At 39.4% G+C, this 57,671-nt stretch carries 45 protein-coding genes, 1 other RNA gene and 1 riboswitch (1 of these 47 cut by a window edge); of the genes, 7 read left to right on the top strand and 39 right to left on the bottom strand.

Features of this window, described 5'->3' with window-relative positions; all coding sequences use genetic code 11:
• The 12 genes from cbiD to BLV53_RS09225 all read right to left on the bottom strand — a co-directional run.
• Positions 1–1,077 carry the 5' portion of a cobalt-precorrin-5B (C(1))-methyltransferase CbiD gene (cbiD, locus tag BLV53_RS09280; RefSeq protein ID WP_090300142.1) on the bottom strand. 39 nt of this gene lie to the left of the window's left edge, so only the first 1,077 of its 1,116 coding nucleotides appear in the window; it begins with the start codon at positions 1,075–1,077; the stop codon falls past the left edge of the window.
• Positions 1,078–1,101: 24 nt separating this feature from the next.
• Positions 1,102–1,731, bottom strand: a complete 630-nt coding sequence (locus BLV53_RS09275) for a precorrin-8X methylmutase (RefSeq protein WP_090300140.1) — start codon at positions 1,729–1,731, stop codon at positions 1,102–1,104.
• An 85-nt stretch (positions 1,732–1,816) separates the two neighbouring features.
• Positions 1,817–2,635 (bottom strand): ABC transporter ATP-binding protein, encoded by an 819-nt coding sequence (locus BLV53_RS09270; protein WP_090300139.1) that lies wholly within the window; start codon positions 2,633–2,635, stop codon positions 1,817–1,819.
• Positions 2,628–3,641 carry a FecCD family ABC transporter permease gene (locus BLV53_RS09265; protein ID WP_090300137.1) on the bottom strand — a complete coding sequence of 338 codons (1,014 nt, stop codon included), beginning with the start codon at positions 3,639–3,641 and terminating at the stop codon, positions 2,628–2,630. Before BLV53_RS09265 ends, BLV53_RS09270 begins: the two co-directional genes overlap by 8 nt.
• A gap of 2 nt (positions 3,642–3,643) precedes the next feature.
• Positions 3,644–5,164, bottom strand: coding sequence for an ABC transporter substrate-binding protein (locus tag BLV53_RS09260; RefSeq protein WP_242879069.1), 1,521 nt, complete (start codon positions 5,162–5,164; stop codon positions 3,644–3,646).
• Positions 5,165–5,247: 83 nt separating this feature from the next.
• On the bottom strand, positions 5,248–6,849 hold the full coding sequence (locus tag BLV53_RS09255) for a sirohydrochlorin cobaltochelatase (protein ID WP_090300135.1): 1,602 nt from the start codon (positions 6,847–6,849) through the stop codon (positions 5,248–5,250).
• Between the two features lie 109 nt (positions 6,850–6,958).
• Positions 6,959–7,152: riboswitch (cobalamin riboswitch) on the bottom strand.
• A gap of 44 nt (positions 7,153–7,196) precedes the next feature.
• Positions 7,197–9,359 (bottom strand): GGDEF domain-containing phosphodiesterase, encoded by a 2,163-nt coding sequence (locus tag BLV53_RS09250; RefSeq protein ID WP_090300133.1) that lies wholly within the window; start codon positions 9,357–9,359, stop codon positions 7,197–7,199.
• Positions 9,360–9,479: 120 nt separating this feature from the next.
• Positions 9,480–12,023, bottom strand: a complete 2,544-nt coding sequence (locus BLV53_RS09245) for a translation factor GTPase family protein (RefSeq protein ID WP_242879068.1) — start codon at positions 12,021–12,023, stop codon at positions 9,480–9,482.
• 80 nt (positions 12,024–12,103) lie between these two features.
• Positions 12,104–12,970 carry a YitT family protein gene (locus BLV53_RS09240; protein ID WP_090300131.1) on the bottom strand — a complete coding sequence of 289 codons (867 nt, stop codon included), beginning with the start codon at positions 12,968–12,970 and terminating at the stop codon, positions 12,104–12,106.
• Positions 12,967–14,319 carry an RsmF rRNA methyltransferase first C-terminal domain-containing protein gene (locus BLV53_RS09235; RefSeq protein ID WP_090300129.1) on the bottom strand — a complete coding sequence of 451 codons (1,353 nt, stop codon included), beginning with the start codon at positions 14,317–14,319 and terminating at the stop codon, positions 12,967–12,969. Before BLV53_RS09235 ends, BLV53_RS09240 begins: the two co-directional genes overlap by 4 nt.
• Positions 14,320–16,080, bottom strand: a complete 1,761-nt coding sequence (gene argS, locus BLV53_RS09230) for an arginine--tRNA ligase (RefSeq protein WP_090300127.1) — start codon at positions 16,078–16,080, stop codon at positions 14,320–14,322.
• Between the two features lie 116 nt (positions 16,081–16,196).
• Positions 16,197–16,586: a thioesterase family protein gene (locus BLV53_RS09225; protein ID WP_090300125.1), complete on the bottom strand. Its 390-nt coding sequence runs from the start codon at positions 16,584–16,586 to the stop codon at positions 16,197–16,199.
• A gap of 156 nt (positions 16,587–16,742) precedes the next feature.
• Here BLV53_RS09225 and BLV53_RS09220 point away from each other — a divergent pair, with 156 nt between their 5' ends.
• On the top strand, positions 16,743–17,123 hold the full coding sequence (locus tag BLV53_RS09220; RefSeq protein WP_090300124.1) for a hypothetical protein: 381 nt from the start codon (positions 16,743–16,745) through the stop codon (positions 17,121–17,123).
• Between the two features lie 107 nt (positions 17,124–17,230).
• Here BLV53_RS09220 and hydF read toward each other — a convergent pair whose 3' ends face one another.
• The 3 genes from hydF to hydE form a co-directional block, all read right to left on the bottom strand.
• Complete coding sequence (gene hydF, locus BLV53_RS09215; RefSeq protein ID WP_090300122.1) at positions 17,231–18,415, bottom strand: [FeFe] hydrogenase H-cluster maturation GTPase HydF; 1,185 nt, start codon at positions 18,413–18,415, stop codon at positions 17,231–17,233.
• A gap of 57 nt (positions 18,416–18,472) precedes the next feature.
• Positions 18,473–19,915, bottom strand: a complete 1,443-nt coding sequence (hydG, locus tag BLV53_RS09210; protein ID WP_090300120.1) for a [FeFe] hydrogenase H-cluster radical SAM maturase HydG — start codon at positions 19,913–19,915, stop codon at positions 18,473–18,475.
• Between the two features lie 173 nt (positions 19,916–20,088).
• The gene (gene hydE / locus BLV53_RS09205; RefSeq protein ID WP_090300119.1) at positions 20,089–21,153 is read right to left on the bottom strand and encodes a [FeFe] hydrogenase H-cluster radical SAM maturase HydE; all 1,065 of its coding nucleotides are present in this window, start codon (positions 21,151–21,153) and stop codon (positions 20,089–20,091) included.
• A gap of 300 nt (positions 21,154–21,453) precedes the next feature.
• Between hydE and BLV53_RS09200 the strand changes: the two genes are divergently transcribed.
• Positions 21,454–23,499 (top strand): methyl-accepting chemotaxis protein, encoded by a 2,046-nt coding sequence (locus tag BLV53_RS09200; protein ID WP_090300117.1) that lies wholly within the window; start codon positions 21,454–21,456, stop codon positions 23,497–23,499.
• Between the two features lie 56 nt (positions 23,500–23,555).
• Here the strand turns inward: BLV53_RS09200 and ftsZ are convergent, their stop codons facing one another.
• From ftsZ to pckA, 16 genes are all read right to left on the bottom strand, one after another.
• A complete protein-coding gene (gene ftsZ, locus BLV53_RS09195; RefSeq protein ID WP_090300275.1) occupies positions 23,556–24,791 on the bottom strand; it encodes a cell division protein FtsZ in 1,236 nt (411 codons plus the stop codon).
• Positions 24,792–24,915: 124 nt separating this feature from the next.
• Positions 24,916–25,677, bottom strand: coding sequence for a cell division protein FtsQ/DivIB (locus tag BLV53_RS09190; RefSeq protein WP_090300116.1), 762 nt, complete (start codon positions 25,675–25,677; stop codon positions 24,916–24,918).
• A complete protein-coding gene (locus BLV53_RS09185; protein WP_170830807.1) occupies positions 25,677–26,828 on the bottom strand; it encodes an FtsW/RodA/SpoVE family cell cycle protein in 1,152 nt (383 codons plus the stop codon). The genes BLV53_RS09190 and BLV53_RS09185 overlap by 1 nt, the downstream gene beginning before the upstream one ends.
• A gap of 18 nt (positions 26,829–26,846) precedes the next feature.
• Positions 26,847–27,800, bottom strand: a complete 954-nt coding sequence (gene mraY, locus BLV53_RS09180) for a phospho-N-acetylmuramoyl-pentapeptide-transferase (RefSeq protein WP_090300114.1) — start codon at positions 27,798–27,800, stop codon at positions 26,847–26,849.
• An 11-nt stretch (positions 27,801–27,811) separates the two neighbouring features.
• Positions 27,812–29,734 (bottom strand): peptidoglycan D,D-transpeptidase FtsI family protein, encoded by a 1,923-nt coding sequence (locus BLV53_RS09175; protein ID WP_242879067.1) that lies wholly within the window; start codon positions 29,732–29,734, stop codon positions 27,812–27,814.
• A gap of 159 nt (positions 29,735–29,893) precedes the next feature.
• A complete protein-coding gene (locus tag BLV53_RS09170; RefSeq protein WP_090300110.1) occupies positions 29,894–30,379 on the bottom strand; it encodes a hypothetical protein in 486 nt (161 codons plus the stop codon).
• A 19-nt stretch (positions 30,380–30,398) separates the two neighbouring features.
• Positions 30,399–31,343, bottom strand: a complete 945-nt coding sequence (gene rsmH / locus BLV53_RS09165; protein ID WP_090300108.1) for a 16S rRNA (cytosine(1402)-N(4))-methyltransferase RsmH — start codon at positions 31,341–31,343, stop codon at positions 30,399–30,401.
• A 17-nt stretch (positions 31,344–31,360) separates the two neighbouring features.
• Positions 31,361–31,792, bottom strand: coding sequence for a division/cell wall cluster transcriptional repressor MraZ (gene mraZ, locus BLV53_RS09160; protein ID WP_090300106.1), 432 nt, complete (start codon positions 31,790–31,792; stop codon positions 31,361–31,363).
• Positions 31,793–32,080: 288 nt separating this feature from the next.
• Entirely contained in the window at positions 32,081–32,938 is an 858-nt protein-coding gene (lgt, locus tag BLV53_RS09155) for a prolipoprotein diacylglyceryl transferase (protein ID WP_090300105.1), read from the bottom strand.
• Positions 32,939–32,958: 20 nt separating this feature from the next.
• Positions 32,959–33,306, bottom strand: coding sequence for a PilZ domain-containing protein (locus BLV53_RS09150; protein ID WP_090300103.1), 348 nt, complete (start codon positions 33,304–33,306; stop codon positions 32,959–32,961).
• Positions 33,307–33,326: 20 nt separating this feature from the next.
• On the bottom strand, positions 33,327–35,687 hold the full coding sequence (pheT, locus tag BLV53_RS09145; RefSeq protein WP_090300101.1) for a phenylalanine--tRNA ligase subunit beta: 2,361 nt from the start codon (positions 35,685–35,687) through the stop codon (positions 33,327–33,329).
• A 15-nt stretch (positions 35,688–35,702) separates the two neighbouring features.
• Positions 35,703–36,758 (bottom strand): phenylalanine--tRNA ligase subunit alpha, encoded by a 1,056-nt coding sequence (locus tag BLV53_RS09140; protein WP_090300099.1) that lies wholly within the window; start codon positions 36,756–36,758, stop codon positions 35,703–35,705.
• Positions 36,759–36,815: 57 nt separating this feature from the next.
• Positions 36,816–37,850, bottom strand: a complete 1,035-nt coding sequence (gene queA, locus BLV53_RS09135) for a tRNA preQ1(34) S-adenosylmethionine ribosyltransferase-isomerase QueA (protein WP_090300097.1) — start codon at positions 37,848–37,850, stop codon at positions 36,816–36,818.
• Between the two features lie 52 nt (positions 37,851–37,902).
• Positions 37,903–38,775 carry a YihY/virulence factor BrkB family protein gene (locus BLV53_RS09130; protein ID WP_090300096.1) on the bottom strand — a complete coding sequence of 291 codons (873 nt, stop codon included), beginning with the start codon at positions 38,773–38,775 and terminating at the stop codon, positions 37,903–37,905.
• Between the two features lie 98 nt (positions 38,776–38,873).
• Positions 38,874–39,056: non-coding RNA, 6S RNA (gene ssrS / locus BLV53_RS09125), on the bottom strand.
• Positions 39,057–39,251: 195 nt separating this feature from the next.
• Complete coding sequence (pckA, locus tag BLV53_RS09120) at positions 39,252–40,865, bottom strand: phosphoenolpyruvate carboxykinase (ATP) (RefSeq protein WP_090300094.1); 1,614 nt, start codon at positions 40,863–40,865, stop codon at positions 39,252–39,254.
• Positions 40,866–41,221: 356 nt separating this feature from the next.
• Here pckA and BLV53_RS09115 point away from each other — a divergent pair, with 356 nt between their 5' ends.
• Positions 41,222–42,595, top strand: a complete 1,374-nt coding sequence (locus BLV53_RS09115; protein WP_090300271.1) for a citrate/2-methylcitrate synthase — start codon at positions 41,222–41,224, stop codon at positions 42,593–42,595.
• Positions 42,596–42,772: 177 nt separating this feature from the next.
• Here the strand turns inward: BLV53_RS09115 and thrC are convergent, their stop codons facing one another.
• The 5 genes from thrC to BLV53_RS09090 form a co-directional block, all read right to left on the bottom strand.
• The gene (gene thrC, locus BLV53_RS09110; protein WP_090300092.1) at positions 42,773–44,263 is read right to left on the bottom strand and encodes a threonine synthase; all 1,491 of its coding nucleotides are present in this window, start codon (positions 44,261–44,263) and stop codon (positions 42,773–42,775) included.
• A 231-nt stretch (positions 44,264–44,494) separates the two neighbouring features.
• Entirely contained in the window at positions 44,495–45,550 is a 1,056-nt protein-coding gene (locus BLV53_RS09105; RefSeq protein ID WP_090300090.1) for a P-loop NTPase fold protein, read from the bottom strand.
• 145 nt (positions 45,551–45,695) lie between these two features.
• Entirely contained in the window at positions 45,696–48,521 is a 2,826-nt protein-coding gene (locus tag BLV53_RS09100) for a hypothetical protein (RefSeq protein WP_090300088.1), read from the bottom strand.
• Between the two features lie 36 nt (positions 48,522–48,557).
• Positions 48,558–51,443, bottom strand: coding sequence for an ABC transporter permease (locus BLV53_RS09095; protein ID WP_090300086.1), 2,886 nt, complete (start codon positions 51,441–51,443; stop codon positions 48,558–48,560).
• A 55-nt stretch (positions 51,444–51,498) separates the two neighbouring features.
• A complete protein-coding gene (locus tag BLV53_RS09090; protein WP_090300084.1) occupies positions 51,499–52,200 on the bottom strand; it encodes an ABC transporter ATP-binding protein in 702 nt (233 codons plus the stop codon).
• A gap of 205 nt (positions 52,201–52,405) precedes the next feature.
• Here BLV53_RS09090 and BLV53_RS09085 point away from each other — a divergent pair, with 205 nt between their 5' ends.
• Positions 52,406–53,257: a transglutaminase domain-containing protein gene (locus BLV53_RS09085; protein ID WP_090300082.1), complete on the top strand. Its 852-nt coding sequence runs from the start codon at positions 52,406–52,408 to the stop codon at positions 53,255–53,257.
• Positions 53,258–53,263: 6 nt separating this feature from the next.
• On the opposite strand, the gene asp2 is transcribed toward BLV53_RS09085, so the two are convergent.
• The 3 genes from asp2 to BLV53_RS17545 form a co-directional block, all read right to left on the bottom strand.
• Positions 53,264–54,757 (bottom strand): accessory Sec system protein Asp2, encoded by a 1,494-nt coding sequence (gene asp2 / locus BLV53_RS09080; RefSeq protein ID WP_090300080.1) that lies wholly within the window; start codon positions 54,755–54,757, stop codon positions 53,264–53,266.
• A 3-nt stretch (positions 54,758–54,760) separates the two neighbouring features.
• Positions 54,761–55,783, bottom strand: a complete 1,023-nt coding sequence (locus BLV53_RS09075) for a hypothetical protein (RefSeq protein WP_090300078.1) — start codon at positions 55,781–55,783, stop codon at positions 54,761–54,763.
• Between the two features lie 145 nt (positions 55,784–55,928).
• Positions 55,929–56,579: a hypothetical protein gene (locus BLV53_RS17545; protein WP_170830806.1), complete on the bottom strand. Its 651-nt coding sequence runs from the start codon at positions 56,577–56,579 to the stop codon at positions 55,929–55,931.
• 22 nt (positions 56,580–56,601) lie between these two features.
• Here BLV53_RS17545 and BLV53_RS17540 point away from each other — a divergent pair, with 22 nt between their 5' ends.
• The 3 genes from BLV53_RS17540 to BLV53_RS17530 form a co-directional block, all read left to right on the top strand.
• Positions 56,602–57,114, top strand: coding sequence for a hypothetical protein (locus BLV53_RS17540; protein ID WP_170830805.1), 513 nt, complete (start codon positions 56,602–56,604; stop codon positions 57,112–57,114).
• 39 nt (positions 57,115–57,153) lie between these two features.
• Positions 57,154–57,354 carry a hypothetical protein gene (locus BLV53_RS17535; RefSeq protein ID WP_090300072.1) on the top strand — a complete coding sequence of 67 codons (201 nt, stop codon included), beginning with the start codon at positions 57,154–57,156 and terminating at the stop codon, positions 57,352–57,354.
• A 57-nt stretch (positions 57,355–57,411) separates the two neighbouring features.
• The coding region (locus BLV53_RS17530; RefSeq protein WP_207646230.1) for a hypothetical protein at positions 57,412–57,671 on the top strand (260 nt) is incomplete at its 3' end.

Raw genomic sequence — 57,671 nt, 5'->3', positions numbered from 1 at the left:
CTGAGCCAATAAACCAAATTCGTTTGAGTATAAAATACAATCAAATTTCAGTCGGCCCTGGGCTCTAAAATCTAAATAAAATAATATCTTTTCTAATGCGATATCCATAGTAGCCTGCAAAAAACCACTATCATCAATCAAATGCAATGCCTCTTCTGTATTAAGACAATCTAAAATATTTCTAGCTAAAGCTGCATCTGCTCCTGCACGTATTGCAGCGCTGGCAAGAATTTCCATTCTGGAATCTGCCTCGTGACTGTGGGTATTCATGATACCACCGGCCACCTTAATAAGCTTTCCTATATGACCAGTAAGAAGCATGGCCTCAAATCCAAGCTGACAGCAAATATCTATGGTCTCACCGATAAAATTGGAGCACTTTACACTTGAGTCCAAATCAAAGTTGAATTGATTTTTCATAAATTCCTTACCATAGTTTCCAGGGGATACTATAGCAATCTTGGTTCCTAGGGCCTTCTTCTGGTTAAGCTCCACTCTTATGGTATCAACAAGGGCTTTATTACTCATTGGCTCCACTATACCTGTGGTGCCAAGTATTGAAATTCCATCCACTATTCCAAGTCTTGGATTAAAGGTGCGTGCTGCCAGTTCTTTTCCTTCTGGAACAGATATCACTACTTTAAGCTCACCTTTAAAATCAAGGAAATGACATACCTCTAAAACTTCTTTTTCAATCATGCTTCGTGGAACACTGTTAATGGCTGCATTTCCAACCGGTTGATCAAGGCCTGGCAATGTGATGCGACCTACACCAAAGCCTCCATCTATTATTATGGATGGTCTTGCCTCAAGTGATTCCATGCCGTTTTCCAAAAGAGAAACTGTTGCTGTCACATGGGCACCAGTGGTTACATCCGGGTCATCTCCACCATCTTTAATTACAGCACAGCTCACCTGATTATCCTGCCTTTTTATATCTACAATAGCTGCTTTAAACATGATTCCAGCTGGAGTTTCTATTTCTATATTATTTTTTTCCTGCCCGGTCAGTAGCATATATGTAGCAGCTTTTGAAGCTGCAGCAGCACAGCTGCCGGTTGTGAATCCTTTTTTCATAAAGCCTCATTCACCCTAAGGTTATTATTTGATGTTATATATCAGTGCGTTGCATATGGCCGCAGCAATGTTACTTCCACCTTTACGTCCTTTATTGATGATATAAGGTACATCAGAATTCAAAAACAACTCCTTGGCTGCCACCACATTTACAAATCCTACAGGAACACCTATCACAAACTCTGGTGTAAACTGACCTGCTTCCATCATTTCATACAAAGAAATAAGAGCTGTTGGTGCATTTCCAATTGCAAATATTACAGGCTTGTTAAGCCTTGCAGCACGCTCCATAGATACAGTAGCTCTAGTGACTTGACGCTCCTTTGCTTCTAGGGCCACATCCTCATCGGCCATAAAGCAATGTACCTGACCGCCAAAGGTGGCAAGCTTTTTTTTGTTTATGCCTGCCATGGCCATGTTTGTATCGGTAACTATGTGGGCTCCGTTTTTGATTAGTTTTTTGGCTATTTCGATTCCATTTTTTGAATAGCACATGGTGGTGGCATAGTCAAAATCGGCGCTAGTGTGGATTACGCGTTTGGTGATGGGAGCTTCGTCTTCGGGGAGGTTTATGGACATTGATGTTAGTTCTTCGGTTATTATTTGGAAGCTTTTGGATTCTATTTCGGTGGGGAGTAGGTATTCTATTTTCATATTTGTTTCCTTTTTATGTTTTGGCTAGCCGGGGGGTGCCCTCATCCGTCAGCTGGCGCTGACACCTTCCCCCAAAGGGGGAAGGCTAACACCTCATCCGCCCGTTGGGCACCTTCCCCTCAAGGGGAAGGCATTTGGAATAAGCTAAGAGGCCTTCGGTTATTTGAGTTCCTGTACCGGGCTTCATGGCGTAGAGTTTTTCTAAGGTTTCGCCTGTAAAAATTTCTTCTGGAGTGCCTATTTTGTATACTTTTTTGTCGGCTACTGCTACTACTTTGTCGGCCAGGGCTGGGACAAATTCCAGCTCGTGAATTGTCATTATGACGGCTTTGCCTTTTTCTTTGGCGAGATGTCGGATTACTGATAAAATGTCTAGCTTGTATTGAATATCCAAAAATGAAGTTGGCTCATCTAAAATCATAATATCGGTGTCCTGGCAGATGGCTCTGGCAAGCATTATTCTTTGTCTTTGACCGTCGCTGACCTTGGAAAAATCTTTATTTGCAACTTCATCTGCTCCAACTGTATGTATGGCTTCGTTGACTGCTTTTATATCATCAGCTGATAAAATCCCAAGTCGCCCTGTATAAGGATATCTGCCAGTAGCCACCACGTCAAAGCAGGTCATTAGTTCTGGGTGAATTCGCTCGGTTAAGACCATAGATATCTTTTTTGCCATATCCTCTTCGGATAATGAAGCTTCGTTTAATTCGCATATGCGAATCTCTCCATCCAGCTTTTTAAGCTGCCTTACTATTGTTTTTAAAATAGTGGATTTACCTGCACCATTCGCACCTATGATTGCAAGTATTTCACCAGGAGATACTTCAATATTCACATCAGACACTACAGGCTCTTTGCCGTATCCTACATCAAGCTTTAGGGTTGATATCAACTTATCCATGATTCATCCTCCTTGACACCAAAATATAGATTACAACTGGCGCAAGAAAAATAGCTGTAACCGAGCTGATACTTACCTCTGTAGGAGCAAAGGCTGTTCTGGCTACACAGTCGCAAAGCAATGTAATTATAGCTCCACCCAAAAAACAGGCTGGAATCATAATTATAGGCTTTGCTGTTTTCATAACACCACGCATGATATGTGGAACTGCAATTCCCACAAAAGAAATCGGACCTGCAAAGGCTGTTACAGTTGCAGATAAAATGCTGGATAAAAGAATCAAAATTCCTCTAAGAAGCTTAATGTTAACGCCCATATTTCTGGCATAAGCCTCGCCCATTTGATAAGCACCTATAGGCTTTGACATAAAAAAGGAAATAAGAACTGCCAATACAACTATAATCAAAGAAACCCACACATAGTCCCAGCTTATGCCTGAAAAGCTTCCCAATGACCAATTGTGGAGATTTACAATATTTGAATCATCTGCAAAGGTTATAACAAATTCTGTAATAGCTGAACAGATGTAGCCAATCATTACACCACAAACTACCAGCAACGACATATTTTTAACCTTGCCAGCAAGAGCCATGACTATAGCCATAGCAATAATTGAGCCTATAAATGCAGCTATTACCATAACAAGAGAATTAATAACAATTCCCTTGCCTAAAAGAAATACCATGGATAATGCAACGAATAATTTTGCACCTGATGAAATTCCAAGAACATAAGGTCCTGCGATTGGATTTCCAAAGAAAATCTGCAGCAAATAGCCTGAAACAGAAAGAGCACCTCCTAAAATAATTGCCGCAATTATTCTAGGAAGTCTTATTGAAATAATGATTTTGCCAGAGCCTGTCTGAGCTGATGTAAAGAGAATCTTTATTACTTCTATTACAGAAATATCCGCACTTCCAACAGCAAGCCCTAAACAAAAGCAGCCTGCCAGTATTATGCACATAATTATAAATAACAAACTATATCTATTTCTGCACGAATTCATTATTACTCCTTAAGCTTGTAAAAACAGTCCCCTGAATTATATGAATCTGTCAAAATTAAATGTAGCTCTTCTATAAATTCTGCCACACTTGTGCTCTTTTGGAAATAGTCTTCTCTCAGGCAATAAACATTTCCTGATTTTACAGCTTTAAAATCTTCTAGTGATGGAGCTTTTTTTATCAGCTCATCTATTTCATTAATCTCCCCCTCTATGGTACTGTTGTATATCAAAACATCCGCATCAACAGCTCCTATATAAAAATCTTCCATGGTAATTTTCATGGTAGAAAGGGCATTTTCACTGTCTGAAAGTCCCTCAGGCACATATGTACCGCCTGCCATTTCAATCATAGACGATATATAATCTCCTTGCTTTCTGACTGTAATCTGGCCATTTGAATTTACTGAAAAGAATGCAACAGTTTCTCCTGTCTTTTCCATTCTTCCGATATCCTCTGCCCTGTCACATTGGGTTTTAAACACCTTGTCAGCTTCATCAAGCTTATCAAATAAAACACCATATAGCTTTATCCATTCAAGCCTGCCAAGAGGATTTGACTCATAGCTGGAGCGCTCAACTAAAACTGGAATGCCAAGCTCCTCTAGCTTTTCCTTTACCTCTGGATTGTGGTAAATCATAGTATTTTCTATAGCAAGATTACACTCCTTTGAAACCAAAAGCTCGTAGTCAGGGGCAGAATATTTCCCTGCATATACTGTATCGCCTGCCCTTATTGCGTTAGCTGCATCTTTTATATACCAATCCTCAGCTTTAGTTCCACAAAAGGCTATGGAATCTAATGCATTTATATTAGCAATCAAATCCATAACAGATGTAGACACCAGATATGTTTTATCTACATTAGATAGGACTTTAACTCCTTTAATATCTACATTAAAAGGCTTGGCCGTAAGAGGCTTGATAAAATACTGAGAAGTCTCACCTTCACCGATTGTAATAAAAGCAAACTCACCAACCGAAGCATCCTCATAATAATCTATACTGAATTGGTTGGCATATTTAAGCTCTACAGAAGACTTATATGTGTAATCAGATAAATCCGGTTTTTCAGATGATGAAAAAGTTCCTGTTTCACTTTCATTTGATGCTACAACCGGCTCACCTTCTGGCGAATACACTGTAAGTGTATACTCTATCTCATGAGGAGTACTCATTGCAGTAGTATCACCTATTACCGTAAATGCGGTATCAAATTCGTTAAATGGTATCGTAAATACGGAGTGCTCATCAGGTGACGCCTCATTGTCATAGCGCACCTCATCAACCAACATATAGTCATAATTTGAGCTGGACCAAACAAGCTTTACTGTTTTGCTGTCATCTGTCACCACAACCTCTGCTGGAGAATCTACGGTAGCCTTTCCACTTCCACCCTCAAGAGTCACCTGACAGGTGTAGGTTAGGGGTTCATTTTTCTTTATTGAATTGTCCTTATTAAAAAAGCTGCAGGCTGTTAAGCTAAAAAGCAGCGCTGCAGCTATTAAAATACCAAATTTTTTCACTAAGACCTCTTAATTTTGTTTCATAACTTAAGTACTACCCCTATTCATTAGCTCAACTGACAACTATCATCCACTAATGAAAACTAATTTGGATTAGAAACACTTACTTTGTGATCGTACCATGTTCCTTTTTCACCTAAGATTGCAAGATCAAATTCTGTATCAAGCTTTTCTACAGGAACATCGAAACCATTTACAGTTTCTGTTGTGCCGTCAGAATATGTCACCTCATCCTCTGTAGGCTGAAGCCAGTTGGCTTTGTCCTTTTCAGCATCAGCTGCTGTTCCTACGTAAAGATTCTTAATCTTCTGTGAAACAAGGGAAATATGAATAGTCATTTCTCCATTTTTTGTTGTAAGAGTACCCTTGCCATCGCAGGCTTCATTTACATGAAACATGCTGCTGTCTGTTTTAAATTCAGCCGAATATTCCTTACCATCTACAAGATCGTCTGTTGATGCTGATGCTACTGATGCAAGTCCCTCTGATTCAATTGCATCCCTTGTATGGCTAACATAAAGCTTCTGTACATCCTCGATTTCACCGAGTCCAGCTATCTGGCACTCGATAGATGTAAAGCTTCCATCAGCCTCAAACATTGACTTCCAAGAGTCGTCATCATCACCAGCCATATCGTTATTTGCATGGTCACCAGCAACAACCATAAGTGGACGAAGAAGAACCTTATCGTAGCCTGCCTCTTTAACTGCAGCAATAATGTTTTCGCAAGATGTTTCCTCTGGTTCACCCTCAACAGTACCAATGAATACGTTCTTGTAACCAAGCTTATCCATCTGTGTCTGCATCTGTGAGTAAGTAACCTTTGCTGTGTGGCTTGTACCGTGTCCCATGAATACAAATGCAAGACCATCCTTCTCAGCCTCTGCTAAATCCTTATACTCAGTCTCAGATACTGCTTCAGCGGCGATAGCCTTTGCAACTGTCTCCTTGTCTGAATTAACCGCATTTGCATCAGAACCAACCTGACCCAGAAGTGGTTCAGCTACCTTTACTGTTTCAAACTTGTCAGCATAAGCTTCAACAGCTTCCATAAGCTCATCATATTCAGCACCATGCATAAGGTGTGTAGGCTGAACAACAAGGTTCTTTACACCGTTATCCACAGCACGATTAAGAGCCTGATCAACATTATCAATCTTTTCATTATCACGAGCCAAAATATGATTGATGATAATCTGTGCTGTAAATGCACGTCTAACAGACCAGTCTGGGTTTGCCTCTGCGATTGCCTTTTCTACTCCACCGATGTCCTGAACACGACTATCATTAAAGGAAGTACCAAAGCTTACAACAAGAATTTCGTTGTCACCGATTTCATCCTGATTAAGTGGGTCATCTTTTGACGCATCACCTGTATCTCTGCCAAAGTAATCCGGGTCAGCAAACTCACCCTCTACCAATTCCTTTGCAGAATCGCTAAGTGCATCCCAAGCAGCCTTTGCTTCCTTACACTGAGCCTCTGTATTTTCTGTCCAATTTTGAACATAAATTGCATCAATAAGCTTGGCACAATTATCAGCCATTTCCTGATCTGACTCCTCACTAACCACCTCTGTAGCGGCCTCCTCAGCTTGTTCAGGCTGCTCTGTTTTATTGCCGCATGCCATGAACAGCATTGACGCGCTCATCATAAGAGCTAGTCCCATTAACGCTTTTCTCTTCATCTAATGTCATCCTCCATTTCTTTAATTTAACGGACGACAAATCAAAAGGGTCGCGCAGTGCGACCCTTAATTCAACAAATTTCTGAATTAAGATTCGAAAGTCCGCAAATCATTAATTTAAGATTAGGCAGGTCTCCTGACTTCGATCATCATCTGCATTCTCTTCCCAAGCATAACTCAGTGACTTGAATACAGACTCCCTAACACAGTGACGGCTTCGCTCTGGATTCGCACCAGATTCCCTTTTCACCCATACCAATTCGTATATACGAATCTATGGACACCTAAACTCACTTTTTATTTCGACAAACAACGTAACACATTTACTGTCATGTGTCAAATCAGACTTACTCTTCCGACGTAACAGAAATAATAACAACCTCAAATGCGCAGCGATTGTTCAAAGGATTTTCTCCAATAAATCGCAAAAACAAATCCAGCTTCATTCCGACTTCATCAATGCCTTCCACAAGTTCCCATCGCTTTGACTCTATACATTTATCCAGAGTATTCATCATTTCATCTGCTGGAAGTCTTTTTTGTTTTATCGCAACACTACCCAAATCTGTTTCGTCTACATAATCTGCTTTCAACAGGAAATTTGCAAAAGTCTTATTATAGCGAATGACATACATGGCATCATCCTTTATTTCAACCACACCTGTAGGCAGTTGACCGAAGAATTCCTTTGAATGCCAATTGAAGTCTGTATTTACCTCAGGTTCTACAACATTAACCTTTGTGATAGCGTCATAGTATTCGGTTTCTTCAGGATTTTCTATTTGGTTGCCTACATTTGCTCCATAAATATCGTACCATTCCTGAAGCGGAATTGGTTTGGCAAAGAAGAAGCCCTGAATCTTTGAGGCTCCGATTTCTCGTAAAAATTTAACCTGTTCTATGGTCTCTACGCCCTCTATAACAGTATCAATTCCAAGCTTCTTTGACATTTGAACCAGTTGTTTTAAAATAACATGATTTTTACGTGACATATTAAATTCACGCATAAATCTCATATCAAATTTTAAAACATCAAAATCAAATCGCTGGAGCATATTAAGGGATGAATAACCACTTCCAAAATCGTCCATCCAAACCTTGAAGCCCGCTTCATGGAATCTATTAATCTGTCTGCTGACAAATTCAGGCTCAAGTTCCGATACACTTTCTGTTATTTCGATAGTTATATCAGCGGCAGTAATTTTTGAAGCCTCTACTCTTTTGATGATTTCCTCCACCATATCACACAGCTGAAAATCATATTTTGAAAGATTTATAGAAACAGGAACTACAGAAAATCCCTTTTCATATACATCCTCTAAATCCTTTATTACACATTCTAGAATATATAAATCAAGCTTGTGAATAAGCTTTACATCCTCTAGTACATATATAAAATGGTTTGGTGGTATCATGCCCCTTGCAGGGTCAATCCATCTGGCCAATGCTTCTTCATCACAGACGAGACCATTTACGGCTCTTATTATCTGCTGATAGTATGGTACAATCCAGCCCTCAGTCATGGCTCTTTCAAAATTATTAACCACATATTGATAATCTGTTGTGGCTGCATGGGTATTCTCGTCATAGTATGCAAACTTTGAAATATATGCTCCTTTTTCCTTATCACTGGCAATTTTAGCTCTATCAAAAGCATTGCTGGCTGAAACATCCTCAAAGGCTGATGAATAAATTCCCACATGTATCGGAAGGGATCTTCCCTCATTTGCATATTTTATATCTTCAAATAATTGGTTTAAGGTATCTTCTATACCCTCCATTTTTGTGAAAACAGCAAAATGATCTGAACCCATTCGACCGCAGTTTTCATTTGGGAAATACTTCTTTAAAATCAGAGCACAAGAAACCAACAGGTTATCGCCTTCCCGAAGGCCATATTTTTGGTTATAATATTTCATTCCTGTTAAATCTATAAAAAGAAGTCCTGGAGTAAAGCCTGCGCTTAAAATAGACTGTTTGCCAGCCTCTGCAAGCTGTAGAAAATAAGACATGTTTGGCAAGCCTGTAAGAGTATCGTAGAAATTATCTCTTATAAGGCTCTCTTTATTCATAATGTCTATATAATTAGATGCTAGTCTTTCTGTGAGAGGATTTGATTCATCCCCACCAATTCCCTCAAGCATATAGATGGTTGAAGAAAGCATAACACCAGTTTCTGTAAAAAAATGAGACCCATGAGAATGCAAAATTACATAGTCTCCAAGAGTGTGTGACATGGTCCTATAGACACAGTCAAACACATCCCCGCCAGCAGCAAACTTATAAGCTGCATCGGCAGCTCTTGCCCTGTCATCTGGATGTGCGTCCTTGTACATATCCTCATTCAAAAGCTTTACGCAATCAGAGCGCTTCATTCCCATCAGCTTGCACATACCATCAGTAACTAAAAGCGTTACCACCCTTTTGTCAACCAACTGATATATAGCCATAGCAATGCTAAGCCTTTCTAGCGTTGCTCTCTCTTTTTCGTCAAACTCATATATTCCCATATGAACGCTCCTAAGTTAAGGGGTAATTTTCTCCTCAATAAACCACTTATTGGTAGTATAAAAAAAAATAATGAACTTACTGTTAAAAATCACAGTAAATTCATTATTTTATTTAACTAACTATTCTAAATTGTAATTATCTCTTAACTCCTGAGCTTTTCTTTCTACCTCAAGAATGAATTCTCTGGAAGATATGAGCCTTGCACCAGCACCACTTATAATGACCTGTTCTAAGCCATCTGAAGTCACTACCGTAATATCGTATTTTTTGCCATGTTCATGTGTGAAGCGTTCAATATAGGCATCTGCTGTCTGGGCCTCTGCGGTAAACACCTGATGTATGTTCAGGTAATCTGACGCTGTGACCTCATGACCTTTTACCCTATAAGCATCAAATACAGCTATTACGTTGTAATCTGTCATGGCTTTGTAATTGCTTAATATATCTAGCAACTTTCCTCTGGCGCCATCTAAATTCACGTCTAAAACAGCTTTTAGCTCAGGCCATGCATATATGAGATTGTAGCCGTCTACTAAAAGATATTTTTCCTTAGGCTTTATGGCTTTAGGAGCCTTGTACACATAATCGGAATCTATTCGTCTTACTCTGGTTCCTTCGCCATAATGCCATCCCTTTTTAGGCTTTTTGTCATGGTTGCTGTGAGTTGCCATAGCAAGTATTTTGTCTATTTCATCAGGATCTAACCACTCATCCACATTATGATTCATCCTTTTTGTGGAAATGATTTCGTCTTCAAAATCTGCCTTATCCTGTCTGCATGGCACATGACAATTATCCTTAACCTCATACCATGGAACTATGGTTGCTGCCCCATGGGAACAGAATACCGAAGCTGAAGGATTGTCCAAATCTGCATCCGGATTGTAATCAAATACCGTTATAACATCGTCTGGATTGTGGCATGGTCTATAGGCATCAAATACCAAAGACATCTGCCCTTCACCTTTGGTATAGGTGATAAGCTTTGCACTATAGTTTTTAATTTCAGAAGCAGGGGCAATTCCAGTAAGCTTGCTTTTTCCGCCAATATCCTCTGGCGGATTAAAGGAGCCGCTCATGGTCTCGATATCTGTCATAGCCCTCCCTATGGAATCTGATGGCAATAGCATTTCAAAACGATAATAGGGTTCTAAAATAGTGGTGCCAGCCTCCATTAAACCCTGTCTTATAGCACGATAAGTAGCCTCTCTAAAATCTCCACCCTCGGTATGTTTGATGTGGGCTCTTCCACCAATTATGGTGTATTTTACGTCGGTAAGTGGAGCTCCTATAGAAGTGCCCAAATGCTCTTTTTCCAAAATATGTGTCTCTATCAGACGCTGCCAGTTTAAAGCCAAATCATCTGTAGAAACATCTGCTTCAACCTTAATTCCACTGCCAACAGGAAGTGGTTCCATCAAAACATGAGCCTCTGCATAATGTCTAAGGGGCTCAAAATGTCCTACTCCTTCTACTGGTGCTGCAACAGTTTCCTTGTATAAAACTCCTGTTTCTGAAAATTCAGTTTCATAGCCTAGCTCAGCTTTAATTTTATTTACAAGAATTTCTGTCTGAACCTCGCCCATGAGATTCATAGTTATCTGCTCTGTGGCTGAGTCCCAGTTCACATTCAAGGATGGGTCCTCATCGTTTAGTGCTATAATCTTTGGATAAGCAAGCCTAGGCAATGTGCCATCTAAAAATGACAGCTGATAAGAAAGAACTGGATTGAGAGTCAAATCTGCTCTATCTCCCTCAAGGCCTATGCCTTGACCTGCAAAGGTGTCTTTGGGACCTACAAGAGCAACAACATCCCCTGCCACTGCTTCCTCAACCTGAGTGTATTTTAATCCAGAGTATATTCTAAGCTCGTTTATCTTCTCACCATTTGAAAGGGTGGACTTTACTTTAAGGATACCACCGGTGATTTTCATAAAGCTTAATCTGGTATCTCTACCAAGACTTTCGATTTTAAATATTCTTCCTCCAAGCTCTAAAGGTCTAGACATAGATTTTGAAAGCTTTGACATAAACTGTAAAAGCTCTGTGACGCCTTGATTTTTAAGGGCTGCCCCTGCAAAAACAGGGAATGCAAGTCTATCGTTAATTAATCTAAAAACTGTTTCATCAGACAATGTATCTTTATCTAAAAACTCTTCCATTGCCTGCTCGTCTGATAGAGCCATAGATTCAAAATCATTATTTAAAGTGCATTTATCAGATAGCTCAGCCTTCAGAGCTTGAATATTTGCCTGTAAATCAGCGCCCTCCATGTCCATTTTGTTTATAAAAATGACAGTTGGAACATGGTATTTTTCAAGCAGTCTGAAGATGGTTTTGGTGTGTGCCTGTACCCCATCAGTTCCGGATATCAAAAGAATAGCATAATCTAATGCCCATATTGCTCGTTCTGCCTCTGTGGCAAAATCCACATGACCTGGCGTATCTAAAAGAGTGATATCTGCACCCTCATAGGCAAATACTGCAGGCTTTGAAAAAATGGTGATACCTCTGGCTCTCTCCTGGGAATCTGTATCCAAAAAAGCATCCCCATGGTCTACTCGACCAAGGGATGCTAACTGGCCTGAATTGTATAAAATTGCTTCTGATAATGTGGTCTTGCCCGCGTCAACGTGGGCAAGGATGCCCCAAACTGATTTCATCTATGAATACCTCTACTTCATACCCTCATCCGTCACCTGCGGTGACACCTTCCCCCTACTAAGGGGAGAAGGCTCATGAATTAATTATAGCCTCTAAAGCCCTTACCTATGATTTCACTACTATTTGTAATTGCAATAAACGCTGATGGCTGATTTTTTCTGATATAATTTTTAAGTTCCACTGCCTGTTGTCTTTTTAGAATGGTGAGCACTACAGTCTTTTCTTGATGCTGATATGCTCCTTCAGCCTTGTAAACCGTGGCACCCTTTCCCAATTCTTCTGTAATATAATTTACTATCGGATCTGGGTCATTGCATATTATAGTGAAATATTTTGCAAGGTTAATGTTTTCTATGGTTTCATCTACCACAAGTGATTTGGCTAATAGTCCTACCAGAGAGAATAAACCAGTCTCAACATTAAATACCAGACAGGCTGATATTACGATGAAAACATCTGAAAGGAAAAGTGCTGTTCCTATGTCCACCTTTGTATATTTCTTCAAAATCATGGCCACAATATCTGTTCCACCCGAAGATGCACCAAGGTTGAAAAATACTGCTGATGCAAAGGCTGGAAGTGCTATAGCAAACATCAGCTCAAGTACAGGCTGATTTGTAAGTGGACCATCCATAGGCCAATATTTCTCACATATTGTAGGACCGAATGACACAAGTAATGTGATGTAGGTGGTCTTCACTCCAAATTTTTTACCAAAGACTACAAATCCTAAAAGTAATAAAGCCATATTTATTATCAGGTTGATATGGCCTGGTGTGTGTGTCATAAGGGCAGACAACACAATAGAAAGACCACTTATACCTCCAAAGGAAAAATGATTTGGGAATTTAAAAAAATAGATTCCTATTACCATAATCAATGAGGCTATGGTAAACATTATAAATTCGTATATGTCCTGTTTGTGCTTATAAATCTTATACATCATAGTAATCTCAACCCCTTAGGATAATGATTCTTTATTTGACCTTTACTAGCCTTTCCCCATCCAAGTGAATAACCATCCACAGTGATGAGTGTCCAGCCATCCTTTACATCAGCCATGATGGACTGGCCCTTTAGATAGTTTTGTGTCTGAATATCAGATGAGGCCATATCAAATACATTGCAATACTCATCTTTTTTAAGTGCTAATGCAAGAGCATGGCTTGGCTCAAAACGATTCTTTTTTAGAGTGCCAAGAAACAGACCGCCTCTAAGAACATGGAGTCCTGTAATATCTGGTGCGTTTTCAGGGAGCAAATACAACAAATCCTTTAGCTGTAATATGTTTTTGATTACGCCCTCATCCATCAGCTGTGCTGACAGCTTTTCCTCCTTAGAAAAGCCTTTTTTGAATTCAAGGAAATCTGCAATTTCCTTTTTGTTTGGCTGTTTTATCTTGGCCAGTGAGCGTGCTTCCCTGCACTCCTCACTTCTGCCGTCATCAGCCTTTTCTAAAAGTGCCGCATAGTGGCCCTCGCCCTTTACCTCATGTGGCCATAGACGTCGCTCCTCTATAACAGTCACATCTGGGTGTCTTTCAACGAAAGCTGCCACTGCCTCCTCATCCTCTAGTTTGGCAAAGGTGCAGGTGCTGTAGCAAAGTCTGCCTCCTGGTATGAGCATTTCGTAGGCTCTGTCTAAAATATCCGCCTGTCTATCAGCGCACATCTTAACAGAATCAAGTGACCATTCACCACAGGCGTCATGGTTCTTTCTAAACATTCCCTCACCAGAGCATGGTGCATCCACCATTATTCTATCGAAATATTCCGGGAAAGCCGCTGCTAGTTTATCTGGATATTCTGATGTGACTATGGCATTTGTAATGCCTAGTCTTTCAACATTTTCGGACAATATTTTAGCTCTGTTTTTCATGGGTTCATTGGATACAAGGAGTCCCTCTCCCATCAAATAGCCTGCTATCTGTGTGGATTTACCACCAGGGGCAGCGCACAAATCAAGACAGTAATCGCCTGGCTGTGGGCAAAGCATTTCTACCGGAAGTTGAGCAGATGCATCCTGAATGTAATACACACCAGCCTGATGATATGGATGAAGCCCCGGACGGCTATTTTCATCATCGTAATAGTAGCCGTAGTTGCTCCACTCTACCTTTCCTGTGAGCATATCCTTGCAATTTTCTATTACAGCTGCATCTGCCTTTATGGGGTTAAATCTAAGTGCAGATATCTTGTTTTCCTCGTAAGAACGTAAAAAAGCATGGAAGTCAGGACCTAAGTCCTGCTCCATGCGATTAATAAAGTCAATTGGTAAAAATGATGTATCGGTCATTTACATACGCTCCGGTGCCTTGAAACCGAGAAGGTCGATTGACTTTTCAAGGACATCTCTAGTCAAGGTAAGAAGCTTTAAGTAGCTAGCCTTTACTTCATCGTTCTCCTCAGCCAAAATCTTTGTATCGTGATAGAATCTGTTGAATGCGTTTGCTAAATCATAAATATATGCGCAAATCTTGTGAGGTGCCATATCCTCGTAAGCTGATGAAAGTGCAGCCATGAACTTTGTAAGCTCAAGCTGAAGTGCTCTCTCTGAGTCAGAATGTGCAGGAAGGATTGAACCCTTAATTACAACATCCCCAGCCTTTGCAAGGATTGATTTACATCTAACGATTGTGTAAAGAATATAAGGGCCTGTATTTCCCTCAGCAGATGTAAATCTATCTATATCAAAAATGTAATCCTTTGAAGCCTGATTTGAAAGATCACCATATTTTACAGCTGAAAGACCAACAATCTTGGCTGTCTTCTCAGCATCTTCATCGCTCATTGTGCCATTTTCTTTAATCTTTTCAAGCATCTTCTCTTCTACTTCGGAAAGAAGATATTCAAGACGCATAACACCACCCTGACGTGTCTTAAATGGCTTGCCGTCTTTGCCGTTCATAGTACCAAAGCCTACGAAGTAAAGATTTGTTTCGTCTGGTACAATGCCAGTCTTTTTAGCACAGCGGAATACCTGTGTAAAGTAAAGCTCCTGTCTCTTGTCTACAACGTAAATGATTGAATCAGGATTATAGTCCTTCATTCTCCATACCATTGTAGCAAGGTCCGTTGTGTTATATAAAGATGCTCCATCTGACTTAAGAATCATGCATGGTGGGACTTCTTTTGTGTCTGTTTCTTCTTTAACGTCTACTACAAGAGCCCCCTCTGAAATGTACGCAAAGCCATCATCCTTCATTTTTTGAACCATGTCAGGGATGTATGGCTGTGCATCGCTTTCCCCCTTCCATAAGTCAAAATCTACATCAAGCTTTTCGTAGTTTTTCTTAAGATCTGTAACAGATACATTAAGAATATGAGCAAGAAGTGCCTGATAGCCCTTTCTTCCATGCTGAAGCTCAAAGGTAGCATTCATTGCAGCTTCCTTGTAAGCCTCATCCTCCTTTGATTTGCCTGATGCGCATGGATAAATCTCCTCAAGCTCAGTTATGGTAAATGGAGGCTCTGTTGGGTACTCTCCATCGTAGTTTTCATCAAAATAAACAAGCTCTGGCTTGCGAAGCTTAAGCTCTGTGATGATAAGACCCATCTGAAGACCCCAGTCTCCAAGATGTACATCACCGATAACCTCATCACCCATAAAACGAGCTGTACGCTTGATAGACTCGCCTATGATTGCGGAACGAAGATGTCCAACATGAAGTGGCTTTGCAACGTTTGGTCCGCCGTAATCAATCATAACCTTTTTAGGTGTTGAAACCTTGTCCACTCCAAAGCGCTCATCATCAGCTGCCATCTGCGAAACGAAGTTTGCAATAAACTCATCAGACAGATTCATATTAATAAATCCTGGTGGGCATGCCTCACACTTTGAAAACATTGTATTTGCAGCAAGCTTTTCTGCCACTTCACCTGCAATACCGATAGGTGCCTTTTTATATTCCTTTGCAGCCGCAAGTGCACCATTACACTGGAACTGGCAAAGATCTGGACGGTTTGACAAAGTAACCATTCCATATTTTTCATCGTAGCCACAGTCCTTGAAACCTTGAACTACAACTTCTTTAATCTGCTGAAGAATTTCTTTCATCAATTTCCTCCGTAATATCTAATAAACATATGGAATAGCGAATTTCATCAAAAATTCGGTATTCGTATCTGGCATGATTTTTGGATAACAAAAATCATGCCTATTAATTATAAAAACTAGTCTGCCTTCTGTCTAGTGGCTTTTGCCATAAACTTCTCATTATTTATAATGAAACGCTCATGTGTACCCTTACCTACTACTCCATTTTCATCAGAGCACTCAACCTCAAAAGTAAGTTTTCTTCCATCTATCTGTGTAAGTGTGGCCTGACACTTTACCGTTCTTCCAACGGCACTTGGGGCTGTATGGCTGATATTTACCATAGTACCTACAGAGCCCTCACCTTCCTCTAGCTCAGGCTGAATCATTTTCCAGCAAGTCTCCTCCATAAGAGAAATCATTGCTGGTGTAGCAAAAACATCTAAGGCTCCACTGCAAAAAGCCTTTGCAGTATTATCCAAGTTAACCTCTGTTTGGGCCTGGCCCTTCATTCCTACTTCAAGCATATATGTAATTCCTTTCAAGTTTATATTTTATAGCTTATTACTATTTTCCACCACATTCAAATACATTATACTCTTTTCTTTAATAAAGTGGTAAAATTATAACAACTATAGATTTTGAACTAAATTTTTAGAATATTCAACGTAAGGGGGCAGAAAATGATTAACGATGCAAACATTATGGACTTATCTGATTTCGGAGACAGAAATGTAAAAGAAGAATTTGCTCATATCAAAGATAGTCTGATTTCACTTGAAAAGCTTATTGAAGCAAAAGAAAACAATTATGAAGATTCTGATGAAGTCGCACCAAAGTATCTCAAAGCAACGTTGCGCGAAAGCTTTGAAGAGCTAAGTCTTCCAATCGAAGAAAAATGTGATGCCCTTGAGCTAAAAATCAATACACTTACTGAATCTATCAATCAAATACAGCATCAGCAGAAAAACAATAGTAAGCTTATACTATGCACTACTATTGGAGTTGGCATTATGCTGTTGCTCGTTTTGTATGTGTTATTCTTTTTCTTTTTTGGAGCTTAGTTATGGAAATAGCTTCCCCTATTTTTGGGGAAGCTATTTAGATTAGTCTAAGTATTTTAGGTACACACCTCATCCGCCCTCTGGGCACCTTCCCCTCAAGGGGAAGGCTATTGTAATATTCTAAGACTTCTGTCTAAAATTCCATTAAATTCTGCAATAGCCATGCCATAATTTACGATTGGAACGCCCTGCTCTTTGCAGTGTTTTACTCGGCTTTTCATTTCTGCTTCATTTATCATGCAGCCGCCACAGTGAATGACAAGTGCGTAGGCTGATAAATCCTCTGGAAATTCATTACCTGATGAAAATTCAAAAATTATATCCTGGCCTGTGTAGTTTTTTACCCAGCCTGGTATTTTAACTGTGCCAATATCGTTGCACTGCCTGTGATGTGTGCAGGCTTCGGAAATAAGCACCTTGTCACCAGCTTTAAGGGATTTTATGGCTGCAACTCCCTCAAGCTGTGTGCCCAGACTTCCTCTGTATCTTGCCATAAGAATACTAAAAGAAGTAAGCTCTATCTCATTTGGTACAATTTCAGCAACCTTTTTGAACGCCTGAGAATCTGTAATTACTAATGAAACATTGCTGTTTTCCTTGAGGGTTTCAGCTAATTCCTGTGGTTGGCAGCAGATAGCCTTACAATGATTATCCAACAAATCTCTTAAAACCATTTGCTGTGGAAGAATAATTCTACCTTTTGGAGCTGATTCATCTATTGGAATTACAAGGACTACTGTATCCTTTGGCTTGACTAAATCTGCCAAAAGAACTGGCTCCTTTTTTTCTGGCTTGAGGCTAATAAGAGCCTCTTTTACTTTAGACATATCATCCTTTGTAGCATCTACAAATATGATATTTTCGTCTGAAAGTTCTTTAAAGCCATGAGCCTCAGCCTCATCTGTATGATTTTCAATTATGATATAAGGAAGCTTTCTTGATTTTACATCCTTAAGGAAATCAATTTCCTCCTCTGAAATGACCTGTTCTCTGGCATCAAGCACCAGTACAACAATATCCATTTCATCTAAAATGCGATAGGTGCGATGTTTCCTAAGTTCTCCAAGCTCTCCTTCATCGTCAAAGCCTGCTGTATCGATTATAACAACAGGGCCTATAGGAAGAAGCTCCATGGACTTTTTAACAGGGTCCGTGGTGGTACCTTTATGGGCTGACACAAGGGATATTTCCTGATTGGTGAGCTTATTTACTATGCTTGATTTACCGGCGTTTCTGATACCAAAAAAGCCTATGTGGGTGCGTGCACCGCTTGGTGTGTTATTTAGTGACATAATATTTCCCTCATCCGTCAGCTACGCTGACACCTTCCCCCTAATGGGGAAGGCTATTTAGAATCTAAAATCTCTTCTGTTGGAATTCTTGATGGCTTCAATATTTTCCATGGCAATGTTTCTTACATTTTCCTTTGGAATCTTCTTAAGCTCATCCTCTATCATCTTGAAGCCTACTTCCTTTGTCTCCTCAGAAGCATAATCTACAAGATATTCTGTAAGTGTCATAAGTGCGTTTGGATGACAGCAGTTAATAATCTGACCTGTCTTGCAAAGAGACATAAATCTGTCACCTGTGCGGCCTGCACGGTAGCATGCTGTACAGAATGAAGGAATGTGTCCTGTCTCCATCAGCCACTTTACTACCTCATCAAGTGTACGCTGGTCAGAAACATCAAACTGCTCTGTATCATGAGGACGCTCCTCCTCTGTGTAACCACCAACTGATGTACGGCTACCACCTGAAACCTGAGAAATACCTACCTGAAGCATCTTGCGACGTACTTCCTCAGACTCTCTTGTAGAAATAATCATTCCTGTATATGGAACAGCGATTCTGATGCAGGCTGCGATTTTTGTAAACATTTCGTCTGGAATAGAGTTGTCAAACTCATCAGGATCAATATCGTCTGCATGCTTTACTCTTGGAACTGAAATTGTGTGTGGTCCTACTCCGTGAACTGCCTCAAGGTGCTCTGCGTGCATGAGAAGTCCGGCAAACTCGTACTTATAGCTTTCAAGTCCGAAAAGTACACCAAGTCCAACGTCATCAATACCACCTTCCATTGCACGGTCCATAGCCTCTGTATGATATGCATAGTCGTGCTTTGGTCCTGTTGGATGAAGCTGTTCATAGCTTTCCTTATTGTAAGTCTCCTGGAATAAGATATATGTACCAATACCTGCATCCTTAAGCTTCTTGTAATTTTCAACTGTTGTTGCGGCAATATTTACGTTTACACGTCTGATATCTCCATTTTTATGATGGATGCTGTAGATAGTATTTATGCACTCTAAGATGTATTCGATAGGGTTGTTTACAGGGTCCTCTCCTGCCTCGATGGCAAGGCGCTTGTGTCCCATATCCTGAAGTGCGATAACCTCAGCCTTAACTTCCTCCTGAGTAAGCTTCTTTCTGGCGATATGCTTATTTTTGAGATGATATGGGCAGTATACACAGCCATTTACACAATAATTTGAAAGATAAAGTGGAGCAAAAAGAACGATACGGTTACCGTAAAATGCATCCTTTATCTCCTGTGCTACGTTAAACATTTTCTGGATGTATTTTTCATCCTCACATGCAAGGAGAACTGCTGCTTCACGGTGTGTAAGACCGCTACATACACAGCCTTCCTCAGTCTTTACTGGTCTTGCTTTTTCAAGGAGCTTATCGATAAGCTCGAAATTATTTTTGTTTGCTTCGGCATATTCTATTGTGTCGAGGATTTCCTGATGGTCTATAAACTCATCAGCTTTCATAGACTTTACATTGTACATTATTTTTACCTCTTTTCGTGTTTGTGTAAATTTTTAGGTATTGGCTCGCCCGCTACGGTCACAATATTCTGGGCTTCTACGGTCAGCTAGGAATGCTTCCCTTAAGAAGCCCAGAACATTGTTACCTGCGGGCTACTTATAATTTATAAATTAAATCCACTAAAAATAATGGATTATTCAACGCGTTTTTCGAAGCCGGCGCGGTTGCCAGGGGCGGTTATGATTTCGTAGCCTATGGAGTTGACGCGGCCTTTTAGGCAGTTTATGCATTCGGCTGCTTCTTCGCCGGTGCAGATTTTGTTATCATATAGGCTATATTTTTTGCGGACTGATACGGGTGATAGGTTTGGCATTAGGACGTTGGCACCTGCCTGGATTCCTTTTTCGCGTCCCTTAGCATCGATTGTGCCAAGTGCTGTAGTGGCTGGGATGAGCATTTGTGGATAGATTAGTCTCATCAGAGAAATCAAAAACAATGTCATCTCTAGGGTTCCACTGTTTTCTTTAGCAAATGGTGTGTCCTTGTGGCTGATGAACGGACCAATTCCACACATGTCTGGCTTAAATTCTTCTACGAATTTTAGATCCATCGCTAAATCATAATTAGTCTGGCCAGGAGACTGCACCATAAAACCGGCTCCTACCTGATAGCCTATATCCTTTAGATCTTTAAGGCAATTCATCCTATGTTCCCAAGACAATTCCTTTGGATGAAGCTTGGCATACAGTGCTGGATTTGCAGTTTCATGTCTAAGCAAAAATCGTCCTGCACCTGCCTGATAGTACGCCTCATAGCTTGCTCTATCTCGCTCTCCTATTGAAAGAGTGATCACCATATCGGGATGAGCTTTTTTTATCTCCCTTATGATATGACACATATCTTCATCTGAGTATGCGAAGTCCTCGCCTCCCTGCAAAACTACTGTCCTAAAACCTAAGTCGTATCCTTCATTTGCACATTTGATAATTTCTTCTATACGAAGACGATATCGCTCGCAGTTTTTATTATCACGTCGAATACCGCAATATAAGCAATTGTTTCTACAATAATTGGAGAACTCCACAAGGCCTCGTATAAACACTTTGTTCTGATAATATTGCTTTTGATAATCGCAGGCATAGTTAGCTGCAAGCTGCATAAGCTCTGGATTAATATTATTAAGAAGTAGTTCATATTCCTCTATTGAAAGGGAATGTGTATTATTTAGTTTTTCTAAAATTTCTATTGGATTTTTCATATTTTGTTGCTGAGAATATATATCGTTAATTTTTTCACTAACTAACTATAGCACATCCAATTGCATGTAACTGTTTTCTTTTAAAAACATAAGTCTTGTCAGCCAAAAGTCATTTCCATATATAAATTCTCACCACTTGTCCCCCTTTTATGTTATGCTGCTATTTTTTAACACTATATCTATTATCTCACAAGTTGTATATACATCTTTAACATTTGTTTCACAATTTGTTCCATTTCATGTTATAGAATAGTTTTGGAGTTTGATAAATTCTAGATATTTGTTCTTCAGGAGGGGCATATGGGAAAAGAATCATCTACTAGATCAGCAAATACAATCAGCTTTAAGGATAGCATCAAAACAAAGCTTATACTACTTATGGCTTTGCTTGTAGCCGTTCCACTTATTATTGCTATTCTTGTAAGCTACAATAGTTCTACAAGAAAGGACAAAGAAGACGCATTAAAGCTTTTGTCAGCCAATGCGAAAATAATAGAAACAAAGTTTTCAGAAGTCATGAACGAGAACATCTCTGCCTTAGAAACCTTTGCCACTTCTCCTAGCACCGTTAACTATATGCAAAAAGCTGAAATTGGCGAGGAGCCTTCTATCCCAGGGGTTGTTATGCTTGCCCACATGAATCGTATAAACGACATAATAAATGATGGCAATAATAGTACTATCCTCACTTTAGCAAGTGGTAACCAGCTTTTTAGAACAGATGGGTCCGAACTCACAAATATTTCAGATCGAGATTATTTTCAAAAAGCCATTTCAACTGGACAGGTTGCAGTTTCGGATGTTGTAATAAGCAAATCTAACAACATCAGAATAACTATTGTTTGTGTACCAATTTACAGTCAAGATGGTTCAAGAGTAATTGGAACAATCCAAAGAAGCTTTGATTTAAATAATCTCCATGAATTCCTAGCCGAAAACATAGATGATGGTTATATTGTTGATACAACTGGAATGATGGCAGCTCATTCACAATTCGAGATTGCATTAGATGAAGAATATGATATGAGTGCCTATGAATTTATGACATCTACTGAATCTAGCGGATTGATATTTAGAGAACTTGATACAGGTTTAACATACATATCTTGGCTTAGAGAGCCTCAAAGCGGGTATGTTGTTGCTGCCGCACAAAAATATTCTGACATTATGTCTTCCGCAATTAAATCCGCAATGACTATCGTAATAATTGGTATTATTCTTCTTATAATTTCTGTAGCTATTTCTCTAGTAGTTGCAACCAGCTTTACCAAGCCAATTATTGCTGTTAACTCTTCCATCTCTCAATTAGCAGATGGACGTTTCAAAAAGATTGAAGGCTTTGCTACTCGAAAAGACGAATTTGGTGAAATTGTTCGCAGTACAAACTCTGTTATTGATAGATTAGGTAATATTGTTACTTCAATAAAAAACTCTGCAGCTACTGTAACTACTTCTTCAGAGGATTTGGCCGATATGGCAAATCAAATTGCAGCAACCACTGACACAGTAGCAAACGCAGTACAGGAAATCGCAACAGGAGCTGTTCAACAGGCTGAAGAAATTCAGGAAGCCGCTGAAAACGTAGGTAAGATTACAGATGCCGTTGTTGGTGTTCAGAATTCTACCGACAATATGGAAAGTCTGGCTGGTAGAATGAAGCTAGCTTCAGAATCTTCCAGCAAGTCTCTTGAAAACCTGCAAGATTCAAGCAGCGATATGACTGAAAGGATTGAAGAAATCGCACGCACCATTTCTGCAACCCAAGACGCTGTTTCCAACATTAATGAACGTGTAGAAGGTATTTCTGGAATTGCAGCTCAGACAAATCTTCTTTCACTTAATGCTTCGATTGAGGCAGCAAGAGCCGGTGAAGCAGGTAAGGGATTTGCCGTTGTTGCAGAAGAAATTAGGAAGCTTGCTGATGAATCTGATGCGATGGCACAGGGCATTAGGGAAGAAATGGATGCTTTGCTTAAGGAAGCAGAAGCTGCAGTAGCTGCCGCAAATCTGGTTAAACAAGGCAATTTAGAGCAGCAGGATGCAATTGGTGGTACTCTTCAATCTGTTAACGGAATGCTTGAAGATATTGATGGCACAGTTAATGGTGTCAGAGATATTGCCGGTGGTGCAAATACCTGTGTAACCTCCAACGAAGTGGTTTCTGATGCAATGTCATCACTATCTGCAATTTCTCAGGAAAACGCCGCATCATCTCAGACAACAGGTGCATCTGTAGAAGAGTTATCTGCTACCGTTTCAAGTCTTGCAGCATCTGCTGATGATTTAAAGGATATTGCAGCAAAATTGCATGATGAAATCTCATTCTTTAAGGATGATACAGAGTAATAAATTTATTAATAATAAAAAAGATGTCGGACTAAAAATCCGACATCTTTTTATATTTATTTCTTAATTGAGCTCATAAAATCAGGCATTTTAATGTTTAGTTCTGTTACACTGCTCTCAGTTGGAGAAGGAGTAACTGGTTTATGAAGTGGAGACTGTGTAGCAGGTGATGGTGTAACCGGTCTATTAACAACCGGTGGAGTATTTGTAACACCTGACTGTCCAGCTGGAGCTGTAGTAGAACGCATATTATGTAAATCTGTTGTAGTAGCTGCTGGTCTAACCTGGGAAGCATACTGCATTCCTGCTACTGTGCTGCGAGTAGGTGCTAGTGTAGCAGCTGGCTCACAAAGACCTGTAGCAATAACTGTAACTGAAACTTCATCAGACATATTCTCGTCAACTGTAATACCAAGAATGATATTAGCGTCAGCGCCTGTCATATCCTGAACATATGATGTAGCTTCGTTAGCATCGTTAAGTCCAACATCACCACAAATGTTAACGATAACATCTGTAGCACCCTGAATGCTTGTCTCAAGAAGTGGAGAAGCAACAGCAGCCTTAACAGCTTCAAGTGCCTTTTCATCTCCCTTAGCAGAGCCAATACCTACGTGTGCTAAGCCCTTGTCCTTCATAACTGTTGTAACATCGGCGAAGTCAAGGTTAATGAGTGAATTCTTAGTGATAAGATCCGTGATACCCTGTACTGACTGATGAAGAACCTGATCAGCCATGCGGAAGCTCTCACCGATACCCATAGACTTATTGCAGATTTCAACAAGCTTCTGGTTAGGGATTACAATAAGAGTATCTACACTCTCTTTTAATCTTTCGATACCATTAAGTGCGTTGTTCATACGAGGCTTTCCTTCAAACTGGAAAGGCTTAGTAACGACACCTACAGTAAGGATGCCCTGTTCCTTTGCGATGCGAGCAACAACTGGTGCAGCACCTGTACCTGTACCACCACCCATACCACAAGTGATGAATACCATATCTGCGCCCTTAATAGCTGCAGAAATATCTTCAGCGCTCTCCTCTGCTGACTTCATGCCAACCTCAGGATTTGCACCTGCACCCTTTCCACCGGTAGTTTTTTCACCTATAGCTAAAAGAGTTGGAGCCTTGCAGAGATCGAGTGCCTGCTTGTCAGTGTTGATACCTATAAACTCAACTCCCCCAATGCCCTCTTCAACCATACGCTTTACTGCATTGTTGCCAGCTCCGCCGACACCAACAACAATGATTCTGACAGGAGCCCCTGTCTCGTCAGTCGTAATGTTAATCAAAACCATATCCTCCTTTTATTAAACCTCTAAGGGAGGTCGAAAAATTCTCTAATACCAAAATACTACATATAATATTATAGTTTTTCTTTCTATTTCGCAACCGTTTTTTCACAAAAATTATATTTTATTCGTCAGAATAATTATCCTTTTCGAATACAATATCTGTGCTTGCACTGGAATAATTCTCAAGATGTAGTGTTCCGTGTAGTCCATCCAATTGGGGCAGTATGCGCAGTACCCGGTCAATTTTCTCCTCCAAATATACGCTGCTACCCAAACTAATGTTATATGTTTCATATGATAGAATTATGTGACTATTCTCATCATATGAAACCACATTAGGCATGAGATTATTCTTTTGCAATATCTTTATTAAGGATGTTAAGTATCCAATTTGTTCCTTTCCGATTGTTAATTTTTTGCCTCGTTCAGGATTCTCACAGGAAACTCCCTCAACTTTCATATAACCTCTGTCGACAAATGTCTGACTAATCTCAGCAATTCTTCCGTTATAATCAAAATATACATAGTTTCCATCTTCTTGTATCAAATATCCAAGAATCTTCTTTTCATTGCAAACTATAGTCAATGAATTCATACTTGTAAGCTTTACATCAAATGAATCAATAAACTCTGCATCCCCTTTAGGAAACATTTTGTTTTTAATAAAAGCATACATTGCATTACCTGAGTATTCATCATCCAAAATGTAACCTTGAATCTCTTCTGATGTATAAAGATCTGTCCCCTCTACTTTTACATTTTTGAGCGGACAAAGAAAGTAAGCCCCTACACCAAAAAAGCCTATTAAAATCACAATTCCAAGTATCAGTTCAACTATCAGGAGCAGGGCGCCATGACCTCTTTTTTTTCTTCTTCTGCCCATTAAGATTCCTCCTGAAATTCCATATTCTTGGATACACTGAGAGCTAATCCCATCTCTGTCAAAAGAATGGTAACAGATGTTCCACCGTAACTAATAAGTGGTAGCGTAACACCTGTATTAGGAATTGTATTAGTAACTACAGAAATATTTAATATAACCTGCAAAGCAATATGTCCCATAATGCCTATGCAAATATAAGAACCAAACATATCCTTTGCGTGGTTTGCAATATACAATAATCTATAAAGCAAAAGAATATAAAGAAGAATAACACAAACCGCGCCAAAAACGCCCAGTTCCTCACATATGATTGAAAAAATCATATCATTTTGCGCTTCTGGTACAATATATTTTTGCATACTACCGCCAAGTCCCTTTCCAAAAAGGCCGCCACTTCCTATGGCATAAAGTCCCTGTAACGTCTGATAACCTTTACCATCCATATGGTTTTCCGGATGAAGCCAGGCTTCTATACGGCCTGCTCTGTAAGACGCTGTGGTAATATAAAATACTACAAGTACAAACAACGCTGCTCCAGCTGCTATAAACTGCACAAACTTAGGTGATGCAATAAACACCATGATAAATGCAATACCAAGAATAATAATAGCTGTAGAAAGATTATTTGTAGCTACAACCGCAAATGCTGGCAAAACCAGCAACATTGTGAAAGCTGTCCCCTTTAAATTTCTCTGAGCTTTTGGAGCTCTGTCTATAATGTAAGCCACAAGCAGTATTACAGCCACTTTTGTAAGCTCTGATGGCTGAAAGGAAATAGGACCAATCCTAAGCCATCTTGAAGACTCGTTAATTGTTACACCTACAAAAAGTACTGCTATACATAAAAATATCGAAAATAAATATGCTGGAATAACCAAAGTAGACCATCTTCTGTAGTCTACCTTTGTAGTAATAAACATACCGCAAAAACCCAGGACTGCTGCTTTAAGTTGAGTTCTAAGATAAAAAATAGAATCTCCTTGTTTTAATGCAGCTGCGTAGGCTGAGGTACTGTATAACATAACCAGGCCAAATGCCAAAATAAAAAAAATGATAAGTAAGAGTGTATAGTCAAAGTTAAGAAGTCGTTTTATTTTTCTTTGCTGGCGGGCTTCCTTTCTGGAGACCGCCAGTTCTTTATCTCTTGCCATAAGCTCATCCCCATTTCATTAAACCAAATAGTAGGCGAAAAGACATAAGAAAATAGTTACAGTTGTGAATACTGCTACTACCTTTACCTCAGACCAACCACCAAGCTCATAGTGATGATGAATAGGGGCCATTCTAAAAATTCGTTTACCACCTGTAAGCTTAAAGTAGCCTACCTGAAGAATAACTGAAAGAACCTCAACAAGATAAATAAGTGCAACAATAATTATGAAAATAGGCATCTGAAGCATATAAGCGGTAGAAGCCACAAAAGCACCAAGTGCAAGAGAACCTGTATCTCCCATGAAAATCTTGGCTGGATGAACGTTAAACATTAAAAATCCAAATAAAGCACCAATCATTGCTGCGATTGCAGGTGTGATTTCTGAACCAAGTGTCATGGCAACTATTCCCCAGAAACCTGCGATTGCAAGTGTTACTGATGTAGCAAGTCCATCAAGACCATCTGTAAAATTGGCTCCGTTGACAGTTCCAAGTACACACAGGAAAAGTACAACTATTGCAAGCCAGCTTATATCTACAAATGCGCCTGTTACAGGAATTCTGATTTCAAGTGAAACACCTGAGAAATTAATCATATAAACTGCAAATGCTATAGTAAGAACGATCTGTCCCAGCATCTTCTGCCATGCTTTTAGACCATCTGAACTTTTCTTTAATGCTTTAAGTAAATCATCTACAAATCCTAAGATTCCAAAGCCTAAAGTCATGAAAACTATTGGATAAATCTGTGTAGTGTGTCGAACTGTAGCAAAAATAAGTGAAACAACCGAAAAAGCTATTAAAATCATAATACCACCCATAGAAGGTGTTCCATTTTTCAATTTATGCTCCTCGATGTACTCTCGCTCTGTGTTTCCCATTTTTAATCTACGCAAAAGTGGGATACACACTGGTCCCAATGCCAGTACAATAAAAAAGGCAATTATCATTGGTAAAAAAACTTCAAACATTTCTATACTCCTTACTCATTATCTTCATTTCCGTTATCTGGTGTAGCATTAGGGTCTGCCGTTGAATCTTCTCCTTCTGGAGTATCCTCTGTGCCACCCTCATCTGGGGAAAGTACCTGCTGTGCATGTTCGGTAAGTGCTGCAGCCGCCTCAGCCTCCTGCTCTTCTGTAAGCGAAGATTCAACTCCTAAATATGGAAGGGCCTGCTCAAAAATATTATGTACAATCTGCTGAGCAAAGCTACTGTGTGCCTGATCATCAACTGCCGGTTCATCTACGATAACATAAACCACAAGTTCAGGATTATCTGTTGGTGCAAATCCTATAAATGATACTAAGTATTTACGGTTTCCACGAGGAAGCTTTTCGGCTGTACCTGTTTTACCACCAATAGTGTAACCCTCGACACCTGCTGTCTTACCAGTACCATCTGACACTACATATTCCAGATATCCCCTCATCAAATCACTAACTTCTGATGATATGGTCTTTTTTAAGATGGTAGGCTCAATTTCACTAACTGTGTTGCCGTTTGGATCTGTAATCTTTGTAACTAAATGTGGTTCATAAAGATTACCACCGTTTATCAGAGAACAAAAACCTGTACCAAGCTGAATCATTGTAGTGTTAAAGTTCTGACCAAATGAATTAGTGGCTAAGTTGATAGCTGAACCCAAATCATCTCTGCTGTAAATAAGACCTGCTGTACTGGCCTCTCCAGTTAAGTCGATGCCTGTTTTTTGACCAAATCCAAATATTGATTGGTAGTCAGCAAAGGTTTCCGGTCCAATCACACGAACCATCTGCATCAAAGCATCATTGCAGGAATTTGAAAGAGCATCTGCTATGGTTTGAGTGCCATGACCACCTTTAGTGTATGCAACACACTTTACCAGTCTAGGATAGCCTGTAATCATCTCACCACCATCGCAGAAATAAGTTTCATTACCTGATAAGACTCCTGTTTCAAGTCCCATTGCTACCGTAAATGGTTTGAATGTAGAGCCTGGCTCGTAGGTATAGGTGATAGCAAAATTCTGCCAGATTTTATTTAGCTTATCCATCTTGTCTTCTTCGGACATCTCAGCAACTTGCTCTTCACTATAATATGCCGACAAATCTCTTGGATTATTCAAATCAAAAGATGGATACTGAGCCATTGCATAAATCTCGCCATTGTTTGGATTCATAACCAAGGCTGCTGTGTGGAGTGATCCCTGTGACCTATAATCGTCAGGATGATCTGCATTCCACTGTGCCAACGTTTCCTCATTCCATTCTCTTATAGCGTTTTCAGCTATTGTCTGAATGTTTACATCTAATGATAGGATAATATTGTTTCCATTGGTAGCGTCAACAGTGGTCTGCTCCAAGTTACTGTCTGAATTTAGGTAGCCATATGTACGACCATTTACACCATTAAGAACATTTGAATATTTATTTTCCAGTCCAATAACTCCCACGTTACCACTGCTGGCGTATCCGATTGTAGATGCTGCAAGGGTGCTGTAAGGGTACTGTCGAATATATTCCTTTTCGAACCATATTCCAAAAACCTTATCTTTGTACTCTTCAGATTCGACTTTCTCCTGGAATTCAGCCATTTCTTCGTAAGGAACTCTTTTTGCCAAAACGAAGTATTGAGACTTTGGATGATCCTCTAACTGAGTTGTAAGTTTTTCCTTATCTATTTCTTCAAAGCAATCATCCACCAGTTCAACTGTGGTTTTCTTTGCGCCCTCGATTTTTTCGTCCCTGGCATTCAGCACCTTGCAGTCTAAGATAACATTGTACACATCAACGCTTGTTGCAAGTACTGTGCCTCTGGCATCAACAATATCGCCTCTTTGAAACGGAATAATAGAACTGTCGTAATGCTGCTGTGACAAAACAATCTTTTCGTATTTGTCACCGCTGGTGTACTGAATGTACATTACACGTCCTATTAGAAACACAAAAAGAATACAAACAACCCCAAACACAAACCAGAGCTTAAATTGCATTCTTTTCAAAATTTTTTTATTTGGTTTAATTCTTTTTCTTCTACTACTATTACTAGCCATTATTGTACTTCCTAGGTAGGATTACCAAATTTATGGTATATCCTGATATTGGCTCATGTAATCTGAGCCATCCACACTATAATACACTATTTGGCTGCTAGTTGCATACACCATTCCTAAATCATTTATTGCTTTATCTTTTATTTCACTAAGATTTGTAGTGGTGGAGATTCTGCTTTCAGCGGCCTTATTGTCTGCCTTTAATGTAGCAAGCTGTTTTTCAAGACTTGCGATATTATCCATTCTAGTAGAAACGTTAGTCTGGAGAGCTACATAGCCTACAAGCATAAATACTGTAAGCATTACAGCCATAAGCATATAACCTGTTAAAAGTCTGTTTTTTCTAAGAGCTGCTTTGTGACGTCTATACGCAATCTTCTGATTACGAATAGCTTCTTCACGCTTTTCACGCTCTCTTTGCTCTCTAGTTGGCAGAGTTCTAGCAGGACTAACATATATTTCGTCTTTTCTAACTGTATTCCCTTGATGATAATAATATGTCTGTACTTCCTGCATTTTAAACTCCCTAAAAATTTTATTCTGTCTCTATTTTCTCAAACACTCTAAGTTTTGCGCTTTTTGATCTTGAATTGTGTTCAAGCTCATATTCGCTTGGAAGGATTGGTTTTCTTGTGATTACCTTTCCCTTTGATTTCTTCCCGCATACACAAACCGGGAAATTCTTTGGACATGTGCAAGGATCTTCATTTCTCTTGAATGCCACTTTTGTGATTCTATCCTCCAATGAATGGAAGGTGATAATGCAAAGTCTTCCACCTGGATTCAACAAATCAATCATGTCATCTATATGATTCTCTAAAACTGTAAGTTCTCTGTTTAACTCAATTCTAAGAGCCTGGTAGGTTCTCTTTGATGGATGCCCCTGTCCAACCTGTGCTTTCTTTGGAATGCTCTCAGCAATGATTTTATTTAGCTGCCCAGCGGTAAGGATTGGAGCTTTTTCTCGCTCTTTTAATATGTTCTTAACTATCTGTTTTGAAAATTTTTCCTCACCGTAATTGAAAAGGACTCTGGTCAAATCCTCGGCAGAATAGTTGTTAACTATATCTGCCGCCGTCATAGGATTGTCCTTATCCATTCTCATATCAAGAGGTGCATCATCAACTCTGTAGGTAAAGCCTCGGTCAGCTTCATCAAGCTGGAAACTTGAAACACCAAGATCCAGCATGATGCCATCGACCTTTGTAACTCCTAGCTCCCCTAGTCTCTCTTTCATGAATTCATAGTTACTATGAATAGTGGTAACTTTATCGCCATAGCAGGCAAGCCTCTCCCCGGCCGCCTTAAGTGCATCTGTATCCTGATCAAAGCCATACAGATGACCCGTGGTCAAATGGCTGGCGATTTCAAATGAGTGGCCGCCTCCACCCAATGTACCATCCACGTATATGCCATCAGGTTTTATATTCAGATTGTCCACTGTCTCATGTAAGAGAACTGAATAATGATTAAACTCCATTGAATATTTAAACTCCCTTAAATGCCAAGTCCAAGTTCTGCCATGTGTTCTGCAATCTCATCCATGTCGTCGTATGTACCTTCCTCAATCCAACGATCCTTAGACCAAATTTCAATTCTGTTTAGTACGCCTACAGAAACCACTTCCTTATCGATTCCAGCATATTCCTTTAAGTTTGCCGGGATAAGTACTCTTCCCTGCTTATCAATGTCACATTCTGCTGCCCCTGCAAAGAAGAATCTGGAGAACTTTCTGGCGTCCTTAGTGGTTCGTGGAATTTCTCTAAACTTTTCCTCGATGATTTTCCATTCGCTAAGTGGATATACAAAGATGCAACCATCGATTCCTTTAGTGGCAACAAAGTGTTCTCCTAACTGTTCACGAAATTTTGCAGGCATAATAAGACGATTTTTCGCGTCTATATTGTGGCTGTATTCTCCCATGAACATGAGACACTCCTCCTTTCCTGGCGGATTGTCTCAATATCCACCACTTTATGACACTTTTATTCCACTTTCCTCCACTTTTGACTATATTTTAAACCATTATTCCTCCATGTGCAACCCACGACCCGTGAAAAATCAATGTTTTAAAGACCTCACAACATGTGGTGGTGAGTGGAGGACAATCCCATAAAAACTACAAAATAAGAAATTTTTAAGTAAAATTTGACACAAAAAAAGACATTAGCCATGCTAATGTCTTTAAAAAAATACAATTTTTGATGTGAAAGTGGATTATTTATCCTGATTTTTCAGCTTATACATATATAAACCACTTCCCACCACAATCAATATCGCTGCAATAAGCTGTGATACTGGAAGGTTAGTTCCCCAAAGCTTTAACTGGTCTGTACGGATACCTTCGATCCAAAAACGACCAGCGCCATAACCTATTAAATAGGTAAAGAATATCTGTCCATTGAACTTCTTTTTCTTTCTCATAAGAAGCATTATTATAAGAAGTCCAAGGTTCCAAAGTGATTCATAAAGAAATGTTGGATGAACAGAAACAAACTGCACCCCTTCTATCTCCACAAGATTCGAAAGCATTTCAGGAGTAATGTCCAACTCACTTCTTACAGAATTGATAGGAAGAAGCATTGCTAAAAGCCCGTCTGTGTATTGCCCAAACACTTCTCTATTAAAGAAATTGCCCCATCGTCCAAAAATTTGGCCGATGACAACTCCAAAAATACATACATCCAAAACCTTTAGAATATCATGTTTTCTGATTTTGGAAATAATAATTACAGAAGCAATTCCAGCAAGGACTCCTCCATAAATAGCGAGACCTCCCTGCCTTATGTTAAATATGTTAAGGATATTATCCTTGTAATAATCCCAAGCAAATATAACATAATAGGCTCTTGCGCCTAATACTCCAACTACAATAGTAATAATGCAAATGTCTAAAAATTTATCTTCGTCAAATCCTACTCTCTTTGCTTCTTTTAGAATAAAGCTCACGCCCACAAGCATCCCTATGGCAATAATTACCCCATAAAAAGCAATGAAAAAGGATCCGATATAGAATCCTTTTTCAACATTGCCTAGAGTAATATGTAGATTTGGAAATATAATGCTATTGTCCAAATTAAACTCTCCTATTATTTTTATTCTACGTCATTGAACAACTGATATATTTCAATCTTTAATGCATCTGTGTCAGTCATACCTACAAAAATACATCCATATTCGTATGTATTGTCTTCCAGCCTGTTGCTTCGGACAACCTTGAATACTGTATCGATTGTTTCCTTTGTCCAAATCTGAATTTTGGCATCGAAGCAGGTTCCAATCTCAAACTCAACGTCCGGCATTCTAAAAGCCAAGCCAGTCTTTGAAATATTGGTTACCTCAACATCCATATACTTTACTGTAGTGATGTTGTCCTCATCAATACGCTCAATTTCTACCTTTACGTTAATGTCCAGTCGTTTGTGTTTTCTCTTTTCTTCCATGCTCTGCCTCCCACTAAAAATTAAAGTTTAAGATTAATACCTTTTTCCTTAAGCTTAGCTATAATATCATCTACCACCTTTTGAACTTCGTCATGGGTAAGTGTACGATCATCCTCACCAAAAAGAAGTCTTACAGTGATTGATTTGCTGTTTCCATCATTATATACATCGGTAACACCGACCTTTTTCAAAATAGAATCAGCTGTCTCTTTTATTGTATCATTTATTTCTGCAAATTTCTCTGCAATAAATGATAAATCTACTTCAATTGAAGGATATTTTGAAGGCTCAACGTAAGAAATATTCTCCTGAGCAATATCAGCAAGTGCTTCCACATCGATTTCAGCAAATACGATAGCTGCTTTTTTATCGATTTTCTTTGATACAAGTGGATGTGCAACACCGATTTCACCAATCTGAACTCCATCAAGCACAAGTGCATTTAAGTTCTTTGGATGCTGATATGAATGTGTTGCCTCAAGCTTTTTATATGTAAGTGCCTTGTGTCTAACATCCTCTATTGTCTCAGCAAGCATGTCTCTAAGCTCAAAATAAAGCTTCTCAAGAGACTTAGTCTTTGAGAATAATGTGATGCAAAGCTTTTTATGCTCGTCACAAAGCCCATCTTCCTTAAGACCTTCTACTACTCGTCCTACCTCAAAGATACCGAAATCAGTAGCATAGCCTGTATTGTAATTAACCTGGCAAAGCTGTGTAGGAATGATTGAACGTCTAAGTGTTTCAATGTTAGGGTTTGTAGAGTTTGCAAGCTTAATGTTTTCCTCTACTTCCATTCCAAGCTTCTTGTATTCATCTGCATATTGCCATACATAAGAATGAACCTCGTGAAGACTGAATCTCTTAACAAGGATGTCCTTGATTCTATCTTCAACATTTTTTGTCTCATCCATACGTACTGGATAAAGTGGTGCATTTGTTGTTGAAAGCTCGAAGTTGTCATATCCGTAAATACGTGTGATTTCTTCGATAATATCTGCCTTTAAGCTTATATCTTTTGTAGCACGATATGAAGGAACATCAACATGGAAGTTATCTCCATCCTGTGCAACTGTGAATCCAAGAGCTGCAAGTGTATCTACAATGTGCTCATTTGTAATTTCAATTCCAGTATATTTGTCTACGAAATTCTTGTCGAAATCAAGAGCAATATGTGGGTAATGGAATGCGTATTCATCTGTAAGTGCAGAAACAACCTTTACACCTGGGTCGATTTCAAGAAGAAGCTTCATGAAACGAGCGATGGCTACTGTTGTCATCTCAGGGTCAAGGCTCTTTTCGTAACGAGCTGAAGCGTCTGTTCTGTGCGCAAGACGAACTGCACTCTTTCTGATAGATGCAGCATTAAATGTTGCAGACTCAAGAGTAAGAGTTGTTGTATCCTCTACGATTTCTGAATCAAGGCCACCCATGATACCTGCGATAGCAACTGGTGTATTATCATTGCAAATCATAAGAGTGTTCTCATCGATATTGCGCTCCACACCATCAAGTGTTGTAAATGTAAATGGTGTATCAAATCTCTTAACACGGATTTTCTCTACCTTGCGTGAATCAAAGGCATGCATTGGCTGTCCCATTTCAAGCATGATATAGTTTGTTAAATCTGCGAGAAGGTTGATGCCTCTCATGCCGCAATAGAAAAGGCGAATTCTCATGTTCATTGGAGCAACGTTCTTTTCTACGTTTTCAACTTTGATTGATGAATATCTCTGACAGAGTTCATCTTCAATCTTGAGGTCAACCTTTTCAAGATTGTCGTATTGGCTTAAGTCAAGTGTTGGAAGCTCCTTGAGAGGACGCTTCGCAATAGTAGCAAACTCTCTTGCTATTCCGTAATGTCCCCAAAGATCAGGTCTATTTGTAAGAGACTTGTTATCTACCTCGAAGATAATGTCATCGATTTCATATAAATCCTTGATATCTGTACCATTTTCAGCATCTTCAAGGATATCCATGATGCCGTCATTGTTGTCTGAAATACCAATTTCTTTTTCAGAGCAGCACATACCATATGATTCGTATCCTGCAAGTGGTCTTGGTGCGATTGTGATAGGTCCAAGTGTAGCACCAACCTTTGCAAAGGCTGTTTTCATGCCAACACGAACATTTGGTGCACCACAAACTACATCTGTAAGCTTGCCATCACCTGCATCTACCTTTAAAAGATGAAGCTTCTTTGACTCAGGGTGCTCTTCTACTGATTTGATTTCAGCTACAACTACTCCTGATAAATCTTCACCCTTGTGATATATATCATTTTCAACCTCTGCTGTTGCAAGAGAGAACTTAGAAATAAGCTCCATCTTGTCTAGACCCTCAAGGTCAACAAAATCAGAGATCCAATTCATTGAAATAAACATGTTTCACGTCCTCCCTTACTGCTCGTCATCTGTGAACTGAGCTAAGCTTGAAAGATTACCACTGTTCAGATCACGAATATCTTTAATACCATATTTCATCATTGCAAGTCTTGTAAGGCCTAGACCAAAAGCGAAGCCTGTGTATTTTTCTGGGTCAATGCCACCCTCTTCAAGAACCTTTGGATGAACCATACCGCATGGGCAAAGCTCAAGCCACCCTGAATGCTTGCAAGAAGGACATCCCTTACCGCCGCAGTTGAGGCAGTTGATATCAAGCTCAAAGCCAGGCTCCACAAATGGGAAGAAGCCTGGACGAAGACGAACCTTTATGTCACGTCTGAACACCTCAGAAAGCATAGTCTTCATGAAATAGATGAGGTTAGAAATAGAAATATCCTTTCCTACCATAACACCTTCCATCTGGAAGAATGTGTTTTCATGGCATGCATCTGTAGCTTCATTTCTAAAGCAACGTCCTGGGAAAATAGCCTTGATAGGAGTGCCATTTTCAATTAACTGCTTACGATATTTTTTATAAATTGCATTTTGAGCAGCTGTAGTCTGTGACTTTAACAACTGACCATTTTCAAGATAATATGTATCCTGCATATCTCTTGCAGGGTGATATTTAGGGATGTTAACAGCTTCGAAACACTCGTAATCTGTAACCACCTCGCTATAGTCCTCAACTGTGAAGCCCATGGACTTAAAAATTGTCTCGCACTGGCGCTGAACAAGAGTAATAGGATGATAGCTTCCCTGATCAAAATGCTCTGGAAGGGAAATATCAAATTCAGGAACCTTATCAATTTCCTTTTGAAGCTCTAATGCTGCAATCTCATCCTTTTTAGCAGAAATTCTGTCAGCAACTGTGTTTTTAAGTAAGTTAATCTTCTGGCCAAACTCTTTTTTCTCTTCCGCAGAAAGCTTGCCCATCTCTTTCATAGCAGCTGTAACGCTACCTTTTTTACCAAGGTAAGAAACTCTAATGTTCTCAAGCTCTTCGGAATTCTTGATGTTCTGAAGCTCAGTTTCGAACTTGGCACTTAATTCAGAAATAATATCTACCATAGGTGGCCTCCCTAAAAAATAATCTCGTATAGGTTAAAATTTTAACAGTAAGTTTTCTTATTGTAAATCTGTAATCATCATGGCATCTCCAAAGGAGAAGAATCTGTAGCGCTCCTCAACAGCCTTTTCATAGGCGGCAAGCACGTGTTCCCTGCCTGCAAGTGCTGAAACCAGCATGATAAGTGTTGACTGTGGCAGATGGAAGTTGGTGATAAGCCCATCGATTACTTTAAACTCATATCCAGGATAAATGAATATCTGTGTCCAACCGCTCTTTGGAGCAAGTGGCTTTCCTGGCTCGGCTGCAGACTCAAGGGTACGAGTGCTTGTGGTTCCAACAGATATTACTCTTCCACCATTTGCCTTTGTTTCATTAATGATATCGCAGGCTTCCTGTGTGAGCTCGTAATATTCTGAGTGCATGTGATGCTCTAACACTTCCTCTTCCTTGACTGGTCTAAAGGTGCCAAGTCCAACATGAAGAGTAACCTCTGCGATTCTAACCCCCATAGCCTTTACTTCCTCAAGAAGCTCTGGTGTAAAATGAAGCCCAGCTGTAGGAGCAGCTGCTGAGCCATCATATTTCGCATAGACGGTCTGATATCTGTCTCTATCTGCAAGCTTATGTGTGATATATGGAGGAAGTGGCATTTCGCCAAGCTTGTCCAAAATTTCCTCAAATATACCATCATAGCTAAATTCTATGATTCTATTGCCTTCATCAACTATATCAACAATCTTTCCGATTAAAAGACCGTCTCCAAAGGATATCTCCATACCAGGACGAGCTTTTTTACCAGGCTTAACAAGACATTCCCACTGACTGTCGCTGATTCTCTTAAGAAGAAGGATTTCAACCTTTCCGCCGGAGCCTACTCTGGCACCATATAATCTGGCTGGAATTACTCGCGTGTTGTTGATAACCAGGCAATCTCCTGGCTTAAGATATTCTTTAATATCGTAGAAATGGCGATGTACTATCTCGCCTGTATTTTTGTCCAAGACCATAAGTCTTGAATTGCTTCGTTTTTCCAATGGATCCTGAGCAATCAGTTCCTCTGGAAGTTCATAATCAAAATCTTTTACTAACATATCTATATCCTATTACTTTAAATAACTACATCCGATTTAGTTTAGCACAGAATTATCTTGTAGTCCAATTACTGAAGTGTTTTGCCTTAAAATCGTTTTTAAATTTCTCCCAGGCCATGCCAAAGGCTTCTGCAAAAAAAACATTTGCCTCTGCTGCCATTAACATAAAATACATACAAAAGTACAACCAAAACATAAACATCATCATAGTAGCAAAGGCTCCGTACATGGAAAAATTATTAAAAATCCTAACCCATATAGCAAGACCTGTACTAAACAGATACCAGCTAACTGCACAAATAATCCCGCCTGGCAGCTGGCTCATAAAGGTAAGATGCTTGTTTGGTAAAACCGCAAATAAAAACGTAAATACGATTACAAGAAATATAAATACAAATATATTTCTAAATAAAGGTCTGATACCTACCATGTAAGGTAAAAAACCATAGTAATTTTTTGCGTAATACTGAAGCTTTGCTGTAAAGACAAGCATTAGCATAATTACAATAATTACAGATAGTAAAACCATCATATAAAAAACTGCTCTAAGGCGTCTTGTAACCCACCCCCTGGTCTCTTCTATTTTGTTTACCTGGTTAAGACCTACCATAAGATTCTGGAAGGCTTTACCAGATGACCAGATTGCCATGATTGCCGAAATGGAAATAGCACCTACAGAGCCCTGTGTAACCATTCTTGCGACCTTTATTACATAGGGCGAAAACTCTTCCGGAATAACATCAAAAACCAATTCATACAGATATTGATTTATAGATGGAACAAGACCTGCCACCCACACCAAAAGCATCAGTACTGGCAGCGCCGACATAATCATAAAGTATGCTGTCTGCGCAGCGTAAGCTCCTATATTGTCCCTTCCGCATTTATCTAAATATGTTTTTCCATAACCTAAAAATGTCCACATAAAAAATCTCCTCAATTGTAGATTTTAGCAAATAATCTACGCAAAAAAAAGATAGAGAAAAACGAACGCTTTCATTCGTTTTTCTCTATCTTTTAAATATCTAACCCAGAGTGACGGGCCTATCAATTGACTCCTAGCTCTAGCTAGGTGGATCGCCGCAACTAATTTTTTGTCTTCCACTGCGCATTGGAGGCCTGACAGCCAATTAGAAATATAAGCATTCCGTTTAAAGTAAATGTAGGTTCAAAAAGGATAAGTTAAATCGTTCATCCCAGGTTAGAAAAAAATCGGTATTTACTACCTGCAATTATAGTACTACATATTTGTGACAAAATAAAGAACTGTTTTTTCACAGAGTTAAATAAAAGAGTCCTAATACATAAAATACAGTCATTTATAACGGCGTTATTAAAAAATAAAACTAAAAATTCCTCTGCAACAAAAGTCACAGAGGAATCTATAAATCATCGTACTAATTATAGCTGTGGGCCTGCAGACACAAGTGCCTTACCAGCCTCATTTGTTGTGTACTTAACAAAGTTCTTGTTGAATCTCTCAGCAAGATCCTTAGCCTTCTCTTCCCACTCAGAAGGGTTAGCGTATGTGTCTCTAGGATCAAGGATTGCTGGATCTACACCTGGAAGTTCTGTAGGAACTTCGAAGTTGAACATTGGAATAGTCTTTGTAGGAGCATTGTTGATGTCACCTGAAAGGATTGCATCGATGATTCCTCTTGTATCCTTAATTGTGATACGCTTTCCTGTACCGTTCCAACCTGTATTTACAAGGTAAGCCTTTGCACCAGACTTCTCCATCTTCTTTACAAGCTCTTCAGCGTACTTTGTTGGGTGAAGCTCAAGGAATGCCTGACCGAAGCAAGCTGAGAATGTAGGTGTAGGCTCTGTGATACCTCTCTCTGTACCAGCAAGCTTAGCAGTAAATCCTGAAAGGAAGTAGTACTTTGTCTGCTCTGGTGTAAGGATAGATACTGGAGGAAGTACTCCAAATGCATCTGCTGAAAGGAAGATAACATTATCAGCATCTGGACCTGCAGATACACCGTTTACCTCAGCTGCGATATTCTTAATGTGATCGATTGGGTAAGATACACGAGTGTTTTCTGTAACGCTCTTGTCATCAAAATCAATCTTGCCAGCGTCATCAACTGTAACGTTCTCAAGAAGAGCATCTCTTCTGATTGCGTTGTAGATATCTGGCTCAGATTCCTTGTCAAGACCGATAACCTTTGCGTAGCAACCACCTTCGAAGTTGAATACGCCGTTGTCATCCCAGCCGTGCTCATCATCACCGATAAGACGACGCTTAGGATCTGTAGAAAGTGTAGTCTTACCTGTACCAGAAAGACCAAAGAAGATAGCTGTGTGCTTTCCATCCATATCGCAGTTAGCTGAGCAGTGCATTGAAGCCATACCCTTAAGTGGAAGGAAGTAGTTCATCATAGAGAACATACCCTTCTTCATCTCTCCACCGTACCATGTGTTGATGATAACCTGTTCACGAGATGTGATGTTGAATGCTACACATGTCTCAGAGTTAAGTCCGAGTTCCTCAAAGTTTTCAACCTTAGCCTTTGAAGCATTGTAAACTACGAAGTCTGGTTCAAAGTTTTCAAGTTCTTCTGCTGAAGGCTTAATAAACATATTTTCAACAAAGTGAGCCTGCCAAGCAACCTCCATGATGAAACGAACTGCCATGCGGCTATCCTTGTTAGCACCGCAGAAAGCGTCTACAACATAAAGATCCTTGTCGCAAAGTTCCTTCTTAGCAAGATCCTTTACCTTAGCCCAAACTTCTTCAGACATAGGATGGTTATCATTCTTATATTCATCTGATGTCCACCAAACAGTGTCCTTAGAATTCTCATCCATGACAATGTACTTATCTTTAGGTGAACGACCAGTGTAGATACCTGTCATAACGTTAACAGCGCCAAGCTCTGTTTCCTTACCTACTTCAAATCCTTCGTTCTTAGCGTCGAGCTCTGCCTTGTAGAGATCCTCGTAAGAAGGATTGTGAATGATACTAGTTGTTCCTGTGATGCCATACTTTGTTAAATCAACATTAGCCATCTTGTCTTACCTCACTTTTCTAATTAATTTTCTTATTAGTTAACCCCTGATTTTTCAAGGGCTATACACTAATTTCCGCTAAATATCATTCTATCCAACAGAAAAGTTATTGTCAATTATTTCACATAAAAAATGCTCTTAGGTCTGTACAATTTCAATTCTGAATTTTGTTACTATTTACAATTAGTCGTCAGATAAAGGTTTAATTGAAAAATTTTTCTTAAATTTAATTATTCTCTTGGATTTTTTTCTTAATAAATGTCACAATAATTATTGTATAAGAAGTTTTACTGTGGTAATATACAAAAAACTTTTAGTTTAGTACACTAAAGTGCAAAAGGAGGAAAATGCTAAATATGGTAATCGAAAACTACAGCGAAATCACACCAGAGCTTGAAAAACTGGCAGAGCTGTCAAAAAAATCCTCATATATAGATCCAGAGCTTTACACCACTTACGACGTTAAGCGTGGGCTTCGTGACCTTAATGGTAAGGGTGTTTTAGTCGGTATCACCGAAATATCAGAAGTTAACTCAAAGAAATTTGTAGATGGCAAGGAAGTGCCTTGTGATGGTCAGCTTTTTTACAGAGGCTATAACGTAAGGGACTTAGTCAAAAATCTTCCTGCAGAACAGCATTTCGGGTTTGAAGAATGCGCATACTTATTGCTTTTTGGAACTCTTCCAACTAAAGAACAGCTTGACGAATTCAAAAAGCTTCTTTCACAATATCGCTCTCTTCCACAAAATTTCGTTAGAGATATGATTATGAAGAGCCCTTCAAAGGATATGATGAACTCTCTTGCACGTTCGGTGCTGGCTCTTTATTCTTATGATGATTACGCTGATGATACATCAGAACCAAACGTTTTAAGACAGTGTCTGCAGCTGATTGCAAACTTCCCACTGCTTTCAGTTTACAGCTATGCTGCCTATGATTATTACTACAATGATCATTCCCTCATCATTCATCAGCCTAGACCAGACTATTCTACTGCTGAAAATATTTTGCATTGTCTGCGTCCTGACAGCAAATTCACTCCACTTGAAGCAAAGCTTCTTGATGTTGCGCTAATTCTTCATATGGAGCACGGTGGTGGTAACAATTCTACATTTACTACTCACCTTGTATCATCATCAGGTACAGATACATATGCAGCTATTGCTGCCGCACTTGGCTCACTAAAAGGACCAAAGCATGGTGGTGCCAATATCAAGGTTGTAAGAATGTTTGAGGATATGAAAGCCCATCTAAGCGACTGGGAGGACGAAGAAGAGGTTTCTACATACCTTAGAGCCCTGCTTCACGGTGAAGCATTTGATAAAGCAGGTCTTATCTATGGTATGGGACACGCTATCTATTCTGTTTCAGATCCACGTGCGCTTACCTTCCACTCATTTGTAGAGAAGCTTGCTGTAGAAAAGGGTATGGAAAAGGAATATCAGCTCTATGAAAGAGTTGCCCGTCTTGCTCCAAAGATTATCGCTGAAGAGCGTAAGATTTACAAAGGTGTATCACCAAACGTAGACTTCTATTCAGGCTTTGTATATCAGATGCTTGGCATCCCAGGAGAGCTGTTCACTCCTATATTTGCCATTGCACGTATTGCCGGCTGGAGCGCCCACCGTATGGAAGAGGTATGCCACAAGGGCAAAATCATGCGTCCAGCGTACATGACCGTATGTCCACACAAGAAATACATTCCGATTGAGGAGCGTGTCGTAGACTAACGTAATACATAATAATAAAACAATTCAGGTATCAAAAAAGCATTTGCATATATCTAAGTTTTTCAATATCGGTCAAGCCTATACTCATTGAAAAACAAAGATATATTGCAAATGCTTTTATTTTAGTTATTAAGTTTTATTTTTATGTAGGTATTTCTTACGCCTAAATTTTACGCATTATATACCAAGGAAACGCTTTACTTCTGCGCACATATCCTCTACTTCTACGACGGTGTCGTGACGTACTTCTGCTGAGCGAATCTCTTCGATTGCGTTAGGTACGGCTACTTTTCCAAGGTCAGAAAGCTTGTCTACAAGTACAAAATCCTCTTCCTTTTCGTAGGCAGGGTCGATGGCACCCATTACGGCACGTGTAAACTTGAATGGGCTAGCTGTTGATGCGATTACTGTTGTCTTGTCATCACCTGTTTCATTTTTGTATTTGTTGTAAACATATGAAGCAACGCCAGTGTGTGTGTCAATGATGTAGCCAGTCTTTTCATAAAGAGACTTGATAGCATCTCCTGTCTCCTGTTCAGAAGCATAGTTTCCATAGAAGCTGTCAAGCTTTGCCTTCATATCTTCTGTAATTTCATATTTGCCTGTAGTCTTGAGGCTTTCCATAAGCTCTGAATTTTTAGCAGCATCATCACCTGCAATGTGATAAATCAAACGCTCAAGATTGCTTGAGATGAGAATATCCATTGAAGGAGAATTTGTAAGGATGAACTCACGATTCTTGTCGTATTCACCTGTGGTGAAGAAATCGTAAAGAACCTTGTTTTCGTTAGATGCACAAATAAGTTTTGCGATAGGAAGTCCCATGTTCTTTGCATAGTATGCTGCAAGGATGTTACCAAAGTTTCCTGTAGGTACTACTACATTAATAGTTTCACCTGCTGCAATCTTTTCCTCTGCGATAAGCTTTGAATACGCATATACGTAGTAAGCAATCTGAGGGACGAGGCGTCCGATATTAATAGAGTTTGCAGATGAGAACTGGAATCCTGCTGCATCAAGCTCTGCTGCAAGTGCCTTGTCATTAAACATCTGCTTAACACCTGTCTGAGCCTGGTCAAAGTTTCCTTTGATACCTACAACGTGTGTGTTGTCGCCCTTTTGTGTAACCATTTGGCGCTCCTGAATAGCAGAAACACCATTCTTTGGATAGAATACAACGATACGAGTTCCCTCAACATCTGCAAAGCCTGCAAGGGCAGCCTTTCCTGTATCACCTGATGTAGCTGTAAGAATTACGATATCGTTTTTAATGTTATTTTTACGAGCGGAAGTAATCATAAGATGTGGCAAAATAGAAAGTGCCATATCTTTAAAAGCAATTGTTGCTCCGTGGAATAATTCGAGATAATATGCTCCATCTGCGTATACTAAAGGAGCGATTTCTTCTGTGTCGAACTTGCTGTCGTAGGCACTGTTGATGCAATGCTTAAGCTCTTCTTCTGTAAAATCTCCAAGGAATAATTTAAGTACCTCGTAAGCGACCTCCTGATATGTCATCTCAGCAAGCTTTTCTACAGGAACATCAAGCTTTGGAACCTCTGTAGGAACAAACAAACCACCATCATCTGCAAGTCCCTTTAAAATTGCCTGTGAAGCTGTAATCTCAGCCTTGTTTACATCTCTTGTACTAACGTAATTTACTGCCATGATTCTTCCTCTCTTTGTGTATAAATTCTTTCCCTACACTTTAGCACAGTGAACCGTTAAAATCTAGTCAAAAAATAATCCTCTTTTTTTATTTTTTGATGTGACAATTCTACATATGATATCTTTTACATTTTTAGAGATGCAACCTTTAGCAACCTTTAGTAACATTTAGCAACAAAGCCTAAATTAAAAAAAGCTGTATTCCACATACGTAGCACACAGCTCAATATTTCAAAGATTATTCAGTTTGTTTACCTCTACATATTCCTTAAATCTAGGCAACCTTACCTTTATGATACCACGTTCGCTCCCATCTAAAATTCCTTTTTCAATCAGTCGCTTGCGAGGTTCGCTCCACTCATTGTGACTGGTCTTGGTGATTTCTAATAGTTCGGATGCAGACATAGAGTCTTTTTCTACTATGAATGTGAGATACCATTTTTCTTTCTCTCGTAACTCACTCCATATTTTGTCATATACTTTTGCAGCAAGAGCTTCATCAACAAGAGCTAATACAGTTTTGGATATTTCCTTATCACCAGACTCCCACATGTATTTTCCAAAGGCCTGATAAGCAAATGCATAGCCCTTAGTATAGGTTGCCAGTTCTTTTGCCACTTCTTCTGATACTCCAAGTGTTTTCTCGTAATCATCTTCTATGACAACAAGATTAAGCGGTTTCATTTCGTATTTTGTGGCTCTAAGGAAGAATGTGAGTCCATCTGCATTTTCCAGACCTTCTATATCTTCGTATAAGCCAGCTGCAATCAAATAAATTGGCAATTCATTTCGAATTAAAATTTGAAATTCCTGAATGAAATCTACAAGTGCATCTGTCTTTCTGGCCTCATCTATAACAACAAGCACCTTCTTATTCTTCTTCTGAACTTCTTCAAGAATTTTCTTAAGAATGACATCCATGCTTGTAACAGGGCTCTTTTTCTCAAGGTTAATACCTATCCCAAAAGCTGAAAGGTTCAGATTCGCATCAATAAACGATGAAAGAAATGGGACTGTTCCATAAAGATTTGCCACAAGCTCCTTTGATATATCTGAATTTGAATTGATATCAACTATAATCCATTGACTATCTTCCTTCAGTTCTTTTTCAATGGCTGTAAGCGTAACAGTTTTTCCCGTTCCTCTAATTCCAGTCAGTTTAAAAGCCTGCTCTTCCACTGGATTGCTATTCAATATATCTATAATATCATCTATTAAAAGACTTCTGCTTATATATTGGTTTGGTATTCTTCCAAAGCTGATGCTATAAGGGCTTCTCTTAGACATATAATCAACCTTTCTCAAATATAATTATATATAATCTTCTATAAAGATATTATAATATATATAATTCAGATTGCAACTGATATCCTTTAGCATTTACCTATACGCAAAAAGCCCCCGGCTAATGCCGAGGGCTAAGAAATTAGTATTAGTATAAGTAATAGATGTTATCAGTAAGACCGATTTTCTGTCTTTGCTCTTCTACAAGCTCTTTTGATTTTGTGACACTTAATGTGTCATTATAATAACCATCATACATCCACCAGTCATTATCAATATTAAGATTTCTATATTCAGCCATTCCAGCTGCAAAGGCATCAAAGCTGGATTTATAATTCTCGTCGGTATCATAAATGAAATGTGGATCTTCACCGAAGCTTATCTTATTTTCCACTGGCTGCTCCCAAGTGTGCATTTCAGGACATATGTATGAATATGCACAATCAGCTTCATATCCCTCATATGGTGGAAGACTAATACCTACTATGCCCCAATTGTTATCATCCTCAAAAATCGGAACTGATCTGCCATCTGGAGGCAGATACATATGATTTTCTACAAAGGTTGTGCTATATCTATACCAATTATGATATTTACCATCACCATCTAAAAATCCACTTTCATAGTCGCCATACCAGACACCAGAGCTTGTATCTGCTATTACACCATTGTAGTAGATGACAGCGCCAGAATCTCCACCATCACCAGAATACAAGGAAATAACATATCTGTAGCAAATCTCTAGCTTTCCATTATTATTTCTTAAAATAACTCTGGCCCAATCGCAGTATAAATGCTCTCTGGAATAAGATATAACCATTTCATAGTTTTCATCTTTTCCAGCATCAATGTATTCTACCTTATGTTCAGAATAATCATAATCACTTTCCCAATCCCATTCTTCACACTGCTTAGAAAGCTTAGTTAGAGTATCATTATACAAATCATCAATTGAATACTCTTTATTCACATCCTCGAATGCATCAGGATAATTGTTGTCCTTTACCACCGATGCCTTCACCTTGCCATCCAGGAAATCCTGATAGAGCTGAGCTGTGTCCTTATCAAGTTCAACTTTTTCTTTTGGCAAGGTATAGTCTACCTTACGTTTAATTTTAGATCTGCTTCCATCCGCTGCCACATGAGTGCAGACTGCAGCGTCATGCTCTGGGTCCTCCATAAACTTTGGAGGGTCGTCAAACTCCATGTGACAGTACATTTTGAAGGTGTTTGCTTCTGTTAGCAAAGGTACTTTGCCAGAATTTTTACCTAAACCTGCGAGGAAAGGTGATACCACCGATGAGAATAGAGACGCCTCCTCAGGGTCATTCCAATAAAGATCTATCATCGGGCCTACAAACTTACCTTCCCAGCAAGCTGTATCATATCCTTCTACTATATCAAGCTGCTCTGCTGCAAGCTGTAAATATACATCAACCTTTGACGTTATTATAGGAAAGCCTGCTATTGTAAGTGAAGCGCTTGGTGCAACACCTGCGTTTAATGATATTTCTGCATTACCAGCTGATATACCATCATCAGTAAAGTTTGATGTAAGCTTAACCTTTTCAGCTTTCTTTGCATTACCATTTTTGTCTGCACCAAATGTCATTTGAAGCGGATTTTCTGTAGCTACAACAACGGAGACATTTTCCATTTCCATATCAACATGAGCACTCGCATTAAAATGTATTGTTCCAATAAGGATTTTACAAGGGAAGGTTGGTGTAGTAAATGAATAACTAGCTGAAACATCTCCTACTTTTAAAACTGGAGTAAAGGAACACTCATACCAAGAATCGTCTTCGTCCACATATTCATATAGCTGGAAGTCCTCAAGGTCAATTTCAACTTTTTCTGCGGTTCCAACCTCTTTATAGCCTTCGTCTTTTTCTATTTTATCTATGCGGTCTTGCTTTTCTTTTTCCTTTATCTCTTCAGGATCTGTTGGCTCATAAATATTATCTTCATATATTTCTTTTGTAGAATGAAAAGAGTCACACAGATATGAATAGTCAGTATTTCCTATTGTAAAACCAGTTATCTTCAGGTCATTCTCTAATTTACCTGAGGATGTTTTGACTGAACTAGATACTTCTCCTGTTACTGTAATAGTAGTCCTGATTATCTTGTTAGATTCTGTAGATACAAAGCTATAATTAGGCGCACTAGAAGAATCCAGCGTCTGGGTTCCATCCTCCGTATTAAGTGCATCAAGTTCAGACCAGTCCACGTAGCCTGCCACTGTAAAATCAGAAAGCAGCTCATCCAGACTATCTGGCTGGGTAGTCATAACGTCATAGGTATCCCCCTCACGCTTTTCGATTGCGGTGATAATTCCACCACGAAGAACACCTACAGTATCCAAGTAGATAAGCTTCTCTCCAACGGCGGGCGCATCCCCCTTTATCTCAATAAGAGCTTCCTCTGAGCCATCCTCATGACTGGTATAGTAGGTAACTGTCCACTCTGAGCCATCCACTACGTTCTCAGCCACCTGATACTCAGATTTTGACACATGATAGTCTTCCAAAGTAGCAAGGCTCGTAAAATTCTTAATAAGAGCTTCCGCCTGAGCCTGACTTAAATAAGCCTCTTCAAAATCCTTTGAAAGGGCCCCCTTTTTCTGAACAAGGTCAAATCTGTTTTCAGGAGTATCCTCTGTTTCCTCCAAAAGGAAGTCACGATAAGCTGGGCCAAGACGGTCTCCCCCCTTAGCCACTGCCTCTTTACCAGTTATTTTATTATCGGAGTATTCCAAGGTGTCCTCATAACTGAAGGCCTCGTTTAAAAGAGCCATATACTCCTTTTCTGAAATGGCATCATCCTCTGATACCTTTTCAAATGCTACAGGCTCCAGGCCATCAAGTGCTGCCCCCTCCGAGGAGCCTGAAGACATTCTCCAACCTATGATTCCACCGATTACTAAAACTACAGCAATTATTCCCCCGATAATAAATACTCTGTTTTTCATAGCTTAACTCCTATCCACAGCTTAACTATTTACATTTTATTCAACAGCCTTTAGAGACTCTGTCATACTTATCTCATCCAGCTTATGACCCATAAAGAAATTTACAATCAACGTAAATACAATTGTAAGGATAAATGACAGCCCGTAGCTAAGTGGCGTTACCCTCACATCGAAGGTAATTAAATCCACAACAATCTGACTCATGATAAAGGCATGGAAAAACTTTCCTACCACAAGTCCCACTGCTGCACCCATAATTGCAAGAAGTATATTTTCTCTGAATACGTATGCTCTGGTCTCTTCCTTATAAAAACCGAGAACCTTTACTGTGGCAATCTCTCGCACGCGTTCAGAGATGTTAATATTGGTAAGATTGTAAACAACCACTGCTGCAAGTGCCATGGCAGAACCAATTACCAGGTAAACAATAATATTCAGGCTTTTCATCATGTTCCCTACTCTGTCCAGCATATCATTGGTAGGAATTACAACGCTGACAGAGCTGTCACCCATAAGCTTGGCACCTATCTCGTGGGCATCCTCACCCTCATGTACAACAGCGTACAGATTCTTCTTCTCTGGAAGTGCCCCTATATATTTCTCATAGGTGCTAGTGTTCATGTACATATAGTTATAGATAAAATTCTGATTGATGCCTCCCACCTTAAACTGAACTGGCTGCATATCCTCTGAAGAAATAGTGATGCTATCTCCCAACTTCATTCCATAACGGTCACACAAGCCCTTATTAATGATAATCTCATCCTCCGCCAAATCAGCCATTGAGATGTGATTGCCCTTGTTGTCGTGGATATCATAGAACTTCTCTATGTTTGCTCCATCCTCATACACGTTAAGATAGATGTTCTTGGTGTTCTTTCCAAACTTCATATCCACAGAGGTGTGGTAGAAAAGAATATAGTCATCCTCTGTGTAATCTATCTTTTCCATGGCACGAACGCTGCCATCTGCCCCATTCTTCAAGGTGATATCCAAATCATAGTAGGCAATGTTGGTATATTGATTTACCGCTATATCTGCAATGGAATCATACACGCCAAAGCCAGCTACCAAAAGGGCTGTACAGCCTGCAATTCCCATTACCATCATTATCAGTCTGCCCTTATATCTGAAGATATTTCTCAGGCTGACCTTTCTCAAGAACTTAAGCCTGTTCCAGAAGAATGGAATGTATTCTAAGAAAATTCGCTTTCCGGCCTTTGGTGCCTTCGGTCTCATAAGGGATGCAGCCATTTCTGTCATCTCCACGCGACAGGAAACTAAAGTAACTCCCACGGAGCAAATAAATGACACAATGAAGCTTATGAAAAGCATCCTTGCATCAAAGTAGTAATCCACACCTCTGGTGTTGTACATCATCTGATATGCAAACCAAATAGCCTTAGGGAATACAATGGTGCCTACAGTAAATCCTATAGCTGCACCAATCATGGCGGCAGAGCCGGAATAAATCACAAATTTGGCCATGATGCTGGAATTACTATATCCAAGTGCTTTAAAGACTCCTATCTGGGTTCTCTGGTCCTCAACCATTCTTCCCATTGTAGTCATACATACAAGCGCTGCCACTAGGAAAAAGAATACCGGGAATACATTTGCAATGGCTCCTACAATGGTAGAATCACTCTCAAAACATACATAACCTGCATTACTGTCTCTTCCTAAAAGATAGGTTGTGGCCTCTTCAATATCATCAATTTCCTCCTGGGCATCAGCTATTTTATCCTCAGCATCGGCAATCTTTTCATCGAATTCCTTCAAACCATCTTCGTACTCTGTCAAGCCGTCCTCATATTCTTTTTTTCCTGATTTGTATTTACGTTTTGCATCCTTGAGGCTGGACTGAAGGGTGTATAGCTTTGCAGAATTTTCCTGATAGGTAGCAACCAACCCCTGGTACTGGGCCTGATCCACCATTTCGGGATTGATAGCCATTGCCTGTTCCTTCTGCGTAATGTTGGCAAGCATCTCGTCAAGTCCATTCTGTAGCTGAGTCTCCATATCCTCATATTCAGCTATGGATTTCTTGGCAGAATCCAATTTCTTCTTTGCATCATCCAATTCCACCTTGGCATCATCCAACTCTTTCTGGCCATCAGCACGTTTATCTGCCAGTTCTTTTTTTGCATCATTGAGCTTTTCATTGGCTTCAGCCACAATACGCTGATATCTGTTTTCAGCTGCTATATCTAATGTCTTCTGAATGGCATCCTCATTATCATCAATCAGCATGTCATATTCATCCGAGTATAGCGCTGGGTCAGAATCAAGCTTCACATATACATCAGTATAGTAATCTACATCAAAGGCACCATTGTTCACATAAAAGAATCCGTCTAAAACACCGGTTCCTAGCGTTGTGGTTCCACGCTCATACTGAATATATAGAGGAGTTTTCACTAATCCGACTATCTTATAGCTATCGTACTTAAAATGCTCCTTATCATCAGCTTCGTTTGTTGATGATATTTCAATTTGTTTACCAATATAGCTGCTGTCAAATGATTTAATATCTGCTAAGCATTCATCATCCTTAGTCGGAAATGCTCCGTCCACCAAAACAATTTTATTTATTTCTTCCGGTATACTGATTGCTTTTAACACGTATTGAGTCTTGTCCACCTCAGAAATAATATCAAAGCTTATACCTTCCTCAACTGCTCTGGCGCTTATTTTTTCCTTTATATAATCTATATCCTGTTTTTCAAAACCAAGTGATGATATGAGACGAAAATCATAGAATTCATTTTCAGTAAGATATTTGTGCATAGAAGTACGCATAGCAGGGTCTGTGACCTTTAGACCTGCAAAAAAGCCCACACCAAGAGCTATAATCATCATGAGGGCCAGATAGCGCCCCAGCGTTTGTTTGATTTCTCTTAATAGTGATAGAAATAACATATATCACACCTCATCAGTCATCTTCGCTGACAGCTTCCCCTCAAGGGGAAGCCTTTTACCACTCAATCTCATCAACAGACTTCGGTGACTCATTCATATACATATCCACCACCGTCCCTGACTTCACCGTGATCACTCTGTCAGCCATTGCTGTGAGAGCATGGTTGTGGGTAATAACTACTACAGTCTTGTTGTTGTTTTTACAGGTATCCTGGAGAAGCTTTAGGACCTGTCTGCCTGTATCATCATCAAGTGCTCCAGTTGGCTCATCACATAAAAGAAGCTTAGGGTTCTTGGCAAGTGCTCTCGCTATAGCCACGCGTTGCTGCTCGCCACCTGATAGCTGTGCAGGGAAGTTGTTCATTCTATCCTTCAAGCCTACCTCAGTAAGAATTGTGGCTGCGTCTATTGGGTCCTTACAGATTTGAGCAGCAAGCTCTACATTTTCCTTTGCTGTAAGGTTGCCCACAAGATTGTAAAATTGAAAAACAAAACCTACATCATATCTTCTGTAGCTTGTCAGCTCTCTTGGTGAATAGCCTGACACATCTCTGTCGGCTAAATACACCCCTCCACTGGTAAGCGTGTCCATTCCACCTAAAATATTTAAAATAGTTGTTTTGCCTGCGCCAGAAGCTCCTACTATTATGCAGAACTCCCCCTCTTCAATTTCAAAATTTACATTATGAAGTGCCTCTATTTCCACCTCACCTGTCTTATATATTTTTCCAACGTTTTTAAATTCAACAAATGCCATAATATTCCTCCAAAATAGCACGTTAAACCTGCTCATTTTTATAGTATCACCGGTCCCAGGCAAGTTCTTACTATTTAGGTTAAACATGTGTGATATTTTTGTGAAAATAGTCCAGCTACCGTATATATTATCTGACAATATCCGTTATAATAGATATATGTATTGAACAAGAAAGTATATTTCTAATGTTCAAGGAGGCTGTATTATGGGATTCATAAAGAAAATAGATTTATTTTTATGTAAAAACTATATTAAATTTATATCTGGCATTTGTTCAGCCACACTTTTAGTAACACTATTCTTTAACTACGATTTTAAAACATATGCTACTGGCGATGACTATATATACAGCAGCATTCTAAATGATAATCAAAAAATGGTTTATAACCAGGTTTATAAAAACATTCTTGGGTTTAATGAGGACATATTCAAACTTGCTTCCCCTCTGTCTCATGACAATCTATTTATAACAATGAATGCAGTGTACAATGATCATCCTGAATTATTCTGGGTAAGCACTTCTTACAAATACGGATATAATTCATCAGGCGATGTTGTTCAGCTAAAGCTTAACTACTGTATCCCAAAAAGCAAATTAAATGCTGCTATTTTTGCTTTTAATAATTCTGTAAACAGAGTTGTGGAGCAAGCATCAATGTTTACGACAGAGTTAGAGAGAGAACGGGCTGTTCATGATATAATCTGCGATTATGCCACCTATAGTTCAAACAGCACAAGCCATCAAAGTGCATACTCAGCTCTTGTTGAAGGCATTAGTGTTTGCGCAGGGTATTCAAGAGCCTTTCAGCTTGCATGCAGAAAGCTTGGTATAACATGTTATTACGTAACTGGAGTTGCAAATGGCGAAGAACACGCCTGGAATATAGTTAGAATCGGTGGAAATTATTACAACGTTGACATCACCGGCGATGACACAATCAATGAAACATTAAACACCCACTCCTACACATATTTTAATGTTTCAGATGGACAGATAGCCCACAACCACATCCGTTCTGAGCTATCAGCCCTGTTACCACCTTGTGATGCAATTTAAATGCATTTATCGATTAAAATCGTCCTGCAGCACTCTTTGATATTGACTTTTAAACCAAGCACCTATGCCTGCTGAATTATCATTATGACGACCATGGAGACCTTTTCCGTATACCTGAACTCCAAAGGAGTTTAATTCAGACAAAAGCTTATCATAAGCCGTGTCGTCATAATCGTCTTCGTACATATAGGATATTATTAATTTGGTATGGCTGAAATCAGTAGACCTGATTTTATCCCACAATCTGTCATTTAAAGTTTTTATGGCAGCTTTATCCATACCACCACCATGATAAGCAAGGAGATCAAGAGAGGTTGGAAATCCCCCTGGTCTCCTTAATCTTTCGTTTGTGGCAACGTCCCCCAAGCTTGCAAGGGGCTTGCCTAAAATCAAAGCATGTGGTTTCAAATCGCAGCCATAGTATAAAGAACCTATTGAGCCCATGGATATTCCCGACAAGATAAGTTGATCTGAATAAAACCCCAGCCTGTCGAGATACCTTTGAATAACTGATACCATAAGCTTCTCATATTCTTCTGTTCCCAAATAAAATCCGCCACCCTCAAAACGCTGTTCTGCAATCAAAAGAAATGGGCAGCCCATTTTCTTCATCATATAATAACCTTCAAAGCCTTCAAGGGTTTTATATCCTGAGAAATAAACTGCAAGGGGCGGTTTCAAATCTCCTGGATTGAAGTAGGCAAAAATCTCTTCCCTGTCCGAAGTAACAAAGCGTTCTCCCCCTACCATAAAAATGCCCTGGTCCCATCTGGAAATTCTGTCGTGAAGTGCAATTATATCAAGCCTTCCCCTGCCTTTTGCCATTAAAGAACAAAAAATAGTTCCAGAGCCATTCTTACCCTCTATCCGCACTGGATTTTTAAGCTCTTCTTCTGAAAACTCCCAGCTGTCACATACATCAGCAAGACTTCCTGAAACAAATTGTCTTATAGATAAAGCTATTTCAATATCAGGAGATTTTTTATATTCAAGCCAAAACTCTATAGCCTGGCCAGCTTCTATAGGAATATTGCCCCGCCAGAAGACAATTTGATTAAAATCATTTCCATAGTCTCCATCAAGAGTGACGCTGTACTGACCAAACCATTTCACACTACCCTTAAAGCCTTGCGCTATGCCAATTGCTTCAGGGTTAAATTTCTCACCATATGGCTTTGGAAAGTATTTTTTTACCTCATTATCAATGAATTTCTGTACATCTGATGCTGGTAGATACTTGCCCATTTTATGAATAAACAGCCTTTTGGTAATTGCATCCATGGGAACTGTATCTAATACAAACAGACAATATGCCATAGACATGTTATCTATAACCCCGAATTCCTCTTCTGTAATATTGCGCTCTAAAACTACAATTTCGTAAATCTCTTTTTTAGGCACAATTTTATCCCCTGCAAAGATAATCTTTACACGTTCCGGAATTACATATCGTTTTTTCCAGCTAGTTTCACCGATTTGCAGAATTCGAATTTTATCCATAGCCTAAAACTTTCTCTCCTCAGCACTAAGCCCAAGGGGCTCGTCGATAAAGGAAAATGCACTCGCAAGAGGCACAACATAAAGAGCCTTCAACAACTCTATAGAATGTGGATTAACATCTCCCTGAAGCGAAATAACAATCACTGCCACTGCAATCAATCCAAGCCAGCAGCACAAGTCAAGGAAGTAATCCCCTTTAAATGCTTTTACGATAATTACAACCAAAAGTAAAACTATAAGTAAGCTCCATGGAGTTCCTAGAGTTATCCTAAGACCTGATGCAAGATTTCCCATGTTGTTAAAATTATAATTAACAACCTGTTCAAGGAATGATGATGCATTTTTAAAATACCAAAGGTACAATCCCATAGGGATACTTACGGTGATTATTCCTTCCAATATAGACATCCAAAAACTTTTATAATCTTTACTTTCTATGTCCTTCACCTTAAACATAACAGCAAAGAAAAGAAGTATTATAAACCAAAGAATGCAATATCCAGGTTGTAAAAAAATCACAAGTGTCATATCTATAGCCAACAGATATGTATGATATGAAAGGAAGCCATATTTTAACTGTCTGGTAACATGGTACACTGTAAGAGACATAATAAAGAACAATATCATCTCAGGCCCTGTACTGGTAAGGGCTCCCCATCCAAATACTGTTGGAATTGCAGTACACACAATGGCAAATATCTCAGATGTATATAGTTTTGCAGACTTATAAAGAAAATAAACTGAGGCAAATATGATTACCAGCTCCATTACGAAATGAACCACATGAGTCTCTGTCAGAAGATAGCCCAGCCCATAAAACTCATATAGGACAGGTCCATAATTCCCACCTAAATCAACATACGCCAGATATCCTTCCCTCACTGAGTGAGCTATGTCTAAAATCTCTTCCTGCATCGATGTAAATCCTACATTTGCCCATGGATTAAAGGGACTCGTCATTGCAATAATACAAGTGATTACTAACACTCCAAGTACCTCTAGAAAAGATTTAAGATTCTTATTCATTTCTCTTGCCTCCATTTTCAGATTTAAAAAGAGAGCAGCCACACTAATACAGCTACTCTCTTAATTATAATTTATAAATTTATCGCAATCTACAAACTTTTGTGAATATTTATATATTTAGCAGCTATTTTCTGTCATTTCGTCTCTACTCTTCTATATTTTCCACAGAGCTTGCTTTTGCCTTTCTCTTGTCCTTTGCAACCTTTCCTGAAACGGCGCTGATTATAATGAGTATCCAATACCACCATACTCTTGCTCCTGCTCCAGATTTTGCAATTCCGAGAGGCGTTTCTTCATCTTTAATTACAACTATATCCTCTGCATCCCTGTCAAGAACTACAGCAAGTGGTACCTGATTATTTCCAATAGAATTATCTCTACCTACCTCGTTGAAATGTGTTGTATTTGCTGTGGCATTTGTTCTTGGTCTCGCAGCTGAATTAACCTCATTAAAGTCTATTGTTGATGTAATTGAAATATTCTCATCTGCAAAATCTACAACTTCATCAGATAGATTCTGACCAGTTGTTGCTGGAGCAGCCTGGCTTGACTCTGATGCGGATGAAGGTTCGCTTGAACCTGAACCTGATCCACCGCCATTATTGCTTGTCACATTTGCAGCTGAAGCTGAAAGGCTAGCAGATTGTGATGCACTCTCACTTGTTGACGCTGACTGACTAGCTGACTGCGATGTGCTTGCACTTGCTGATGCTGACTGACTAGCTGACTGCGATGTGCTTGCACTTGCTGATGCTGACTGACTAGCTGACTGCGATGTGCTGGTTCTATGTGACAAGCTCATGCTTTCTGAAAGGCTAATGCTAACTGATGTACTGATGCTTTCAGATACGCTTGTGCTGAGTGAAGCACTAAGGCTTTCAAGCTGGCTTATGCTAGCTGATGTAGAAAGGCTCTCTAGTTCACTTAATCTTGCAGATGCAGATTCAGAAGCAGATATACTTTCACTTGCAGCAATTGACTCTGAAACACTAATGCTTTCTGATGTACTTGCAACTATAGACTCAGACTGGCTTAGGCTAACTGAAGTGCTTAAGCTTTCAAGCTCACTCAATCTTACAGATGCTGACTCAGAGTTTGAAAGACTCTCGCTAGTTGAGATCGACTCTGAAGTACTAATGCTCTCTGAAGTGCTTGCTGATATAGACTCAGAAATACTTTCTGAAACACTTACACTTTCTGAAACACTCTCAGATGTACTTGCTGAAACTGACTCAGAAACACTTAAGCTTACACTTGTTGAAGCACTCTCAGATGCACTTACTGAAGCAGATTCACTTAAGCTATATGATTCTGAAATGCTCTCCAACTGACTAATTCTAGCTGATGTGCTTGCAGATTCAGACTCCCTGATGCTTTCAGAAACACTTGCTGATAATGATGCAGCTGTACTTTCTGAGGATGAAGCTGATGCTGAAGTACTTGCTGACTCACTTGCACTTAAGCTTGCCACTGTTGACTCAGATGCTGAGTTTGAAGTCGATGTGCTAGCACTTGCTGATGCTGATTCAGAAGCTACTGCAGATGCAGATGTACTTGCTGACTCACTTTGAGCTAAGCTACTTGACTCAGACTCTGAAGCTGATGTGCTTGCAGACAAGCTCTGAGCAATGCTACTTGACTCAGATTCTGAGGCTGATAAGCTTGCTGATTCGCTGGCACTTAAGCTTGCTACAGTTGACTCTGATGCAGAAAGGCTTGCTGAAAGGCTTGCACTTTCTGATACTGAAAGGCTTAAGCTTGTTGATGCTGATAAGCTCTCCAGCTCACTTATTCTTGCAGATGCACTCTGTGACTCTGATAATCTTATGCTTTCTGAAGTACTTGCTGATAACGAAGCTGCAGAGCTCTCTGAAGCTGAATTACTTGC

Origin of the sequence: Pseudobutyrivibrio sp. ACV-2 (assembly GCF_900107545.1) — a bacterium.
Taxonomy (GTDB): domain Bacteria; phylum Bacillota; class Clostridia; order Lachnospirales; family Lachnospiraceae; genus Pseudobutyrivibrio.
The sequence above is the reverse complement of the archived record's forward strand: the minus strand, read 5'-3'. Positions and strand labels throughout refer to the sequence as shown.

Coding starts and splice junctions, on each gene's coding strand:
- BLV53_RS09275 (WP_090300140.1), bottom strand. CDS start 1,731: ATGAAAATAGAATACCTACTCCCCACCGAAATAGAATCCAAAAGCTTC.
- BLV53_RS09270 (WP_090300139.1), bottom strand. CDS start 2,635: ATGGATAAGTTGATATCAACCCTAAAGCTTGATGTAGGATACGGCAAA.
- BLV53_RS09265 (WP_090300137.1), bottom strand. CDS start 3,641: ATGAATTCGTGCAGAAATAGATATAGTTTGTTATTTATAATTATGTGC.
- BLV53_RS09255 (WP_090300135.1), bottom strand. CDS start 6,849: ATGAAGAGAAAAGCGTTAATGGGACTAGCTCTTATGATGAGCGCGTCA.
- BLV53_RS09250 (WP_090300133.1), bottom strand. CDS start 9,359: ATGGGAATATATGAGTTTGACGAAAAAGAGAGAGCAACGCTAGAAAGG.
- BLV53_RS09245 (WP_242879068.1), bottom strand. CDS start 12,023: ATGAAATCAGTTTGGGGCATCCTTGCCCACGTTGACGCGGGCAAGACC.
- BLV53_RS09240 (WP_090300131.1), bottom strand. CDS start 12,970: ATGATGTATAAGATTTATAAGCACAAACAGGACATATACGAATTTATA.
- BLV53_RS09235 (WP_090300129.1), bottom strand. CDS start 14,319: ATGACCGATACATCATTTTTACCAATTGACTTTATTAATCGCATGGAG.
- argS (WP_090300127.1), bottom strand. CDS start 16,080: ATGAAAGAAATTCTTCAGCAGATTAAAGAAGTTGTAGTTCAAGGTTTC.
- BLV53_RS09225 (WP_090300125.1), bottom strand. CDS start 16,586: ATGCTTGAAGTAGGAATGAAGGGCCAGGCCCAAACAGAGGTTAACTTG.
- BLV53_RS09220 (WP_090300124.1), top strand. CDS start 16,743: ATGATTAACGATGCAAACATTATGGACTTATCTGATTTCGGAGACAGA.
- hydF (WP_090300122.1), bottom strand. CDS start 18,415: ATGTCACTAAATAACACACCAAGCGGTGCACGCACCCACATAGGCTTT.
- hydG (WP_090300120.1), bottom strand. CDS start 19,915: ATGTACAATGTAAAGTCTATGAAAGCTGATGAGTTTATAGACCATCAG.
- hydE (WP_090300119.1), bottom strand. CDS start 21,153: ATGAAAAATCCAATAGAAATTTTAGAAAAACTAAATAATACACATTCC.
- BLV53_RS09200 (WP_090300117.1), top strand. CDS start 21,454: ATGGGAAAAGAATCATCTACTAGATCAGCAAATACAATCAGCTTTAAG.
- BLV53_RS09190 (WP_090300116.1), bottom strand. CDS start 25,677: ATGGGCAGAAGAAGAAAAAAAAGAGGTCATGGCGCCCTGCTCCTGATA.
- BLV53_RS09185 (WP_170830807.1), bottom strand. CDS start 26,828: ATGGCAAGAGATAAAGAACTGGCGGTCTCCAGAAAGGAAGCCCGCCAG.
- mraY (WP_090300114.1), bottom strand. CDS start 27,800: ATGTTTGAAGTTTTTTTACCAATGATAATTGCCTTTTTTATTGTACTG.
- BLV53_RS09175 (WP_242879067.1), bottom strand. CDS start 29,734: ATGTACATTCAGTACACCAGCGGTGACAAATACGAAAAGATTGTTTTG.
- BLV53_RS09170 (WP_090300110.1), bottom strand. CDS start 30,379: ATGCAGGAAGTACAGACATATTATTATCATCAAGGGAATACAGTTAGA.
- rsmH (WP_090300108.1), bottom strand. CDS start 31,343: ATGGAGTTTAATCATTATTCAGTTCTCTTACATGAGACAGTGGACAAT.
- mraZ (WP_090300106.1), bottom strand. CDS start 31,792: ATGTTCATGGGAGAATACAGCCACAATATAGACGCGAAAAATCGTCTT.
- BLV53_RS09150 (WP_090300103.1), bottom strand. CDS start 33,306: ATGGAAGAAAAGAGAAAACACAAACGACTGGACATTAACGTAAAGGTA.
- pheT (WP_090300101.1), bottom strand. CDS start 35,687: ATGTTTATTTCAATGAATTGGATCTCTGATTTTGTTGACCTTGAGGGT.
- BLV53_RS09140 (WP_090300099.1), bottom strand. CDS start 36,758: ATGGTAGATATTATTTCTGAATTAAGTGCCAAGTTCGAAACTGAGCTT.
- queA (WP_090300097.1), bottom strand. CDS start 37,850: ATGTTAGTAAAAGATTTTGATTATGAACTTCCAGAGGAACTGATTGCT.
- BLV53_RS09130 (WP_090300096.1), bottom strand. CDS start 38,775: ATGTGGACATTTTTAGGTTATGGAAAAACATATTTAGATAAATGCGGA.
- pckA (WP_090300094.1), bottom strand. CDS start 40,865: ATGGCTAATGTTGATTTAACAAAGTATGGCATCACAGGAACAACTAGT.
- BLV53_RS09115 (WP_090300271.1), top strand. CDS start 41,222: ATGGTAATCGAAAACTACAGCGAAATCACACCAGAGCTTGAAAAACTG.
- thrC (WP_090300092.1), bottom strand. CDS start 44,263: ATGGCAGTAAATTACGTTAGTACAAGAGATGTAAACAAGGCTGAGATT.
- BLV53_RS09105 (WP_090300090.1), bottom strand. CDS start 45,550: ATGTCTAAGAGAAGCCCTTATAGCATCAGCTTTGGAAGAATACCAAAC.
- BLV53_RS09100 (WP_090300088.1), bottom strand. CDS start 48,521: ATGAAAAACAGAGTATTTATTATCGGGGGAATAATTGCTGTAGTTTTA.
- BLV53_RS09095 (WP_090300086.1), bottom strand. CDS start 51,443: ATGTTATTTCTATCACTATTAAGAGAAATCAAACAAACGCTGGGGCGC.
- BLV53_RS09090 (WP_090300084.1), bottom strand. CDS start 52,200: ATGGCATTTGTTGAATTTAAAAACGTTGGAAAAATATATAAGACAGGT.
- BLV53_RS09085 (WP_090300082.1), top strand. CDS start 52,406: ATGGGATTCATAAAGAAAATAGATTTATTTTTATGTAAAAACTATATT.
- asp2 (WP_090300080.1), bottom strand. CDS start 54,757: ATGGATAAAATTCGAATTCTGCAAATCGGTGAAACTAGCTGGAAAAAA.
- BLV53_RS09075 (WP_090300078.1), bottom strand. CDS start 55,783: ATGAATAAGAATCTTAAATCTTTTCTAGAGGTACTTGGAGTGTTAGTA.
- BLV53_RS17540 (WP_170830805.1), top strand. CDS start 56,602: ATGCTAACTGATGTACTGATGCTTTCAGATACGCTTGTGCTGAGTGAA.
- BLV53_RS17535 (WP_090300072.1), top strand. CDS start 57,154: ATGCTTTCAGAAACACTTGCTGATAATGATGCAGCTGTACTTTCTGAG.